The sequence below is a fragment of the Ralstonia chuxiongensis genome (assembly GCF_024158925.1).
GTDB lineage: Bacteria > Pseudomonadota > Gammaproteobacteria > Burkholderiales > Burkholderiaceae > Ralstonia > Ralstonia chuxiongensis.
Genome location: NZ_JAMYWC010000005.1, coordinates 287273 through 340190, shown reverse-complemented (window position 1 = coordinate 340190; position 52918 = coordinate 287273). Strand labels below are relative to the sequence as shown.

Below are 52918 nucleotides of genomic sequence, written 5' to 3'. Positions count from 1 at the left end.
ACGCCGAGCACACCGTCGCGCACGAGGATTCCCCGTGGGAGCAACTCAAGCACACTGAGCTGGATGACCACATCTACGTGCTGACGCCGCAGGCGCGCGTGATCGCGTTGCCGCAAGGCGCGACACCGGTCGACTTTGCCTACTACCTGCACAGTGATCTCGGCCACCGCTGCCGCGGCGCACGCGTCGATGGCACGATGGTGCCGCTGAATACGCCGCTCAAGAACGGCCAGACCGTCGAGATCGTCACCGTCAAGCAGGGCGGGCCGTCGCGCGATTGGCTGAATACCGAGTTGCACTATCTCGTCAGTCCGCGTGCCCGGACGAAAGTGCGCGCGTGGTTCAACGCGATGGAGTTGGAAGAGACGCTTGCGCAGGGCCGGGCGCTCATCGACAAGACGCTGCAGCGCGAGGGCAAGACCGCCGTCAACTTGGAGGAGCTGGCCGCCAAGCTCGGCTACAAGACGCCGGACGATCTCTATGCCGTGGTCGCCAAGGACGAGTTGAGCCTGCGTCGCATCGAGGCAGTTTTGCGCTCTGATGGGGCACCGCCGCCCGCGCCCGTCGACGACGAAGCGGCCATTACCAAGAAGAGCCGCGCCACCAGCGTGGCTCGTGGCGCCAAGAGCGGCGTATTGGTGGTGGGCGTCGACTCACTCCTTACGCAGATGTCGCGCTGCTGCAAGCCGGCGCCGCCCGATCCTATCGTCGGCTTCGTCACGCGTGGCCGCGGTGTCTCGATCCACCGTCAGAGTTGCGCGACGTTTCAGCAACTGGCTGCCCGCGCACCGGGTCGTGTGATCCAGACGGAATGGGGCCAACGCAGCGATTCGGTCTATCCGATCGACATCCAGGTCGAGGCTCTTGACCGGCAGGGCTTGTTGCGCGACATCTCGGAAATTCTTTCGCGCGAGAAGATCAACGTGACCGGTGTGCGCACGCTGTCGAGCAAGGGCGTCGCAAAAATGCAGTTCACCGCGGAGGTGTCAGAGGCGACACAGCTGCAGCGCGCGCTGACTTTGATCGAAGAAGTGCAGGGGGTGTTGACAGCCCGAAGGAAGTGACGGTATAGTTTCGTTCTTCGGCAGGCTCGTAGCTCAGCTGGTTAGAGCACCACCTTGACATGGTGGGGGTCGTTGGTTCGAGTCCAATCGAGCCTACCAACGCATTTAGCAGGACGCGTCGGGTAGGGTGTCCAAGCCGTCATCCTCGCAATTCCCGGGCTTGTCCCGTACAACTGAACACAAGGCGAAATATGATTCAGGCACCGCGAACTACAACCGCTTCGGAGCGACAGTAGTCAAGGTGCGTTTTTCGCCCTTTGCGGTCTGCCCAAGCGGTGGATGGCGCAAATGAAAACGCGGCCTTGGCCGCGTTTTTTTTCGTCCGCAGTTTCGCGTCACGCGTGGCGATCAAGCTGAAAGCGCTTCGAAGCATTCGATTCGACAACTTGCTGCGCTGACTTGGCGTGGCGCACGACAGAATAACGACCGCTGCGCATCTCTGAAATGCGCGACGGTGACTCCACAGGAGCAAGCATGATCGCAATCACGTTGCCGGATGGTTCCCGGCGTGAGTTTCCCGGCCCCGTGACCGTGGCTGAAGTGGCGCAAAGCATCGGTGCAGGCCTCGCCAAGGCCGCGCTGGCTGGCCGCGTGGATGGTCAGATGGTCGACACGAGCTACACGATCGACCGTGATGCCAAGCTCGCCATCATCACCGACAAAGACGCCGACGGCGTCGACGTGATCCGTCACTCCACGGCACACTTGCTGGCTTACGCAGTCAAGGAGCTGTATCCGGACGCGCAGGTCACCATCGGTCCGGTCATCGAGAACGGCTTCTACTACGACTTCTCCTACAAGCGCCCCTTCACGCCTGAAGACCTCGTCGCCATCGAAAAGAAGATGACGGAACTCGCCAAGAAGGACGAGAAGGTCACGCGTGAAGTGCTGAACCGCGACGAAGCCGTCAAGCTGTTCCAAGGCATGGGCGAAAAGTACAAGGCCGAGATCATCGCCTCCATTCCGGAGGATCAGGAAATCGGCCTGTATCGCGAAGGCAATTTCGTTGACCTCTGCCGCGGCCCGCACGTGCCGTCCACCGGCAAGCTCAAGGTCTTCAAGCTGATGAAGGTGGCTGGCGCCTACTGGCGCGGCGACCACAACAACGAGATGCTCCAGCGCATCTATGGCACGGCCTGGGCCAAGAAGGAAGACCAGGAAGCCTACCTGCGCATGCTGGAAGAAGCTGAAAAGCGCGACCACCGCAAGCTCGGCCGTGAGCTGGACCTCTTCCATATCGATGAATACTCGCCTGGCACGGTGTTCTGGCATCCGAAGGGCTGGACGCTCTGGCAGGAGATCGAGCAGTACATGCGCCGCGTGTACCGCGAGAACGGCTACCAGGAAGTAAAGGGGCCGCAGATTCTCGACAAGACGCTGTGGGAGAAGACCGGTCACTGGGACAAGTACCGCGAGAACATGTTCATCACGGAATCGGAGAAGCGCGAATACGCGCTCAAGCCGATGAACTGCCCGGGCCACATCCTCATCTACAAGCAGGGTATCAAGAGCTACCGCGACCTCCCGCTTCGCTTCGGTGAGTTCGGTGCCTGCCACCGCAATGAGCCTTCGGGCGGCTTGCACGGCATCATGCGCGTGCGCGGCTTCACGCAGGACGATGGTCATATCTTCTGTACGGAAGACATGATCCAGGCCGAGGTGACGGCGTTCACGACGCTGCTGCAAAAGGTCTACAAGGACTTCGGCTTTACCGAGATTCTGTACAAGCTATCGACGCGACCGGACAAGCGCATCGGTACGGAAGAAAGCTGGGACCGTGCTGAAGCGGCGTTGGCCGAAGGCTTGCGTGCGTCGGGTTGCGAATTCGAGTACCTGCCGGGCGAGGGCGCGTTCTACGGCCCGAAAATCGAATATGTGCTCAAAGATGCACTTGGTCGCCAATGGCAATGCGGCACGATACAGGTCGACCCCAATCTGCCGGAGCGCCTCGACGCCGAGTTTGTTGGCGAGGATGGTGCGCGCCATCGCCCCGTCATGCTGCACCGGGCCATTGTCGGCAGCCTGGAGCGCTTTATCGGTATCTTGATCGAGCAATACGCCGGAGCGCTGCCGGCGTGGCTTTCGCCAGTGCAGGTTGCGGTGCTCAGCATCACCGATTCGCACGCTGAATACGCCCGATCCGTTGTGCAATCCCTGCAAAAACAAGGATTTAGGGCGATCGTTGATTTGCGGAATGAGAAGATTGGGTATAAAATCCGCGAGCATTCCGTGCAGAAGGTCCCATACCAGGTTGTGGTTGGCGACAAAGAACGGGATGAAAATCAGGTGGCCGTGCGTGCCCGTGGCAACGTCGATCTAGGCTCTATGCCGCTGTCGGCGTTCGTTGAGCGACTGCAGAACGATCTCGCCAACAAGTCATGAGCTGGGCACGGCCTGTTTTTTTGATTCTTCGAGGACATCAACATCGCTACTGAGAAATCTCACCGCATCAACCGCGAGATCAGCGCACCGGAAGTCCGGCTGACCGGGGTTGAGGGGGAAGCGCTCGGCATCGTCAAGCTGTTCGACGCACTGCGTCTGGCAGAAGAGAAAGACGTCGACCTGGTCGAGATCGCGCCGACTGCGCAGCCGCCCGTCTGCCGCCTGATGGACTATGGCAAGTTCAAGTATCAGGAACAGAAGAAGGCCCACGACGCCAAGTTGAAGCAGAAGGTCATCCAGGTGAAGGAAGTCAAGTTCCGCCCTGGCACCGACGACAACGACTATGGCGTCAAGCTGCGCAACGCGACGCGCTTCCTGGAGGATGGTGACAGGGTAAAGGTTACCTTGCGCTTCCGCGGCCGCGAAATGGCTCACCAGGAAATCGGCATGCGCGTGCTGGAGCGTATCAAGACTGACCTGGAGGAATTTGGCCAGGTTGAGCAGATGCCGAAGATGGAGGGGCGCCAGGCAGTGATGATGTTGGCACCCAAGAAGAAAAAGTAATGCAGTGGCGGCCGGACGTTTCCGGCTGCGCTGAGCAGGTTCCAGACGGAAACGTCGGAAAACGCGGCAGGTGTCAAAGCCTGCGGCGATACAACAAGTGAGCCCGGGTCTTGCAAGTGTCGGCGCCAGCCGTCCACCTGGCTTCATGTCAAAAGCGGAGTTGTTCCATGCCGAAGATGAAGACGAAGAAAAGCGCGTCGAAGCGCTTTACTGCCCGTCCTGGTGGCACGATCAAACGTGGCCAAGCCTTCAAGCGTCACATCCTGACCAAGAAGACCACCAAGAACAAGCGTCACCTGCGCGGTACCGAGGGCGTCCATGAGACGAACCTGAAGTCCGTTCGCGCAATGATGCCGTACGCCTAACCCTAACTAACTACGAAAGGAGCATTTCATGCCTCGAGTAAAACGTGGGGTCACAGCGCGGGCCCGTCATAAGAAGGTTATCAGCGCAGCCAAGGGTTACCGCGGCCGCCGCAATAACGTCTATCGCATCGCCAAGCAGGCGGTCATGCGTGCTGGCCAGTACGCCTACCGTGATCGTCGCAACAAGAAGCGCGTGTTCCGCGCTCTCTGGATTGCACGTATCAACGCTGGCGCACGCGAGCATGGTCTGACCTACAGCAAGTTCATGAACGGCCTGAAGAAGGCGTCCATCGAGCTGGACCGCAAGGTGCTGTCGGATATGGCCATTCACGATAAGGTGGCTTTTGCCGCCATCGTGAACCAGGTGAAAGCCAACGTCGCCTGAATTGGATTGGCCGGGCGGGCTGCTGGAATAGCCCAGTAACTTTGCCGGCTGATCACCCTGACGGGGCTCTCACCGAGCCCCGTTTTTTATTCCGCGCATTTCGCGGACCCGAATCACCCGAATTTTTTCGCTCGCCTTCCCATGTCACTGGATCTGGATCAAGTCGTCCTCGATGCCCAAAACGCGTTTGCCTCCGTGGAGGACAACGCCTCGCTGGAAAACGAGAAGGCACGCTTTCTCGGTAAGTCCGGCGTGCTGACCGACTTGCTCAAAGGCTTGGGCAAGCTCGATCCGGAGACACGCAAGTCCGAAGGCGCGCGCATCAACCAGGCCAAGAGCCGCGTTGAAGAGGCGCTGACCGCCCGCCGCCAGGCGCTGGCCGATGCGCTGATGAACGCCCGTCTGGCCGCCGAGGCGATCGACGTAACGCTGCCCGGCCGCGACGTGGCCGAGGGCAGCCTGCACCCGGTGATGAACACCTGGGAGCGCGTCGCCAAGATCTTCGGTTCGATCGGTTTTGACGTGGCCGACGGCCCCGAAATCGAATCCGACTGGATGAACTTCACGGCGCTGAACAACCCGGACAACCATCCGGCGCGTTCGATGCAGGACACGTTCTACATCGATGGTCGCGACAGCGAAGACAAGCTTCTGCTGCTGCGCACGCATACGAGCCCGATGCAGGTGCGCTACGCGCGCATGCATGTCGAGAAATACAAACATCTCGATCGCATTCCGCCCATCAAGGTCATCGCCCCGGGCCGCACTTACCGCGTGGATAGCGACGCCACGCACTCCCCGATGTTCCATCAGGTCGAAGGCCTCTGGATTGCTGACAACATCAGCTTTGCCGACCTGAAGGGCGTCTATACCGACTTCCTGCGCAACTTCTTTGAGCGGGACGACATCCAGGTGCGTTTCCGCCCGTCGTATTTCCCGTTCACCGAGCCGTCGGCCGAAATCGACATGGCGTTCGGCAACGGCAAATGGCTGGAGATTTCCGGTTCCGGCCAGGTGCACCCGACCGTGGTGCGCAATATGGGCCTGGACCCTGAGCGCTACATTGGCTTTGCGTTCGGCTCCGGCCTGGAGCGCCTGACGATGCTGCGCTATGGCATCAACGATCTGCGCCTGTTCTTCGAGGGCGATGTGCGTTTCCTGCGCCAGTTCGCGTAAGCGCTGAGCGCTCGCACTGGTACTTCATCGCCCCGTTAATCGAATTTTCTTTCCTGTCGCGCCATGCAATTTCCGGAATCCTGGCTTCGCAGTTTCGTCAATCCGTCGATCACCACGGATGAACTCTCCCACCGTCTGACGATGGCTGGCCTCGAAGTGGAAGAGGTCAACCCCGTTGCGCCGCCGTTCTCGCAGATCGTTGTCGGCCATGTGGTCGAGGTGAGCAAGCACCCGGACGCCGATCGCCTCAACGTGTGCAAGGTCGATGCGGGCACGGGCGAGCTGCTGCAGATCGTCTGCGGCGCGCCGAACGTATCGGCGGGCATCAAGGTGCCGTGCGCGATGGTCGGCGCCGAGCTGCCACCTGGCGAAGATGGCAAGCCGTTCAAGATCAAGATCGGCAAGCTGCGTGGCGTGGAGAGCTACGGCATGCTGTGTTCGGCGCGCGAGCTGAAACTGTCGGAAGACCACGGCGGCCTGCTGATCCTGCCGGACGACACGCCGGTGGGCGAAGACATCCGCAAGGTGCTCGATCTGGACGACCAGATCTTCATCATCAAACTTACGCCCAACAAGGCGGATTGCCTGTCGATCCACGGCGTGGCACGTGAAGTGTCCGCGCTGACGGGCGCGCCGATCACGATGCCGTCGATGGCCCCCGTGGCGGTGACGCTGGCTGACAAGCTGCCCGTCAAGGTTGAGGCGCCGGACCTGTGTGGTCGTTTTTCGGGCCGCATCATCCGCGGTGTGAACGCGCACGCGAAGACGCCGGCCTGGATGGTCTCGCGCATCGAGCGTGCGGGCATGCGCAGCGTGTCGGCGCTGGTCGATATTTCGAACTACGTGATGCTGGAGCTGGGTCGTCCGTCGCACGTGTTTGATCTGGACAAAATCCATGGCGGGCTGACGGTGCGCTGGGGCAAGGCCGGCGAAGCGCTGAAGCTGCTCAATGGCGACACCATCACCGTCGACGAAAAGGTCGGCGTGATCTCGGACGAGCAGGCCATCGAAAGCCTCGCCGGCATCATGGGCGGCGACAAGACGGCTGTCACGCTCGATACGAAGAACATCTACGTCGAGGCCGCATTCTGGTGGCCGGTTGCCATTCAGGGCCGCGCGCGACGTTACAACTTCTCGACCGATGCAGGTCATCGCTTCGAGCGCGGCGTTGATTACGCGACTACTGTTGAACACATCGAACGCATCAGTGCCCTGATCCTCGAAATCTGCGGTGGGCAGGCTGGCCCGATCGACGATCAGATCGTCAATCTGCCTAAGCGCGAGCCGGTGCGCATGCGTGTCGCACGTGCTGCACGTGTTCTCGGTATTCCGCTGTCGCACGACGTTGTGGCGGATGTGTTCAAGCGCCTCGGCCTCACGTTCAGCGTGGACGGCGATGTGTTTGTCGTCGAACCGCCGTCGTATCGCTTCGACCTCGAAATCGAGGAAGACCTGATCGAAGAAGTCGCCCGCATCTACGGTTTCGAGCAGATTCCTGCCAAGCCGCCAGTGGCCGAGAGCGCGATGCGCCCGACCGACGAGGCGCGCCGCACGATGCACGACGTGCGTCATGCCGTGGCCGCGCGCGATTACCACGAGGTCGTCAACTTCGCCTTTGTCGAAAGCGAGTGGGAAGCCGACTTTGCCGGCAACACCAATCCGATTCCGCTGCTGAATCCAATTGCCAGCCAGTACTCGGTGATGCGCAGCACGCTTATCGGCGGCTTGCTCGACAAGGTGCGCTACAACGTGAACCGCAAGGCTTCGCGCGTGCGCATGTTCGAGGTGGGGCGCGTGTTCCACCGCGATGCGAGTGTCGCCGACGGTGGTCTGTCGATCGCAGGCTACGCACAACCGATGATGGCGGGCGGCATTGCGTATGGTCCGTCCAAGGAAGAGCAGTGGGGCGTGCAGACACGTCCGGTTGATTTCTTCGATGTGAAGGGTGATGTCGAGTCGCTGCTGTGGCCGTTGCAGGCGCGTTTCGAGCGCGCTGAGCATCCCGCGCTGCATCCGGGGCGCTCCGTGCGCGTGGTGCTGAATGGCCGTGCCGTCGGCTGGATCGGTGAACTGCATCCGCGTTGGCTGCAGAAGTACGATCTGGCGACAGCGCCGGTGGTGTGGGAGGTAGAGCTTGACGCCATCACCGCGGTCGGCCTGCCGAAGTATCGTGAAGTGCCGCGTGTGCCGGCCGTGACGCGCGATATCGCGCTGGTCGTGCGCCAGGATGTGGCGGTGCAGGATCTGGTCGACACATTCGAGAAAGCGGCTGTCGGTACCCCGTGGCAACGTTATCTGCAGGGCGTTGTGCTGTTCGATGAGTTCCGTCCGAAGGCCGCTACGGCTGCCATTGGGGCGCAGGAGAAAAGCCTTGCCTTCAGAATTACGTTGCAAGATACTGACAGCACCCTTCAGGACGACATTGTCGAGGCCGCCACACAGCAATTGATTCGAGCGGCCGGCGATGCATTCGGCGCGCGCCTGCGCGCCTGACGTGTCAGACGTCCGCACTGCGCTAGAGACCGCTCGAACGAACCTCCGCATTCGGATCGAATACGCTAAGCGAATCCTATGAACGATCAACACGCGCCAGCGTTGGCGGCATCCTTGGGCGACTCGCTCGGTTCTTCTTCGGCAGCATTGGCCGACGCACGTGATGCGCGCGGTCAGGATGTGCCGACGCTTACCAAAGCCGAGCTTGCCGAGATGCTGTTCGAGCAGGTCGGCTTGAACAAGCGTGAGTCGAAGGACATGGTCGAGGCGTTTTTCGACGTGATTCGCGAGGCGCTCGAACAGGGCGACAGTGTCAAGCTGTCCGGCTTCGGTAACTTCCAGTTGCGCGACAAGCCGCAGCGTCCGGGCCGAAATCCAAAGACGGGGGAGATCATCCCCATCACCGCACGTCGCGTCGTCACGTTCCATGCCAGTCAGAAGCTCAAGGCGCTCGTTGAAGAGCGCGTCGAGCCGCTGCCGGTCGATGTCGCGTAATTCTGCTGCGTGATCTCGTTCAGCCGTCTGTTCAATCCGTTTCTTTCGCCAGCCCTGTAGTTCAGCCCTGTATGGCCGCCGATAAACACACGGAGCGGGTCAACCTGCCGCCGATTCCTGCCAAACGCTACTTCACCATTGGGGAAGTGAGCGACCTGTGCGCCGTCAAGCCGCACGTGCTGCGCTATTGGGAGCAGGAGTTCACGCAGCTCAAGCCCGTCAAGCGACGCGGCAATCGGCGTTACTACCAGCATCATGAAGTGCTGCTGATCCGGCGTATTCGCGAGCTGCTGTACGAGCAGGGCTTCACGATCAATGGCGCGCGGAACCGGCTGGATGAGTTGCGGCATGGTGTGGCCGCCGCATCGCCGGTCGAGGCCGATGAGCAGGAAATGGAAGTCGCGGCGCCGATCTCCGCCGCGGCGTGTGGTTCGGTTGATGTTCAGAGCTTGCGGCGTGAGCTGTCGGCCGTGTTGGAAGTTCTGCGTACCGATAAGCCATAAGCCAATATTGCAGGCAAGAAGGGCGCAGATAGAAACGAGAAAGCCCGCGTAACGTGATCCGTTACGCGGGCTTTTTTTTGGTCGGGTCGAGAGGATTTGAACCTTCGACCACCTGCACTCCATGCAGATACGTAATGAGTCACAAATCCGCGCCAGCCAACGGTTTCCGCGACGGGTGTCCTGATCCGCCTCGATGACCGCGACGGCAAGATCGCCTTCCCGCCCAAGGGCGCCACGCTGCGCATCTCCTTCGACTGGGTGGGCAAGGGCCTATCAACGCGCGGTACGTATGCCGTTGAAGAGATCGAACTGAGCGGCCCGCCCGTCACCATCGTGATACGCGGCAAATCCGCAGAGGGCAAACCGCTCGCCCCGATCGTGCTGCGGCCGGAAGACTTGATGCGCTACCGCCTGACGTTCCCCGACCGCAGCAGCGTCGGCGGTGTCAGAACCCGCGCGCACGATGCCAAGACCGGCCGCAAGATCGATCTGTACATCCCGAACCCGGATGCGCCCGACGGCGGGCCCGCGCAGGCCACACATACCGATCGACACATGCACGCCAGCCTGTCAGCGGCCCGCGCTGCAGCCAAGGCCAAGCTGCAAGACATGAACCGCAGCACCGCCGAAGGCGAGCTCGAACTCATGGGCCGGGCCGATATCAGCGCCGAGAAGGCCCTGCGCCTGCAATGCTTCAAAGCCCAGGCCGATGGCGACTACCTGGCCGAGACGGTCACGCACATCTACGCCAACAAAAGCTGGCTGGTGAACGTCAGCCTCAACGGCGGCAACAGCGGCAAGGCCAAGGCGGGGCAGGGCAAGCCGAAGAAGGCGGCTAAGGTCACCAACCTGGTCATTCCCGCGCCGCCCAAGTAACAAGACACACGCGCTCGCAACTGCGGGCGCATCCCAAACAGCCCGCCATCCGGCGGGCTTTTTCTTTTCCAAGCCATGAACAAACACACCTTCAGTAAGGCTGCGTCCTTGCCGCCCGCGCTCGCCAATCGCTGGTGGCCGCACATCGAGGCCACGTGCAAGCGCTTCGGCATCTCCACGCCAGCACAGCAGGCAGCCCAACGCTGGACAGGAGGCCGCAAGGAATGACGATCAGCCAAAACGACGTGCTTACCGCCATCGACATCGTGGCGCTCGTGGCCATCTGCGGGGGCGCGGCTTGGTCTGCCCTCACGCAGGCCATTCCGCATGGGCTGCGCGGCGCGCTGCTGCTGTGCGCGGTCGCCCTGTGCGCGCTGGGCAGTGCATCCACCGCGCTTGGCGCCAATCACGACATCGCCACCGTCCAACTGCATTGCGCGCTGGCGGTGGCGGGCCTGTGGGTCACCCACATCATCCGACAAGGCAAAGCCAATGAACTTCGCAATCGTCCGGCTCCTTGCAGTGGCAGCGGTGGCTGCAGCAGCCGCGTGGGGCTGGCAAGCCAACCGGTACGAGACGACCATCGAGCAGATGCAACGCGACCACGCCCGCGAGCGCCAGGTCGCCGTCGATACCGTCGTGACCGCGCTGCAGGCTGCAATCGCCCGGCACCGGCAGCTTACCGACCAGCTCGACGCGCTCGACCGTACCCATTTCTCGGAGATGCAACATGCCACCGCTGAGAACACGCGCCTGCAGCGCGCTCTCGCTGCTGGTGATGTACGGATGTCAGTGCGCGCCCGTTGCCGGCCCGACGCCCGTGCCGGCGCAGGTGAAGATCAGCCCGGCGCCGGCCTGGGCGATGGAGCCGCCGGCCGATGTGAGCTATCTGGAGAGGATGCAGCGGATCTTGTCGATCTCTTCGCCGGGGCTGAGCGGGATGCTGAGAAATTGAGGTATTTTCAGGCGCGCGAGCGTGCGCTTGAGGGTGCTGGTGTTTGTGTCGAGCCCTGACGGGCGTCAGAAAATCGGTTGGGCGCGAACGTCCGCTGTCGGCCTAGGCTGTGTGAAAACACTAGTGCTTCGCCTAGACTGAAGCAACTTGTCAGCACGGGGCGGCCCATGAAGCGATTCATCGAAGGCGAAGATTGACAGCAAGTTACGCTGCTAATCCACACTCCAACAGTTGCCTCATTAAACAGTAATCACCGACTACCGACATGATCTCTTTTCGCGCTCGCCGCCATCAGGTCACCTTCTTGTCCCACGCCGTGGGCGCAGTCCTGATCGCAGCCCTGGCTTCCTGCGGCGGCAATGCGGATGTTCCTGCCGGACCCAACGTGGCCAATACGTACACCATTGGCGGCGCGGTCAGCGGCTTGGCCGGTACCGGGCTGGTGTTGCAGGATAACGGTGGCAACGATCTGACGATTGCGGCCAATGGCGGTTTCAGCTTCACCACTCCGCTCGCCAATGGCGCGAGCTACTCTGTGACGGTCAAGACCCCGCCCGGCGCTCCGGCCCAGACCTGTACCGTCAACAATGGCAACGGCACTGTTGCTGGTGCCAATGTGAACAACGTTGCCGTGGCCTGCACGACCAATACCTATACCGTCAGCGGCGCGGTCAGCGGCTTGGCCGGTACCGGGCTGGTGTTGCAGGATAACGGTGGCAACGACCTGCCGATTGCGGGCAACGGCAGTTTCACGTTCACCACGCCGTTGGCCAGCGGCGCGAGCTACTCCGTGACGGTCAAGACCCCGCCCGGCGCTCCGGCCCAGACCTGTACCGTCAACAATGGCAACGGCACTGTTGCCGGTGCCAATGTGAACAACGTTGCCGTGGTCTGCGCGACCAATACCTATACCGTCAGCGGCGCGGTTAGCGGCCTGGCCGGTTCTGGGCTGGTGTTGCAGGATAACGGTGGTAACGATCTGGCGATTGCGGCCAACGGCAGTTTCACGTTCACCACGTCGTTGGCCAGCGGCGCGTCCTACGCCGTCACGATCAAGACTCAGCCGTACCAGCCGCTGCAGACCTGTACGGTGACGGGCAACAGCGGCACGGCGATGGCCAATGTGACCAGCGTGGCCGTCACTTGTGGGGCGCCGGTGCCGCGTTTCGCCTATGTGGCGAATAACGGTAGCGTGTCTAATAGTGTCTCGGCCTACGCTGTCAACGCCACCACCGGCGCGCTGACGGCCATCGGCTCAGCCCCCACGGATATCGCCCCCGCCTCGGTCACGGTCGACCCGACCGGCAAGTTCGCCTATGTGGCAAATACCGGTAGCAACACCGTCTCGTCCTACGCCATCGACGCCACCACCGGCGCGTTGGCAGCCATTGGTTCGGTCGGCACGGGTAGCGCCCCCAACTCGGTCACGGTCGACCCGAGCGGCAAGTTCGCCTATGTGGTAAATGCCGGTAACTACAATGTCTCGGCCTACGCCATCGACGCCACGACCGGCGCGCTGACGGCCATTGGTTCGGTCGGCACGGGGGCCAACCCTCACTCGGTCACGGTCGACCCGAGCGGCAAGTTCGCCTATGTGGCAAATGAGGCTGACAACACTGTCTCGGCCTACGCCATCGACGCCACCACCGGCGCGCTGACGGCCATTGTTTCGGTCGGTACGGGTGCCAACCCCTACTCGGTCACGATCGACCCGAGCGGCAAGTTTGCCTATGTAGCAAATGAGGCTAACAACACTGTCTCAGCCTACGTTATCGACTCCACCACCGGGGCGCTGACGGCCATCGGCTCAGTCCCCACGGGCACCGCCCCCGCCTCGGTTACGGTCGACCCGAGCGGCAAGTTCGCGTATGTGGCGAATTACAATAGCAACTCTGTCTCGGCCTACGCCATCGACGGCACCACCGGCGCGCTGACGGCCATCGGTTCGGTCGGCACGGGAATCCTTCCCTACTCAGTCACGGTCGATCCGAGCGGCAAGTTCGTCTATGTGGCCAATACCGGTAGCAACACTGTCTCGGCCTACGCTATCAACGCCACCACCGGCGCGCTGACGGGCGTTGGGGCGGTCGTCACGGGGAGCATTCCTTACTCGATCGTCGTCACGAGATAATGGCAGGCATTTCAGCCGAGAGTGAGGCACCGCAGCTGCGCAACCTGACGATCGAGCGGCCCAGTCGCGGCTGGGCGGCCGATATCCACGGGCGGCTCAATGGACCCAATGTACGTTGACTACGTGTTGGTGCGCGCGTTTGTCTACGACGGTGCGGGCCATTGCGCAATTGAGTTCTAGGCGGAATCGCGGGGGCGATGCCGTTACTTCTTCGTCCGTCCAGTTTGCGGTTCCCACGGAGGTCGCGTCACTGAATGAGATGGGCAGAAGGATCATGGCTTGGTCGCTTCCACCAACCGAACCCTTTGCCTTCGAGGGGGGGGGCAGTGAATCGACGGTCGCCTGCACCGACGCCAACCCGGCCAGCGATGCGAGCCCATCCACACTTGCAACATCCCCGCCTCAATCAAATCCGAAATCTGCACCGACGCCCGCGCAAAGTCAGTCAGCGCGCGGGCGCGCTTGTGCCGACAGCTGCCGGCGGAGATGACGACGGGCTCTTTGGCGTCGTCGTGCTGCAGGACGATGAGCATGCCGGCGTAACCGGCATGAAGAACCGCCTGTCGATCTCCGCCTAGGAGCTCACTGGCCTCAACTTACTTGCGCAGAGCGGATCGATCAGCCAGCCCGTCCAGCGAGAATAAAAACGATTTCCATTCGTGGTAATCGCACGTTCTGCGGTTATCGCCAGCATTCGCCAGCTACAGCGATATGCTGTGCAGACCTTGACCTGTCTTCCATCCCCTATGGTATCGAAGCACGAACTGAAGCGTTATCGCGCAAACCTGGCCGATGAACTGCATGGCGCGGCGGTGTACGAGACGCTCGCGCGTGTGGAATCGAACCCCGAAAGGAAGAAGATATTCGGTCGTTTGGCCGCCTCGGAGCGCGAGCATGCGAAAGTATGGTCTGACAAACTTCAGGCAAATCATCAGCGGTTCAGTACCCGGCCCGGCGTGAAAACGCTGCTGATGCAAGGACTCGTTCATCTATTTGGTCCGCGATTCGTCCTTCCCTCACTTGCAGCCGCGGAGTTTGCCGACAGAAACAAATATGCTCGCAATCCGGAAACAGCCAGAATGTCCGAGGACGAGCGCCATCACGCAAGCGTGGTGCAACAGCTGGCAAACGACGGCAGGCCCGAAGCAACGAAAGGTGCGGAGATCGCCATCGCTGAGTCATGGCACCGGGGCGTATCGTCGGGCAATGATTTGCGCGCCGCGATCCTTGGCGCCAACGATGGCCTCGTGTCCAATTTCTGCCTCATCATGGGCGTTGCCGGCGCCGGAGCGCAAAACAAGGCCATCCTGTTGACTGCGCTAGCGGGGATCGTCGCCGGGGCCTGTTCGATGGCGCTCGGCGAGTGGCTGTCGGTAACCAACGCCCGAGAACTTGCGACCATACAGATCGCCAAGGAGGCTGACGAGCTCGAACACACTCCCGAGGCCGAAGAGCATGAACTTCGTCTGATCTATCGCGCGAAGGGTCTGAACCATGAAGAGGCAGGGCGTGTCGCTGCGCAGATCATGAAGGATAAAGGCAAGGCACTCGATACCTTGACGCGCGAAGAACTCGGCCTTGATCCGGCGGAACTGGGCGGCAATCCATGGTCCGCCGCGGCGGTGTCCTTCTGCCTCTTTTCGATGGGGGCAATATTCCCTGCGATGCCATTTTTGTGGTCGTCGGGCAGGGTGGCAGTTCTTCAGTGCGTTGCCTTCAGCATTCTCGCCCTTGCAGCCATAGGGTTGTTCACCTCCCTGTTTAACGGCAGAAGCGCCGCGTTTTCTGCTGTTCGACAGGTTGTCATCGGGCTTGTCGCTGCGGCATTCACATTCGGCATCGGGCACCTCTTGGGTGTATCGGTGTCTTGAGGACGGATGCTGTTTCCCCGGCCTGCACACCGCCGGGAAGAGCGGAGTAAAGGTCTTCTAGAGACAGCTGGGGCGACCCTGGCGATGTAACTCCGTATCGCACTGGCAGGAATGAGTGGCGGTCAGCCGGCCGCCCGTCCTACCCATGCGCCATAAGCTCCACGGCCGCGCGGGCCAGAAGCCCGCTGCGTGTTTCACGCCGTTTCTCGGCAAACCGATCCAGCTTTCTGAGCACGAAGCGGGGGAGTGACACGTTGATGCGCTCCGGGGTGCGGTCAGGCTCCTCGTCGTCGATTTCAACGATCGCCCAGATGGCACCGGCGTACTCATCTTGCTTGGTCAGGTCTTCAATTGTCGAGCAGATTAACGCAGCGCGTACGGCAGGAAGTACAGCCCGACGATTCCTGCAGTGGCGATAGAAAAGACCAAGCCCCACTTCGTCAATGACCAACGTTTCCAAGCGATGGCATTGAGCACAGTAAAGAGCATCGCCGGTCCAACGATGTAGAAGATCAGCGAAGGAAGAACCCACCATGGAACCGGACACTTGTCGATTTCGTAGGATTCGCTAGACGCCTTGTTCGACAATGACCAGCCTATACGGCTGATAACGTAGAGGCAGGTCCAAGCCAGCAGCGCACCATAGAGCAAGCCTGTCAAGCCAATGGCTGCACGCTTCATCTAACTTCCCGGAAGAGGATGGTCTTTGAGTTGCGCAAATCGGAGTAGCGATGCTGCGCCAGTGAACCGTTCAGTGGCCAACGGGCACGTGAAACCCGTGCTCATTCTGCGGGCTAGGGCACGGCATTTGGTAACTGCCCCCGACGGCTTCAACTTCCACGATGCCTGTCCAAGGGAGCGGTCTGGCGACGTGCTTGTCAGATTCAGCGTAGAGGATGTGTGAGGGAACCCCGAATGCCTTCAGCTCGCTCACGACCTCGTCTGCCCGCTTCTTGGCGAGCGCTGCACGGGCAGGGGCGTCCGCCGCTTCCGTCGCATCGACATGAGACGACACGCCTACGCCTTCCAGCGGACACCACTTCTCTTTGATCATCTCAAGCAGGCGAACAAGCTTGACCCGTTCGGCCGTCGTCAATTGAGCAGAGCCTGGTGCGAAAGATAGGTCGACCCCGTTGGTGAGCTTTTCGAAGGCGAGCGAGCCTGCGGGCACGCTCAATGCCGCAATGAGGATCAGGAATGTGACGGGTGTTCTCATAGTATTGGCCGCCACGACGGGCCGTATAGCCTGCACGCTAGGTCCTTGAACCGTCTAACTTCAGTCGGTGCGCAAGTGTTCAAGAACGAATGCAACCCGCCGTTCCACCGTTACTTTGGGAAGCACGCGTGTTCTGTAGCCCTCCTTTACATAGGGCAGCACGGTCGGCTCGAACGAGCGTGCGGCGCGCTCAAACGGCGCGCGCCGCCATTGATCGCAAACGTAAATCTCGGGCCAAGGCTCTGCCACGAACACGGTAGCTGCATAGCGCCGCGCTTTCGATTCCTCAATGAACTCGGGGTTGATGTCGAGGTTGAGTAGTTCCATGTGACCGAAGCATTCGGGAATGCCACGATCAAAAAACACAGGTTGAGGGAGGGATTTTGCCGCCTCGTACGCCTTGATGTTTCGCGCTACAACCGCGTTCATGAATGCCTGCAGGTTGGTGCCAGGAAGCAGCGTTCCCCCACATTTTTCCTGTTCGTGAACGATTGAAAGCGCGGCCTCGGGCATGACTGAAAAGCCTCGTTCGCTGAGCGCGTTCAAAAGAGTCGACTTACCGGCGCCTGAAGCACCGGTAATGACATAGAACTTTTCGCAACCCATCAACGGATCATCCTTTGGTCTTTTGCTGTGGTTGCGCGTACGAGGCAACCTCGTGAGAGTAAGCCAATTCCGGACGGGTATCGAGGATGGCGATGCGCTCCAAGGTGTCGAAGGGGGGAGTCAAGACGCGTTGCGGTGCGTGTAATAGGGCCGCAGCTTGTCCTCAAGAATCGCGTCTACCGCATCGAGGCTGCGAGCTTCGGGATTCAGCCACGCATCAATGTTCTCCGGCTTGATCGGAATCGGGCAGCGGTCGTGCCCGGCCTCGGCAATCTCAGGCGGCGGATCGTCGGTGATGATGGCGAACGACAGCAGATCCTTCTCGCCCGGCTTGGTCGCGCGCCAGTGTGACCACACGCAGGCGACGAGCAGGGTCTGTGGCGGGTCGGGTCGGAATTCGAGCACGACGTTTTTGCCGTCTGGCCCGGTTACGTTCTCATAGAAGGCGTCGACCAGGACAAGACCGTGCGTGTGGCCGTATTGGCCTTTCCAGAAGCCGCGTAGGTTGTCGCGGCGGGCGTTGTAGGTGCCGGGATACTGCTCGTCGTAGAAGGCCGGTTTGCCGGCGGGGCGGCACTGATGTGCGTACCCGTGCCACTCGTACGAGCGCGAGGTGAGCGTGGAATAGGGAGTCTGCGGCACGGGGCGTCGGATCAGCGCACTCGAATATTGGACACTGTCAAATATTCGGCCCCAACCGCGCTGCGCGGAGAAATAGAAAAGCCAGTGTAACCGCTTGATTACACTGGCTTTTGTTTGGTCGGGGCGAGAGGATTTGAACCTCCGACCACCTGCACCCCATGCAGGTACGCTACCAGGCTGCGCTACGCCCCGAAGCCTGAAAGTATAACAGAGGCGTAGCACCGATGACTAGTAGTTCGCTCGCAGTTCGATCAAGCCACGTGTGGCCATGTTGCGCCGGGCGGCGGCAAAGAAAATCCTTGCGCTAGAGTGCGCTCTAGCATCTGTAATCAGAGCGTTCACACTAGGAGACTTCCATGAACGCGCTCGAGAACAAGCAGATCTTGCAGGCCGCTTTTGCCGAACTGGCTGTGAGCAACGCCAAGCCATTCGTTGATCTCATGGCGGATGATTTCTGCTGGGTTTGCACTGGTACGACGCAGTGGTCTCGTCGCTATGCAGGCAAGCAGACGGTGCTGGGCGAACTGTTCGCTCCGCTGCGTGCGAAGCTCGGCCGCATCACGACCGTTGCCAACCGCTTTACTGCCGATGGCGATACCGTGGTCGTAGAAGCGCAAGGCCGTAACACGACGCGCGATGGCGTTGCCTATAACAATCAGTACTGCTTCGTCATCCACATGCAGGAGGGCAAGATGCGCGAACTGATCGAGTACTTCGACACCGATCTCGTCAACCGGGTGCTTGGCGATCCGGCGGCTGTCTCCACTGAGTCCCATGGCTGAGCGCGATCCGGCTCGCTTGCTGATCGGTGCCTTGGCTGAACGCACGGGCCGCAGCATTCATACGATTCGCTGGTACGAGGCCCAGGGGCTGATTCCCGGCGTTGCGCGCGATGCGACGGGCCGACGTGTTTATACCGAGCAGCACGTCAACTGGCTTGAGTTGATGGAGCGCCTGCGCAATACGGGAATGTCGGTCGCACAGATGCGCGAATACACAGCGCTAGTGTGTGAGGGCCGCAGCACCTTGAAGGCTCGACATGCGTTGCTGATTGCACATCGCGCGCAGGTGACGCAGATGATCGCCGAGTGGACGCGCTCGCTCGCGCTGATCGACGGCAAGATCGATTTTTACGGCGAATGGGTGGCCACAGGAACGCGCCCGGTACGCGAGCCCAACCGGTCGCAAAGCACCGCGAAAACGAGCACTCGCCGCAAGCCCGAGCGCTAGCGATGGCCGCGACGTTGGCGGATGATCAACCCGGCGCGCGCCGATACCGCGCCGGCGTCATCCCCAGTTGCTGCTTGAACGCCTTGCCGAACGCCGCCTCGGATTGATAGCCGACACGCGCGCCGATTTCTCCTGCACTGAGCCGCGTATGGACCAACGCGTCGCATGCCAGCGTCATGCGCACGCGCGTGAGAAAGTCCCACACCGTCATGTCGGCGCGCGCCTTGAAGTGTCGCGCGTAGGTGGCGCGTGACATCGCCGCCAGATCTGCGAGGGTGTCGATGGTCCACGCACGCTCTGGCGCGCTGAGCATGGCTTGTACGGACGGGCCGAGGCGCGCGTCTGACAGCAACGTCAGCGTGCCGGGGCTCGCGTTTTCCTGCTGTCCGTACACGCGCAGTGCCATTGTCAGCAATGCTTGGCTCAACGAGGTAACGATCGCCAGCGCGCCGGGCGCGCGGGTTTCGGCTTCGTCGCGCATCAGCCCAATGAGTGCTTGCAGTGCCGGATACGACGCGCTATCGCTCAATGACACGTGCAGCGGATCGGGCAGCGTACGCACCAGCAGCGTGGTCGAGCCGTGCTCGTGAACGAAGCGGCCGCAAAGCAGATCGACGTCGGCGGCCCCCCGGCCGGTTCGGCGCAGCGGCAGCATGCCGTCATGCGAGTTGCGGGGTTTCCGGGTGGGTGCGTCGGCAGCGCTGAGGTCGTGAATGGTGTGTGCCTCGCCACGCGGGAACAGGATGAAATCGCCTTCGCGCAGCGTGAGCGTGCGGCCGCCAGTGTCGACTAGGCAACTGCCCGACAGCGCCAGATGGAACAGCACTTGGCCATTCGGCTCCGGATCGTGTGGGATCGAGAACGGCCCTTGGAACAGGCACCGCAAATCGAGGCTGGCCTGCGGCCGGGTGAGTTGAATGAATTGGCTGAGCGCATCCATTGAGACGATTTCGATAGAAATTGCGTTTATCAAGTATTCAACGGATCGCGCGTCAAGTCAATACTCTTCCCAACGGCGCGGCATCGGGCCAGCGCCACACCGCAGGAGCACATCATGCTGAACTGGGTCGAGTATCGGAAGGAATTGCTGGGTCGCATTGGCGAGATCGGTCAGATCACGCCGGATACGGTCAAGGGCTACAAGACGCTGTCGGCTGCGACAACGGGCAGCCTGGACGCGAAGACGCGCGAACTGATCGCGCTGGCCGTGGCAGTGACCGCGCGTTGCGATGGCTGTATCACCGTGCACACTGCCGAGGCGCTCAAGCATGGCGCAACGCATGAGGAGATTGCCGACGCGCTGAGCGTGGCGATTTCGCTCAATGCCGGGGCCGCGTTGGTGTACTCGGCGCGCGTGATGGACGCGGTTCAGGCCTACGAGAAGCTCTGACCGCGTTAGTTAGCGAGCGATCCGCAGGCGGCAGGTTGCCTGTCGGGTCCCGCCGGAGGAGAGCAGGTGCAGGCCTTCGCCGTGGTGGATCGCATTCGGCAGGCCCATCCATGGTTCGACGCAGTAAAAGTCCGACGTGGCGTTTTCTGTCCAGGTGGTGATGGCGTGCCAGGGCACCGGCGCGCCGTCCACCTCGAAACGAATACGCCGCCCGAGCGGCGCTTCTGCATGCGGCGGAATGACCAGCGTGGCCGGCCCGGCGTCATCGAGTAGGTGATAGCGGTCTTGCAGAGCCGGGTCGTTGAGCTGGTAGGTCCTGCGCCCCGGCTCGGGTCTGGCGAGACTGCCATCGGGCAGTTGGCGCGATAGCCGCGCCGGCGGCATCGACAGCTCGGTTGCGCCACGCAGTGCATGCGGTAGCGCCAAGTAGAAATGATGGCCCGCATAGAAGGGCATCGGCGCATGTGCGTCGCCTTCGTCCGGATGCTTCACGGAGAAGGTCGCCTCCAACCCGTCGTCAATCAGCCGGTACGTCACGCGAAATTCGAAGGCGAACGGATAGCCTTGGCGCGTTTGAGGGCTGTCGCGCAGCAGCATGACGATGTGCGCGTCGCTTGCGTCTTCCACCTCGAACGGCAGGTCGCGAGCAAAGCCGTGTTGCGGTAGCGCGTGAAGTTGTCCGCGCGCGTCGCGCCAGCGACCGACTTCGCCATCGACAAAATGCCGGCCGATGAAGGGAAACAGCAGCGGATTGCCGCCGCGCACTTTGGCCGGATTGGACCAATCGGCCGGTTCGGGCCAGAAGAGGATGTCTTCGCCGCGATGGCGCCAGCGCACCAACCGGCCGCCGGCTTCCGGCGCGAGCAGCAGCATGGAGCCATCGGCGCGCGTGTCGCCGATGCGGATGAGCGTGCGATCCTGAAAGCGGGCGGTGGGCAGGTCGTGCATGGGTTGGGCGGAGTGACTTGTTGGCATGCGAATCGCGTACTAGATTGTCAATGCGTTTTGCCCGGAGGGAAACCATGTCCGTCAATTGCGTGCTGCCCGCACATACCGTTCCCCCACCCGACGAGCCTTCGCCGCCGGGAATTCCCCCCGATCTGCCATCGCCCGATGAACCCCCGCCGCCGGTCGAACCACCGGAGCTGTCGCGGAAGTAATCTGCTGTTACCAATCGTCACAGCTTTGCGTGAAGCGGTTCGTAAGATAGCGCCAGTCCTCGCGCGACTGCGCGTTTCTACAACGACAATACGAGCCCAATCATGTCGATTCTTCCGCGTCTGACCCTGTGCGCAGTGCTGGCGGCCTCCATGGCCGGTTGTGTCGTGGCGCCCCCGCAGCCAACGCGCACGGTGGTGGTGCGTGAGCCGGTTCCCGTTGCGGCGCCCGTGGACCCGCGCGCACGCTTTGACCAAATCCAGGGCCGCCTCGCGGAAGAATTCCACCGTATCGACGTTCGCCAATCGCAGGGCTACATCGATCCGTACCGCGCTGACGGCCTGCGCGACCGCCTGCGCCGCATCCGCCAGGAAGCCAACGACATGGCCAGCCAGCATCGCGGTGGCTTGTCTGGCGATGAGCAGCACGCGCTGAACGACGAACTCGGCGCCGTGGCGCACGATATCGGCCGCTAAGCCGTCTTCTTCCCGTCCCTCATTCGCCGATGTTGCGCTGCAATATCGGCGAAATGCATTGTTGCGCGGCGTTGCATGCGCAGCCGGCGGAAGCTGATACGCTTGCGTTCCTCCTGAACGAGCAAGCCCGACACCGACGCGGCTTCCTGCGGCCGGTTCTGGCCTTGTGCCGTGCGAAAGATCATCCACTGCGACTGCGATTGTTTTTACGCTGCCATCGAAATGCGCGACGATCCGCGCCTGGTTGGCAAGCCGCTGGCCGTGGGTGGGCGGCCGGAGCGGCGCGGCGTGGTCGCAACCTGCAATTACGAGGCGCGCAAGTTCGGCATCCATTCGGCGATGCCCATGGCGCAGGCCGTCAAGCGCTGTCCGGACTTGCTGATCGTGCCGCCGTCCATGGAAAAGTACCGCCAGGTCGCGCGCCAGATCTTTGCCATCTATCACAGCTACACGCCCTTGGTGGAGCCGCTCTCGCTGGACGAGGCTTACCTGGACGTGACCGAGAGTCCGATGCTTGCGGGCAGTGGCACGCGCATCGCTGAAGACATCCGCCGCCGCGTGCGCGAAGAAGTCGGCATTACCGTGTCGGCCGGCGTGGCGCCCAACAAGTTCATCGCCAAGATCGCCAGTGACTGGAACAAGCCCGACGGCTTGTTCGTCGTGCGGCCGGAGCAGATTGACGCGTTTGTGGCGGAGCTGCCCGTCGATCGCCTGTTCGGCGTGGGCAAGGTGACCGCTGCCAAGCTGCGCCGCCTGGGTGCAGAAACCTGCGGTGATTTACGCGGCTGGGGCACCGACCGCTTGCAGCAGCATTTCGGCGTGTTCGGTTTTCGGCTTCACGACCTTTGCCGCGGCATTGATCATCGGCAGGTGCAACCCTCGCAGATCCGCAAGTCGGTCAGTGTGGAAGAGACCTACGCCACCGATCTGCGCACGCTCGATGACTGCCAGCGCGAGTTGCTCATCCTCGTCGAGCAGCTTGCCGCCCGCGTCGAGCGTGCCCGCGCAGGCAACATGATCCACAAAACCTACGTCAAGCTGCGTTTTGCCGATTTTCGTGGCACGACGGTCGAGTGCATCTCGCCGCAGGTGTCCTTGCCGGTGTTCTCCAAGCTGCTGGCGCAGGGGTTTGAACGCCGCGGCATTCCCGTGCGACTGCTCGGCGTGGGCGTGCGGCTATATGAGTCGGATGCGCATGCGCGCCAGCAACCGCTGTTTGCCGAAGACCTGGCCGGCACCGACTGAGATTGAACCGGCCGAGCCGGCAATCGGATACGAATTGTCCTATTTTCCTGTCTGCATGACGGCGATAGAAGGGCGGAATGTCGCCAGCGAGTAGAATGCCCGCTTTTTTGCATAATCCGCCGCCGCGCACCACACGTGCGCGACAGTGCATGCCGTCACATTCGGCAGCACGCAGACAGGAGACGCAGTCAATGAGTTTGTTTCGTACCAAAAACGTGGATCACATGATCCGCACGGGTCACAGCAATACCGGCCTGAAGAAAGTCCTCGGGCCCTTGGACCTGACGTTCCTGGGCGTCGGCGCCATCATCGGTACCGGCATCTTCGTTTTGACCGGCACCGGCGCGCTGACAGCTGGGCCGGCGCTAACGTTGTCCTTCGTATTCGCCGCGCTCGCCTGCGGGTTTGCCGCGCTGTGCTACGCCGAATTCGCCTCGACCATCCCCGTGTCGGGCTCCATCTATACGTATGCCTACGCCACGATGGGCGAGCTGGTCGCCTGGATCATCGGCTGGGATCTGATGCTCGAATATGGCTTGGCCACATCTGCTGTTTCGGTGGGTTGGTCCGGCTATTTCCAATCACTGCTGTCTGGCTTCGGTCTCCATCTCCCTGTGGCGCTCACCGCTGCGCCGGGTGCAATTCCGGGCGTGCAGACGCTGTTCAACCTGCCGGCGCTGGTGATCATGCTGCTCATCACGACGCTGCTGTCGTTCGGCATTCGCGAATCGGCGCGCGCCAACAACATCATGGTCGCGATCAAGGTGACGGTGGTGCTGCTGTTCATCGTCGTGGGCGTGCGCCATGTGCAGCCCGCCAACTGGCAGCCGTTTATGCCGTTCGGCATGGAAGGCGTGTTCGGCGCGGCGGCCATCGTGTTCTTCGCCTTTATCGGTTTCGATGCGGTGACGTCCGCGGCCGAAGAGGTGCGCAATCCCAAGCGCGACTTGCCGATCGGCATCATCGGTTCGCTGGCGGTCTGCACGATTCTCTATGTGCTGGTGGCCGCCATCATGACGGGCATCGTGCCGTTCGCGAAGTTTGCGGGCGTGGATCACCCCGTGTCGCTAGCGTTGCAGATGGCTGGTGAAAGCTGGGTGGCGGGCTTTGTCGATCTGGGTGCCATCATCGGCATGACGACCGTGATTCTGGTGATGGCGTACGGCCAGACCCGCATCATCTTCGCCATGTCGCGCGATGGGCTGCTGCCCAAGCGCTTGTCGCACATTCATCCGCGTTATGCGACGCCGTTCCTGAACACCTGGGTGGTCGGCATCGTTTTCGCGGTGATTGCTGCGTTCGTCCCGCTGAATGTGCTGGCGGAGCTGATCAACATCGGTACGCTGGCGGCATTCTCGCTGATTGCCGTTGCCGTGCTGGTGCTGCGCCGTACGCGACCGGACCTGCATCGCGGCTTCCGTTGCCCTGGCGTGCCGGTGGTGCCGCTGCTGGCCATCGGCATGTGCCTGTTCCTGATGAGCCATCTGCAGGCCGTGACCTGGATCGCCTTTGTGGTGTGGGTCGCGATCGGTTTGCTGGTGTACTTCGGATATGCACGTCGTCGTTCGCTGCTGCACACGTCGGAACATGGCGCTGCGCCAGTTTCCGAAACGGTCCACTGATCAAGAACGCGCGTCCATTCCCTGACGACATGGCTGCCACGCGGCCAAACACTGCCGTTCAGGTCGCCGGCTGGGTGTTTTTTCCCCAGTCGGTGCGCAACTATTACAACGCCGATGTATTGCGTTCAACCGCCGCTCTTTTTGGGCGATGGTTCCAGCGCATCCGGCGTTGACATCAACGTGTCGCAAACCATGTGGTTGCATGAGCAGGCACCGTTTGGCTGCACGTCCGGCACGCGCCTTGCATGTGGCTTTCGCTTTGCTCAAACGAGCAAGTGCGCGACCCTGACAAAAAAGCATAGCTCCGACGATGGGCGCGCGAAGCCTGATGCCGCCTAGGATGGAGGCCTCAAGCCACCCTTCAATGGCTGCGATGCTGCATATGACGCTCGCACGTGCATCGCAAGCTGTGGTTAAAATGATCTGTGCAGCCAGACCAATGTCTGACGAAACCTTGCCGGCCCCCCCGCAAAGTTTCCACGCAACAGCGTGTGCGTTGTTGTCCATTGCAATCGGAGGGCTTTGACGATGGAAATCAAGTTCGAAAAGAAAGAGGCGTACGACATCAACAACGAAGGCCTGCTGTTCGACGCACTGGTCGACGGTGAAAAGGTGACTTGCGTGGCAACGCGCGAGGCGCTTTGGGAAGGGCTGGAAGGTGATCAGGTGTTGTCGCTTCAGGCAGCCTTCGAGGCTGGCCAAGAGCGGATCCAGGATGCCGCCCGCGTGCTTATTGCAGACTGCGTGCAGCGATCTCATGGATTAGATGACTTGCCGCAACCGATCGTGGTCAAGCGCGCGCATATTGCGGTGATCTGAGTCTGATCGATTGCCTGCGTAGACATCGGCGTGCCCGATGCTCTGCATGGCGGACACATCGTCCGCCGCCTGAAAAGCCGGTCCGCGTGGCCGGCTTTTTCATTGCGCCGCAGTTTCCCGACTTGACATGGCTGCAATCCGATCAGATGATTAACATGTTAATTATATGGGGAGGCAGGAGACGCCATGCTGCGAGGCAGACTCGTATCGCCGGAAGGTCAAGTCGTGGAGAAGGTGTTCGCATCCGCCGCAGAGCCCGGGGGTTCCTTGCGTTGGCTGCCGCCGGTCGAAGGTACCGTCGTTGGCGCGTTGCTGAACTACCGAAGCGAACTGGATGCGCTTGGCGATGTGCTATCTGCGCCGCCTTACCAAGCGCCTCCTAAGGCGCCCATCCTGTATCTCAAGCCGGCAAACACGCGCGTTGGCCATGGCCGCGATGTGGTGCTGCCGGCAGACGTCGATGGCGTTTGGGCCGGTGCCTGCCTCGGCGTGGTGATCAGTCGCACTGCCACGCGAGTGCGCGCGCTGCACGCCGCGGATTTCATCGCCGGCTACACGATCGTCAACGACCTGACCGTGCCGCATGCGAGCTACTACCGCCCAGCGATCCGTCACAAGTGTCGCGATGGCTTTTGTCCGATGGGACCATGGACAGTGGACCGCGATGATGTGCCTGACGCTGATGCACTTGATATCACCGTGCGCATCAACGGTGAGATCAAACAGCGTGCAAACACCTCGACGCTGGTGCGGCCTGTCGCACAACTGCTCGCCGACGTGACGGCATTCATGACGCTGGAAGAAGGCGATGTGCTGCTCGTTGGCATGCCGGAGAATCCGCCGCTGGCGCGGGCCGGTGATCGCATCGATATCGACATCGCCCACGTGGGCACACTGACGACGACGTTGATCCGCCAATCGGACGTTTCGCGATGAAACACGCGCGTATTGCCTATGACGGCGCGATCCATCACGCCACGGCCATGCCCGGCGACGACACCCGCCTGAGACTGGCTGACGGCCGCGTCTTGCACGAAGCCGAGGTCGTCTGGTTACCGCCGGTCGAGCCGCGCACGGTCTTCGCGCTGGGCCTGAACTACGCCGACCATGCCAAGGAATTGGCCTTCAAAGCGCCCGAGGAGCCGCTCGCGTTCCTGAAAGGGCCGAATACGCTGATTGGCCATCGCGCCCACACCGTGCGCCCGGTTGGCGTTGCGTTCATGCACTACGAATGCGAACTGGTCGTGGTCATCGGCAAGACCGCGCGCGATGTGCCGCGCGAGCACGCTTATGACTATGTGGCTGGATATACGGTGGCCAACGATTACGCCATCCGCGACTACCTCGAGAACTACTACCGGCCGAATCTGCGCGTGAAAAGCCGCGACACCTGTACGCCCATCGGGCCGTGGCTGGTTGACCGAGATGACGTGCCCGACCCGATGAACCTCGCGTTGCGCACCACCGTCAACGGCCGAGTCACGCAAGAGGGCAATACGCGCGACATGATCTTCGACGTTCCGGCGCTGATAGCGTGGTTCTCCAGCTTCATGACGCTCAGCCCCGGCGACATGATCCTGACAGGCACGCCCGAGGGCTTGGCCGACACGCAACCCGGCGACGAGGTCATTACCGAAATTGAAGGCATCGGCAGGCTGGTGAGCACCATCGTTGCCGAAGAACCGAACAAGGAGCCCGCATGAGCGCCGTCAACATGGACCCTGTCAAGCATTGGATCGATGGCCGGCAGGTCGACAGCGTCGAGCGTTTCATCACGACCAACCCGGCGACGGGCGAGGCCATCGTTGAGGTGGCGTCGGGCGGTGAAGCCGAGATCAACGCGGCGGTAGCGGCAGCCAAGGCAGCATTCCCGGCCTGGGCCAACACGCCAGCCAAGCAGCGCGCCAAGCTGATGCGCCGTTTGGGCGAGCTGATCGAGCAGAATGTGCCGCACCTGGCCGCGCTGGAAACGATGGACACCGGCCTGCCGATCGCGCAGACGAGCAAGCAGCTCATTCCGCGTGCTTCCGAGAACTTCCATTTCTTCGCCGAGGTGTGCACGCAGGTCAACGGCCGCACGTATCCCGTCGATGATCAGATGCTGAATTACACGCTGTATCAGCCGGTGGGCGTGTGCGCGTTGATCTCACCGTGGAACGTGCCGTTCATGACGGCCACCTGGAAGGTTGCGCCGTGCTTGGCGCTGGGCAATACGGCCGTGCTGAAGATGTCGGAACTGTCGCCGCTGACAGCGGATCAACTCGGCCGTCTGGCGCTGGAAGCCGGCATTCCGCCGGGCGTGCTGAACGTGGTGCAAGGCTATGGCGCCACGGCCGGCGATGCGCTGGTGCGCCATCCGGATGTGCGGGTGGTGTCGTTCACCGGCGGCACGACCACCGGCAAGCGGATCATGGAACGTGCCGGCCTGAAGAAATTCTCGATGGAGCTGGGCGGCAAATCGCCCGTGCTCGTCTTCGATGATGCGGACCTGGATCGCGCGCTGGATGCATCGCTGTTCACCATCTTCTCGATCAACGGCGAGCGCTGCACGGCGGGTTCGCGCATCTTCGTGCAAGAGAGCGTCTACGACGATTTCGTACGCAAATTTGCCGAGCGTGCCAAACGGCTTGTGGTGGGCGATCCGGCGGACGAGAAGACCAATGTCGGCTCGATGATCACGCGCGCTCATTGGGAGAAGGTCACGGGCTACATCCGCTTGGGCGAACAGGAAGGCGCGAAGATTCTGGCCGGCGGTGCGGAGAAGCCCGCGGGCCTGCCCGACCACCTCAAGAACGGCAACTTCGTCGCGCCCACGGTGCTGGCCAACGTCGACAACCGCATGCGAGTTGCGCAGGAAGAAATCTTTGGCCCTGTGGCCTGCCTGATCCCATTCAAGGATGAAGCTGATGGCCTGAAACTCGCCAATGACGTGGAATATGGCCTGGCTTCGTATATCTGGACCCAGGATGTGGGCAAGGTGCACCGTGTGGCGCGCGGTATCGAGGCCGGCATGGTATTCGTCAATAGCCAGAATGTGCGCGACTTGCGCCAGCCGTTTGGGGGTGTGAAAGCATCCGGCACCGGGCGCGAGGGCGGCGAGTACAGTCTGGAAGTGTTTGCCGAGATCAAGAACGTCTGTATCTCGATGGGTAGCCACCACATTCCGCGCTGGGGCGTTTGACGCACCGCCGGAGACACCACAACAAAGGCGGAAGGAGACACCATGGGCAAGCTGGCCTTGGCCGCGAAAATCACCCACGTGCCGTCGATGTACCTGTCGGAGCTCCCGGGCAAGCATCATGGCTGCCGCGAGGCGGCCATTGAGGGGCACCGCATCATCGGGCAGCGCTGCCGTGACCTGGGGGTGGACACCATCGTCGTGTCCGACGTGCACTGGCTGGTCAACGCCGGCTACCACGTCAATTGCAATGCGCGCTTCGACGGCGTCTACACGAGCAACGAGTTGCCGCATTTCATCAAGGACATGCGGTATGCGTATCCGGGCAACCCGGCGCTTGGCCGATTGATTGCGGAGACGGCAACGGCGCGCGGTGTGTTCACGCGTGCGCACGAAATCGACAGTCTCGAGCTTGAGTACGGCACGCTGGTGCCGATGCGGTACATGAACAGCGACCAGCACTTCAAGGTCGTGTCGATCGCGGGCTGGTGCGCCTGGCACAAACTGGATGAAAGCCGCCGCTTCGGGGCCGCGCTTCTCGAAGCCATCGAGGCTAGCGACAGCACCGTCGCATTTCTCGCCAGCGGATCGCTCTCGCACCGCTTCAACGACAACGGCAGCCCTGAAGAATCCATCCACCAGATCAGCCGCGAATTCTTCAAGCAGGTCGATCTGCGCGTGGTCGAGCTATGGAAGCAGGGCGATTGGAAGACCTTCTGCGCGATGCTGCCCGAATACGCATCGCTGTGCGAGGGCGAGGGCGGCATGCACGACACGGCCATGCTGCTCGGCCTTTTAGGCTGGGATGCCTATGACAAGGGCGTCGAGGTCGTCACCGAGTATTTCCCCAGTTCTGGCACGGGGCAGATCAACGCGATCTTCCCGCTGCCCGCGCGCGGTCAAACTGGAGTATGAGGAGGTCGCCATGCCGCATGTGATCGTCGAATACACCGACAACCTGGGCGACGACGCCCGCATCCCGGAATTGCTGCAGACGGTAAACGAGACGCTGATTGCGCAGAACGGCGTATTTCCCACTGGCGGTATTCGCTCGCGCGCCATCAAGCTGACCGACTACCGCGTGGCGGACGGCAAGGAGGACGATGCTTTCGTCCACGTCACGCTCAAGATTGCAGCGGGCCGCACGCCCGCCGTCAAGAAGGCCGCGTGCGATGCGCTGTTCGAGGCCATGAAGGCACATTTTGCGCAAGCCTTTGCGCGCCGCTATCTAGCGCTGTCGATGGAATTGACCGAATTCGACGAGGGCGGCAGCTATAAGCACAACAACATTCACGCGCGTTTTCGCAAGGCTTGACCCATGCTCGACACCACGACCATCCAGACGATCGCGCGCCGCTTGCACCAAGCCGAGATCGACCGTAAGCAGATTCGCCAGGTTTCGCTTGAGTACCCCGACATCACCATCGATGACGCCTACGCCATCCAGCGCGAATGGGTCGCGATGAAGCAGGCAGAGGGGCGGCGGCTGAAGGGCCACAAGATCGGATTGACGTCACGCGCGATGCAGCAGTCTTCACAGATCGACGAGCCGGACTATGGCGCGCTGCTCGACGACATGTTCTTCGCCGAGGGAGGCGAGATCCCCACCAGCCGCTTTATCGTGCCGCGTGTGGAAGTGGAGCTCGCCTTCGTGCTCGGCAAGCGGCTGGAGGGGCCTGAGGTGACGCTGTTCGATGTGTACGACGCGGTGGACCACGTAATACCGGCGCTGGAGATCATCGACGCGCGCTCGCAAACGATCGATCCAGACAGCGGGCGCCCGCGCAAAGTGTTCGACACGATTGCCGACAACGCGGCCAATGCCGGCGTTGTGATGGGCGGTCGGCCCATCCGCATGCGCGATGTGGACCTACGCTGGGTCAGTGCCATCTTTTCACGCAACGCCGTCATCGAAGAGACGGGCGTGGCAGCCGGCGTGCTGAACCACCCGGCCAACGGTGTCGTCTGGCTGGCCAACAAGCTAGCGCCGCACGGCGTCGCACTGGAGCCAGGGCAGGTCATCCTGGGCGGCTCGTTCACGCGGCCGGTGCCCGCGCGGCCCGGTGATACATTCCATTGCGACTACGGTCCGCTTGGCAGCATTGCCTGCCATTTTGTCTGACCGTCTAACCGTCTAACCGTCTAACGCTCAAAGGATGTCCTCGCGATGCAGCTCCCGGTGAACAACTTCAAGCGTGCGCTGGCCGAGCGCCGGCCGCAGATCGGCCTGTGGCTCGCAATGACGCATCCGTACCCAGCGGAGATCGTCGCTGGTGCCGGTTTTGACTGGCTGCTGATCGACAACGAGCATGCACCGAATCAACTGCAATCGACACTTGCGCAATTGCAGGCGGTTGCGCCGTATGCGTCGCATCCCATCGTGCGGCCTGCCTGGAACGATCCGGTCGAGATCAAGCGCCTGCTGGATATTGGCGCGCAGACCCTGCTCGTGCCAATGGTTCAGAACGCCGACGAGGCGCGTGCCGCCGTTGAAGCGATGCGCTATCCCCCGAACGGCATTCGCGGCGTTGGCAGCGCGCTGGCCCGCGCATCGCGCTGGAACCGCGTAGACGATTACCTCCACCAGGCCGATGCGCAGATGTGCACGCTGATTCAGGTCGAAACCGCAGAGAGCCTGGAGCATCTCGATGCGATCCTTGCCGTGCAAGGCGTCGACGGCGTCTTCATTGGCCCTGGCGATCTCGCGGCATCCATGGGGCACCTCGGCGCGCCGGCGCACCCGGAAGTCCGCAAGGTGATCGACGGCGCGATCCAGCGCATCGTTGCGTCCGGAAAGGCGGCGGGCATTCTGTCGGCGGATCAGGCGCAGGCGAAGCACTACCTGTCGCTCGGTGCGACCTTCGTTGCGGTGGGGACGGATGTCACGCTGCTGGCGCGCAGCGCCGAACGGCTGGCGCAGGCATTCAAGGGGGAGGACGCTGCCAAGCCGCAGGCAGCCGGCAGCGTGTACTGACGGGCGTTACTCGTCGCCTGTGAAACGCCCAATCGGCGTGTGTGTTTCCATGACGTGGATCGACTCGTCGATTGTGGTGTAGAGCGCGTCGAGGCGTGCGCGGCCCAACTGCGCTTCGATGCGTGCGTATTCCGCATCCACTTGCGGCTCCACGTCGGCCAGGAACTGGCGGCTCTTGGGGGTGAGCGAAATCACCTGCCGGCGCTGGTCCACCGACGACTTTGTCCGCACGATCATCTCGGACTGCTCCATCGCGGCCAGCATGCGCGTCAGGCTCGGGCTCAGGATCAGGCACGCATCGGCGAGCTGGTTGGGCTCCATGTCGCCGTTATCGTTGAGCGTACGCAGCACGCGCCATTGCTGCTCGGTAATGCCGTGCTCGCGCAGGATCGGCCGAAAGCGCGCCATGAATGTCTCACGGGCGCGCAGCAGGAGATGCGGGAGATTGCGGTGCTTGAAGGCAGAGGCCATGCGGGGCGCTCCTTATGCGCGACGCAAGGCGGCGACCACGGGCGTGTGGTCTGATGGCTGGTCCCACGTGCGCGGCACGCGGTCGATATGGCACGACTCGCACAGCTTGGCGAGTTCAGGCGACAGCATGATGTGGTCGATCCGCAGGCCGGCATTGCGCTTGAAACCAAACATGCGGTAATCCCACCACGAAAACAGCTTGTCTTCCTGCTCGAACATGCGGAAGGCATCGACCAGCCCGGCGCCTTGCATCGCACGAAACGCCGCGCGTTCTTCCGGCGACACGAGGTTCTGGCCTTCCCACTTCTTTGGGTCGTGCACATCGCGGTCTTCGGGGGCGATGTTGAAGTCGCCCAGCAGCATCAATCGCGGGTTTGCCGCCATCTCGCTCGTCAGCCATGCCTGCAGTGCTTCCAGCCAGCGCAGCTTGTAGACGAATTTGTCAGAATCGAGCGCCTGCCCGTTCGGAATGTACGCAGAAATCACGCGAACCGGGCCACCGTCCACCTCGTACGTGGCGGCCACGATGCGCTGTTGCTCGTCGGCAAAACCAGGGATGTTCTTCACCACATCGCGGCCTTCAGGCACCGACGCCTTGCGCGCGAGGATGGCGACACCGTTGTATGTCTTCTGACCCGTGAACAACGACGCATAGCCGGCGGCGTCCAACTCGGCCAGCGGATAGCGATCATCGGGCAGCTTGAGTTCCTGCAGGCAGAGCAGGTCGATGGGCGTGGTGTCGGCTTCGCGCTCAGCCAGCCACTGCAGCACGTGCGGTAGGCGGACCTTCAAAGAGTTGACGTTCCAGGTAGCGACTCGCATCGATTCAGGATCTTCTTTTAACTTCAATGGCTTAGGGTGGGTGCTAGGCGGAAATTCCGCTCTAGCTACCCATCTGGCTACCCATTTTGCGGGCACTGGGAGAGTGGCATCCGTGTTGCACGAATGCCACTATGGTATCAGCGGGCGACCCGCGCCCGGTCGATCATTGCCCTAACACTATCAGCCGTAATGCCGCTCGAGCGGGAGCCAATTTTTACGAGCTCCAGCACACCTGAATTGGCAAGGCGGTAGATGGTGGAGCGAGACACGCCCAACTTTGCCTGCGCCACGTTGATGCGGTAGATGAGGGCACCGGTGTCTGGCGTGGCATTTTCGATAATTTTCATACTGGGCTCCAATTGATATTTGCCGCTGTGTCGGCTTGTGAACTTCTGTTGTGATGCGCTTTGCTAGCTGGGTGCCTTCGTACCATCGGCGGATGGACATGCATCCCAGCCCAAACATCGAACGACTCGCCAATCGATGGTCTGATAGAGCCAAGGCGTGGCTTCTGGTCGTGATCGGCCTCGGCATCTACAGCACGTTTGCCGAGCCCTGGGAGGAGACGTGGGCCCGGTGGCTCACAACGCCCCCCGCTTCGGCCGAACAGCGCCGTTGATCTTCTGTATACCCATCCGACGTCCACCACGGCGCGCGGCCTCAATGACTTCCTGACACGAGCGGTGCGTCTTGACTGCGCCATCGAGATCTCGCGCGCAGGGGATGCTGATGCTCTCCCATACGACGACGCCTTTGACGCGCAGGCTGTAGCTGCAATGCAGCGAGCCGGGCAGGGGGCGGCGTTGCACTTCGTGCTTGCCGATGCGGATGGTGGCGGGGGTACGGTTCACTATGCGTTGCATGGTTGGTCTCCGTTGCGGCTGGTCAGTCGTCGAAGTCGCCTGCAGCCAGTTTCTTGAGGTCGACCCACACGCGGCGGGTCGTGCGAATGCGCGGATGGGTGCGGGCGTGCGCGGATGCCTCGATGGCGGTGCGGACGGGGCCGGCGGCTAGGGCCTGCGCGTCGGTGCAGATGAGGCGCAGCTTGTTGCGCTCGGCGAGCACGGCCGCGTCTGCGATAGGGCGCGGAGGCATGTCAGCCCCCGAGCACCATTGCGGCTTCGGGCGCGATGGCGCCGGCGAGGCCGAACGCGAAGAGCACTACGGCGAGGCCGAAGGCGGGGTGGTGGCTGAAGTAGCCGGATGCGAGGCGGTGGAGGGCGGAACGGCGCATCGTGTCCTCCTCATGCCTGGCGCTGGGTGATGCGCGTGGGCTCTGTCTCGGACGTTTCGTCGAGATGGAGGGCGTATGCGTGGAGGGCTAGGACTAAGCCTAGGGCGCCAATGTAGGCCAGGACTACTACAGTCCGTGCGACAGGTTTCACCTCGTTCTCCAGAGTGTTGATGATCGAACGATAGTAAAAACTATCTGTTATAACAATAGTAAATATGTCAACAAGTGTGGTGTTTCACTCCTCAGAAATCTCATCGGAACAGGCGTGGGTATTGCGCGCCGGCGCTCCGCGGCGTTGGTGACTCAGCGCAATATCGGGAGATAGGAAAATTTTTGTCGCGAACAACCGTGAAGAAAAAAGCGGTTCGCCGGTGGGCCACTAACCGGCAACGCTTACTGGCCGTTCACTAACCGGCGGGGGTGGGCCTCCATGTGGGCCCACAGCACCTCCTCCCCTGCTAGAGGGGCGCTTGCAATAAGGCGGGGCGGGTGTGAGCATACGTCACATCACATCTGAGAAATCTTGATCGAACCCGAGGTGTGCAACTGGAAGTTAGTTGCACTACAATGCAATCCCGCATCATGTCAAAGTACGAGAAGCGACTAGAACGTCTCACAAAGAAGCCGCCTGCCACGGATTTGCGATGGGAGGAGTTCGTTGCTGCTCTGGAAAGTCTCGGTTTCGTCCTTCACGAAAAAGGCGGAGGCTCCTCGCATAAGTACTTTGTATGGAGTGACGGTGAAGTTGAACGTCGGATTGATACTTCGCGGCCTCATCCCAGTGGGATCATGAAGGTTTATCAGGTGCGAGAAGTGGTAGCAAAGTTAGAAGACTGGGGATTGATATGAACAACATGCTCGAATACCGCAACTACTATGGGTCCGTCGCCTATAGCAGTGAGGACCGGTGCCTGATGGGTAAGCTCGAGTTCATCGACGACCTCATCCTTTTCGACGGCACAACGGTTGAAGAAATAGAGTTGGCGTTCCACGATGCCGTGGATTCATATCTTGAATTCTGCGCTGAACGCGGAAAAGAACCATCCGCTACGTTCAAAGGTACGTTCAACGTTCGTGTCGGCTCCGAGCTTCATAGAAAAGCAGCTGTGGCTGCACGAAAGAACGGTCAGACCTTGAATGATTTCGTAAAGTGCGCCATAGAGCATATGCTTTATGAGGATCCGCGGGCTCATGAAAAGCCGGTGCACCACTACCATTTGGTTACGCGCCAGACTTTCCGGGAAGAGACTCAGGTGGAATTTTTTGATCCCTCACACTTCCCGTCGGACTACGATCAAGCACGGACCGAATATGTCAACTGAGACGCTGTCGCGCGAAGATTGCGCACCGGTTCTGTTCAAACTGCGCTTTACCTCTTTGTCTGCCCGGCGGTTTTCTGTACCAGAAGACGCCCAGAAGCCCGGTAATGGAAGGATTAAGGCGACCTCTGACTTCACCTTGGAGCATTTAGCAGACGGCGTGCTCGACGTGAATGCAACTTTTGAGGCTAAAGGGACGCGAGACGATATTGTGGAGTTTGAAGTCTCTGCTGCGGTGACCGCATCCTTCAAGGTACCGGAGGCAATGAGCCACGACGACTGTGAAGGGGATGAAGCCGTTCGTTATGTGATCGCTCAACTCGGTCCAGTTATTGTCGTGAAGCTGCGCAGCCTTATGACCGACATGGGAATTAACGGCACGGCGTTGAGCTTTCCCGACCCGACTAAAAGACTTGTACGGGGCGTTGTTTCCAGCGGCTCTTCCGAGTAGCGTTGTTTTCGGCAATCTATGCCAACGTTTGGTTGCAGACTCATTTCACCATAGGTAAAGCTCTGCTAGCGGTACGCCATCGGCAGCATCGCCCACGAGTGCACCAACCATTCCCTCGGGGAGTCCTGTACCGCCGACTTCGACGGCGAAGCAGAAGTGAGCGGCTGTTCAGTTTAAGACGGCGGGTTCTACGTGCCGACAGACTCAATACGATCTTCCCCCACGAACGGTGTGAACGCTTGCTCTGCGGCGGTCAGTAGCCGATCTCCCTCGAGGATCATTTCCTCCGTAAAAGCTGCCGAGTTTGCGGCGAAGTAGGCGTCTTCCTGGCCGACCGGCGGCATCCACGCAGACACTTGCGCGCGAGCTGTCCGGAAGAGCTGAATCGCGTTCAGTGTTTCGAGTTTGGCTTGGGGCGTCGCTCGTCCAGGCTGCCTGACAAGTTCCCAAAGACAGTTCGCTACCGTTTCGATGTGCAGCTGTGTGATGCTTAATAGGATGGCCGTGGTTTCCGGCGACGCGCGCAACTGCTTGCTGAATGCGAGACGTAGCATTTGCTCGCAGCGGTGATAGCGCGAAGTGGCATCGTTCCATTTTTCCTGCAAAGTGGCTGGCATAGCTGGGTCTAAGGCTTCTTGTTGGTGTTTCGTTGAATGCTGAGCACTATTGCAAGCATGGCCGGACTGTGGCTCGGCACCTTGCTCTCTTGCTCGCAGCTTGATCGCAAGACGCAGATGCATGGCAGCGTCGGCAGCGTCGGTCAGCTTGTGCCTGTAGAAGCCCCCGACGACGAAGGCTGGCTTGTGCGTTGGCGACTTCGGTTTCAGGATGAGCGCAACGCCGTCGTATGCGTCGCTTCGGACGTGGTCGAGCAGCAGTGAAACTGCGCGATCGAGGTCGCGCCGATACGCCACAGCGAGACGTGCGTCCGGTGTTTTGCTCTGGCTCGATGGAGTTTGACCAGGCGGTGTGCGCGTGCCTGGCTGAGGAAACTGAATGAGGATGCCCATTGTTGATTCGACTGACGGCCCGCGCGGGCAGTCATGTTGTTGGTGGGCGGCCAACAATAGAATGAGAATTCTCCTATTCGCATCCGTCTCAACAGGAAACAAAAAATCCCGCCGAAGCGGGATTCTTCAACTGGCGCGCTTGCGCTGCGCCTTCGCCTTGGGAAGCGGGGGGTAGCCGTAGTCGGATGGCTCGGCAACCTCTGCCGGTGCTTCCTCGAAGCGTCGTGACTTGGTCCCTGCGGGGTCCAACGCAACTACATCCGTGTCAACGAGCAGACTCGCCGCTTCAGTCAGCAATTTCACTGCGCGGGCCTCGCGGGCGCGACTCGCTGCCAACTGTTGCCGCAGTTCTGCAATGACTCGGTCACGCTCCGCGAGCTGCGTGTCAGGGTCGGCCTCGCCGGCGTCGAACGTGCCGGCCGGTAGCCCGATGAGCTTCTCCATCTTCTCCACTGCTCGATCGCCGAACGGTGCGGCGCCATTGAGCAGTTGCGAAACATAGGTCGGGTTGACGCCTTCGTGCAATCGAGCGAAGGCAGCGGGACCGCCCGCGTCATTCACCATTTGGCGAAGCTTCTCAACTCTTCGCGCGCGCAAATCCATGGAGGTGTCCCTTTCCTAGCGATTGCAAAATTATGTGATTCTATTGTTTGGTGCGATAGAAAAAGCTATCGTCATGGCCATGACACTAACCGAGTATGTCCGTGCTCGACGTGGCCGTCTGACGGCACTCGCGCGCGCCATCGACATGTCGCCGATCTACTTGTCGCAAGTCGTGAACAAGGGTCTGCGGATCAACCCAGCGCGATGCGTCGCAATTGAAGTCGCGACGCAGGGCGCGGTCCGACGTCCGGATCTCCGGCCCGACGACTGGCATTTGATCTGGCCCGAGCTTATCTCCGCCCGCGCGTCATCCACACGGCTACACCAACGGCCAATGCGGCCCAAGCCTCGAATGATACCGGCTGCGGCATCTGCGGCCCGTCTTCGACGCACTCGTCGCAGGGGCTGCTTCCGCTCGCTGGATCGCGCCTTTCCAACGATGAGGCGAGTGTACGCGCCCGCCAGAACCGCCGGTAGTGCGATGCGCTCGGCGGCCCTATGACCCCACTTTAGGAGACACCTCTTGAGCCACCACTATTCCGAAATCAATCAACACGACGCGCTCTATTGGGTAGCGCGCGGTTATCCGGGCGGCGTTGAAGGATTGGCCGCGCGGATGGACAAATCCGCCGCGGTGCTGCGCAACAAGCTGCTGCCGCATGTGCAGACGAACTATGTGTCGTTTGAAGAGGTGTCGGTGATTGTCGAGCACGCGGAAGGCGCTGGTGTGCCGAACGCGAAGCTGCCGATTCAGGCGCTGTGCTGGCGGCACGGGATGGTGGCGATTCCGCTGCCCGAGGTGGCCCGCGAGGATCTGCCGAATACGGATCTGTATGAGGCGCTTTGCAATGTGCTGGCCGAGGTAGGGGATGTGAGCCGCGCGATGTCTGCTGCGCTGGCGGACAACCATCTCTCTGAAGGTGAGATGCGGAAGCTGGAGCGGGAGTTTGAAGAGGCGACGGCTTCTGTGATGGTGCTGCGTGAGCTGCTGCGTGTGCGTGCGCAGCGTGATGCTGAGCGGTTGCAGCGGCTGCGTACCAAGGCGTGACGCGTCTGTCGGTTGTTTGTTGTGCATGAGTCAGCCGATGCCGGTGCGTTGGCTGTTTTTTGAGCGCGTGAGCGCATAGGAGATGTGATGCAAGGCTGTAAAGAAAATTGCGGTGGGCAAGCGAAGTTGTCGCGTGAGCATGCTGGGAAAATCGCTGATGTTCTGTGCGCCCAAGTCAAGGAATACAACGACTTCAATCTCACGATGCCCGCGCGCCTGACTGAGACCCGTGAGGCTCTGACGCGCGAGCTAAGGCTACTGGCCGAGGTTACGCGGTCGTTTTGACGAGGTACGCGGCGTAGGTCTCGATGAAGTGCTCGCAGAACAGCGCTGCGGCTGCGCCAGTCACACCCGCAACGGGCTGTGGAGTTTGAAGTAGGTATGGCTGATGTTCGATCAGCTTCAAGAGCAATTGACCTGCAGTGTGGCGTGCTTCTTTGAGTTCCATGTTTTCTCGTAGAAAGGGTTGAGGTGATTCTCATCGGGTTCGGAAGCCCGACGAAGCAGTGTTGCCGCCAGCAACCGGGGCGGCAACCTGTTGCGCCACGTTGTATCGATTTTTGACAGGGCTAGATCGCGCATGACACAAACGCAGAGCAACACGCCACGCTTTTCACACGGCATGACGTGCTGCAAGGCGGAACGTGTTGCTGTGGGCTTGTCGTGTGACCGGCCGGACCAGATGTGTTGTGCGTGGCATCGCATTGCGGGGGCGTTCAAGCCTCGCGGGTTGCCGGTGCTGTCGAAGTTTGCGGAGCATCTGTTGGATGCTTGCGCGTGGCCGCTGGCTGATGTGTTTTGGCCGTTCAATGCGGCTGGTGAGTCTTCTGCGCTGGCGTTGGCCTGCGCGTCGCGTTTTCGCGCGATTTCAACTGAGGCGGAGCGCCTCGCTTTTCGATCCACCGTTGTTGCGTCGACGTCGCCGGAGTTTGTGGCGGTGTTTGATGTGCTGTGTAAGGCCGCACCGCTGCGGCTGTAAGGGCGATTCCATGGACATTCCTATCGAGGCCGTTGGCGCTGTTTGGGCCAAGGGCAGGGCGGCTGCATTGTCGGGCCGTCCGTTGGATGAGGCGAACGAATATCCGGCTGGCAGCGCGCATCACGCGACGTGGCTGGCGGGGTATATGGGCTTGGCGCGCACGCATGGAGGCGAGGGTGTCGGCGTATCGCATCAATGATCTTGAGTTGAGCGCGCTGGCCGGGGCGGGTGCGGAAATCGCGCATCTGTATCTGGTGGCGCTGCGCCCGCGTATGGACTTCAGGACGGGCGTGGTGGGGCGCGTGGTGCGGATCTCGTATCAGGCGCTGCGTGAGTGGACGGAGCGCACTGCGCGACGCGGCGTGCGCTACCTGGCGCATGACAAGTCGAAGCTGCAGCGGATGTTGGCGCAGTTGGAGAAGCTGGGGCTGTTGCGCCGGCTCGGCGGCCAGTACGAGCTTGTTTTTGCGTGCCCGTTGGCGGATACGGATTCGTGCGTCCAAAAGAAAGCCGGTCGAGGTTCGATACACCCGCAGGATGGCTATGAGTTCAATGCTGACGCGGGTTTTAAGGATGTGCCGGAGTCTGTGGATAACGCGAAAGCCGCCACACATCCGTATTCCGGTAACACCTATAAAACCAACCCCCCTAACCCCCCACGCCGGGGGCGTGAGAAGAAGGAGATTGAGTCCCCCACGCCTGCGGCGCGGGAGGATCGAAACGGCCCCCAACACCGTCGCCCGCGGCGGCACCGGCTCTCAGAGGAACGTGGTCAGAACACGAGTGTGGTTGGGGATGGGCTTGCAGAGAGTGAGGATGGGCAGGGCGTGGCGTGGCAAGCAGACCTTGCCTGGCCGGTTGACCTGAGAGGGCCTGAGCGGGCGCGTGTTGCACGCATTGTGGCTCGGGCACCTGCGGACATGAGGCAGGTGGTGATCGACGAATGGCGGGGGCGTATGGCGGCGGGTGGTGTGGATGACCCGTTTGCGATGTTGGCGTACCACGCGAAGCGGGCGAGCGATCCGGATTGGGTGCCGTCGTATGCGGTTGCGGTGCGGGAGTCGCGCGAGCGAGCGAGGGCGCTGCGGAGCCAGCAGGATGAGGCGTTGGCGCGATTGCAGGCGCAGGCGGAGCAGGCGGTGGCTGGGCTGCCGTGGCATGCGGGCCGGTTGCGGCACGCGGCAGGCGTTGCGCGAGGTGCGGCATGACGGCTGAGGACGCGTTCGACGCGGCGCGGCTGGCGGCGTGTGGCAAGGGTGAGTGGCCGTCGCGGGCGGTGTTCTGGTCGGCGGTGCGGTTTGGGATGACGGCCGTTGAGGCGGCGCGCTGGGCTGATGCTGATGAGCGATGGTCGTCGCTGTGGCGGGTGGCGGTGGCTGAGCATCTGCCGCCGATTCCGGAGGCGCCGTTGGTGGGGGCGCCGGCGTCTGTGGTGCAGGCCAAGACGCACCTTGCGCGTATGCATGAAATCGTCGGATCGAGGAGGCAGGATGTATTGCGCTAAGCCGCGTGAGGTGACGAGGCAATCTGCGTTGGTGACGAGCGAGGATCAGGCGCTCGATGATCTGCTGCTGGAGTGGTTCCGCTGGGAGGCGCAGTACTCGGGCGAGAAGTGGTATTCGAACCGGGATGCGACGTGCGGTGGGTCTGCGAGCTCGCGGCAGTGGATGTCGACGGATGACATTCACGAGGCGAGCGTGGATGCGTGGCAGATGCAGCAGGTGGCGGCGGCGATGGAGGCGATATCGGGCGACCATGCGCTGGCGATTCGGGTGGAGTGCAGGAACAGGCTGGGGCCGGGCGTGTGGCGGAACCCGCGTGCGGGGTTGCGGCAGCCGTTGGCGTACGCGGCGGCGAAGGTGGCGATTAGGCCTTGGATTGTTAAATTCGGTGTCGAGTATTGATGGGGGCTGGGGCGTCGCTTACAGTTCGGTTCGTGGGGCGACGCACGCCTGTACGAAATGGAAAAGCCCGAGTGGAAATGCTCGGGCTTTTTTCATTCTGTGAGTATCTAGCTTACGTACCGTGCTTCTTCTGTACATCCTTGCGAGCGGCTTTGGCATCGATTTGACGGCATTGCAGGATAAGGTCGTTCATGGGGCAGCCAACCGGGCGTTCATCGATGCTGTAGACGTCTCGTTCGAAGAAAGGAAGTGCTCCCGTTGGTGTCCCCATCACTCGGTTGAGTTCTAGCGAAAGCAAGATCACTGCTTGGACCGCAGGAGCCGCCGCACTAATGATCTGCGACATTTGCTCGTTGCCCTCATCGATCACGGCTTGAAGCTGCTTCTCATCGGAAGGGTCTGTAAATCCCGGAAGCGACTTAGGGTGGACAAGCTTGTTTCGGGCCGGCACCAGAGACCGCAATCCATTGATTGCGGGGCCGTCCGGGTCCAGCGATTTGCCACAAATGAGCCTCGGCACCACTAACCATTTGCCGATGACATCGAGTCTGTCCAGGACTTTGGTCGCGTACTTATCGCCAAGTTGGATTGCTGCGAGGTCGTAGATTCCGGCTTCGCATGCCATCGCCGAAAAAACCGTTGCCTTGATTGCAGCAGCGATAACTCGTTTCTCTTGGCGATGGTGATCCGCAGGGTCTTCGTCGAAGCCAGGGACTGGGATCGGGTTCTGTTCTTCATTCTTGAGATCAAGGAAGGCAGCTTCGGCAATTTGGAAGTAGAGCCGCGCCAGATTATTGACGCGCGACCATGTCGTTTCGACTTTGAATTCGACCGTGTGGGTCACGTTCCATTTCCATCGCGCGATGTCGTCGTTGAGGTCGTCCATGGAAGTCCTTCTTGTTGATCGCAACATTCTGCCACCCCGCCGTTCCCGGGGTCCGGGACTAAACGCCCGGGGGCCCCTGGGCTCAAGGGGTACTGCGGGGGCGGGCACCCGCGATTCTTCGTTAGCGGCCAGTTTTCCAGCTTAGTGAAATTCACCTCCGACGAGGTGAAATGGTGAAATCATGAGTGAAACCATCCTTCTGACGCGCTCTGCGTTCGCGGCGCGCCAGAACTGGTCGCCCAGCTACGTCACCAAGCTCGGCAAAGAAGGGAAGCTGGTCACCACGCCCGACGGCAAGCTGGTCGACGTCGATGCCACGCTCGCGAAGATCAAGCGCGGCGCCGACCCCGCAAAAGAAGCCGTCCGCGCCCGCCACGAGGCCACGCGCATCGACCGCGACGTCTACAGCCCAAGAGACACAACGCCCGATGCCGACCCATCGCTAGGCCACGACTTCCAAGCTGCCCGCGCCGAACGCGAGTACTACCAGGCACAGCTAGCCCGCACCGAATACCAATGGGTCTCCGGCCTGCTGGTCAGCCGCATTGCCGTAGAAGACGCCGCCGAAAAGATGGGCGCCAACCTGCGCGATCGCGTCATGGGCCTGCCGCGCCAGATCGCGCCCGAGCTTGCCTCGATGACTGACCCATGGGCCGTCGAGCGCCATCTCGAAACCGCACTGCGCAAAGTGCTCGACGACATGATCGACCACGGCGCCGCAGTGCTTTCCGAATCCATCAACGATCCCGACCGCGGCAAGTTGGCCGACCTGTCACGCGCGGGGAAAGAGAGGTACGGCTCCATAGAGCCCATCGACACATCGTGAGCCATCCCGACGGAGCCGCACTGTTCGCCCGCGCCTTCCTGGCCGGCCTCAAGCCCGACCCCGAGTTGTGGGTAGACCAGTGGTCCGAAGAATTCATGGTGATCCCCGACGAGTCGGGCGCTGCCGAAACCGGGCCATACCGCTCCGCGCGCACGCCATACGCCGTCGAGCCCATGCAGTGCCTGTCGCCCGCGCACCCGTGTTTGCGCGTGGTGGCGATGGTCGCGTCGCAGTTGTTCAAGACGCAAATCGCGTTGAACTGGATCTCCGCGACCATCCACCGCGCGCCGGCAAACTTCCTCGCGCTGCAACCGACGCTCACCCTCACACGCCGCTTCTCCGCCCGCGTGGCCAGGACGCTCGAAGCCGTTCCGGTCTTGCGCGAGCGCGTCGCATACTCCCGCTCGCGCGACGCCGCCAACACCGCCGAGCGCAAAGACTTCCGCAAAGGCACGCTGTTCATCAACACCGCCGGCTCTGCCGCCAACCTTGCAGAAGTCTCCGCGCGCTACGTGTACGGCGACGAAATCGACCGCTGGGTGCGCGACCTCAACAACGAAGGCGACCCCATCGGTATCGCCGAGAAGCGCGCCAGCACCTTCGGCCGCAACGCCAAGTTCTACTACTCGAGTTCGCCCACCATCGACGGTGCCTCGCGCATTGCCGAGCTCTACGCCCAGAGCGACCAGCGCCACTACTACGTGTCCTGCCCGCACTGCGGCCACGAGCACATTCTTGAATTCGAGCAGCTGCGCGCAAGCGACGATCTGAGCGACGTCTACTGCGAGTGCCCCGCGTGCTTCTACAAAATCCGCGAGCACGAGAAGCCCGCGCTCTTCAAAACCGGCCGCTGGATCGCACACGGGCAGGGCGACGGCGAAACAGTCGGCTTTCACCTGTCGACGATGTACGCGCCACTGGGCTGGGTGTCTTGGCGAGCGCTCTGCAAAGAGCACCGCGAAGCCAAGCTGGCGATGGAAAAGGGCGATCCGGGCCTGATGCAGGTGTTCTACAACACGCGCCTCGCGCGGCTGTGGGACAACGCCCAGCAGCGCACCAACGCCGATGAACTGCGCGAGCGCGCCGAGGACTACCGCCTGCGCACCGTGCCACCTGGTGCATTGCTGCTCACGGCAGCCGTCGACACACAGGACGACCGCCTCGAACTGCTCATCATGGGCTGGGGCGAGGGCATGGAGCGCTGGACGATCGACCATCAAATCTTCATGGGCGACCCGGCCGACCCGGCGCTGTGGGCCACGCTGGACGAAGCCCTGCAGGCAACGTTCCTGCACGCATCCGGCAAGGAAATGAACATCCGCGCCGTGGCTATCGACTCAGGCGGCAGCCACACGCAGGACGTCTATCACTTCACGCGCCTGCGGCAATGGCGGCATGTGCTGGCCGTCAAGGGCGCCAGCAAGCCGAACAAGCCGGTGATTGCGCAGCGGCCCTCGCGCGTTGACGTGACGTGGCAAGGCACCACCGAAGTCGATGGCGCCGAGCTCTGGATCGTCGGCACCGACACGGCCAAGGACTGGATCTACAACCGCTTCAAGCTCACCAGCGGCCCGGGCGCGTTGCACTTCTCGAATGACCTGCCGCTGGAGTTCTACAAGCAGCTCACGGCAGAGAAACAGATCGTGCGCTACGTGAAAGGCTTCCCGCGCACCGAGTGGGTCAAGGCACGCGGCGACCGTAACGAGATCCTCGACCTGAACGTCTACAACCTCGCGGCCGCGCATTACCTGGGCCTGCACAAGTATCAGGAACCCGACTGGCGCCGGCTGCGCCTGCATTTCGATCAGGGCAGCCTCTTCGCTGCCGCGCCTGTGAGCGACGGCGCACCACAAGAGCTGGCCGCGCCGATGGCCGTCGATGCATCACCGCGCCCGGCGCACACACGCCGCCGCGTGGCCGCGTCGCGCTACCTCAAACGACGATAGAGAACCGCATGGCTTACACAAAGCAAGATCTCCAGCGCATCGAGCGTGCACTGGTGAAGGGCGAGCTCGAGGTTCAGTTTCAGGACCGGCGCGCCCGATACCGCTCGGTGGACGAGATGCTGCGCATCCGCAGTGAAATCGTTCGCAATCTGGAAGGCGCCGCGCCAGCATCGCGCGTGATCCGGCTGCGCTCGGCAGGCAAGGGGGCAACATGACCCGATTCCCTGCGCTGGGCCAGCTTGGTTTCGTCTTGCCGGCGGAGCGGGCGGTTCGGGCGCAGGCATACGAGGCCGGCGGCACCACTGGCAGCCGGGGCCGCGCGTGGCGCACCTCGGGCGCGGGGCCAAACGCCTCTATCACGCAGAACCTCGGCACCATCCGCACGCGGGCACGCAGTGCCGTCCGCAATGACCCATGGGCCAAGAAGGCGATTGCCGGTCTGGTGACCAACGCCATCGGTACCGGCATCGTGCCGCACCCTTACCATCCCGACCTAGCCGTACGCAACGCGCTCAAAGAGCTGTGGAGCGACTGGGTGCTCGAAGCCGATGCCGATGGTCTGCTCGACTTCTACGGCTTGCAGACGCTGGCCGCCCGCGCCTTGTTCACCGATGGGGAGGTTCTGAACCGCGTCCGCCCCCGCCGCCCCGAACGTGGCCTCAGCGTGCCGCTGCAGGTGCAGCTTTTCGAAGCCGACCACCTGCCGGCCAACCTGAATCAAATGCTGCCCAACGGCAGCGAGATCGTCTCCGGCGTCGAGTTCGACCGCGATGGCGACCGCGTTGCATACCACCTGCACCGCCGGCACCCCGGCGAGGCAGGGCGCGCGGCCACGCAGGCAGGAACGGTGCGTGTGTCCGCCGCCGAGATCCAGCACGTATTCGAGCCGGTGCGGCCGGGTGCCGTGCGGGGTTGCTCGGCGCTGGCAACGGTGCTCTTGCGCTTGCACACGCTCGACAGCTTCGACGACGCGGTGCTCGTGCGGCAGGAGGTAGCCAACCTGTTCGCAGGCTTTATCACCCGGCCAGCACCCACCAGCGTGAAGCTGGATATGGTGACGGGCCAGCCAGCCCAGTTCGATGGCGACGGCACAGTGCTCACATCGATGGAGCCCGGCTCCCTGCAGGAACTGCTCCCCGGCGAGGAAGTGCAGTTTGCCGAACCACCCGGCGCCGGCACCGACTACGGCCCCTTCATGCGGCAGCAGCTCATGGCAGCAGCTGCATCCGTGGGCCTGCCGTACGAAGTGCTCACCGGCGACCTGCGCGACGTCAGCGACCGCGCGCTGCGCGTGATCCTTGGCGAGTTCCGGCGCCAGCTCGAACAACTGCAGTGGAACGTCTTCATCCACCAGTACTGCCGCCCCGTGTGGGCCGCCTGGACAGACGCCGTAGCGCTGTCCGGCGTGCTGCCCATGCCCGACTACTACCGGAACCGGCGCCTCTATCAGCGCGTGCGCTGGGTGCCGCAGGGCTGGCCGTACATCAACCCGGTGCAAGACGTACAGGCCCAGCGCATCGCCATCCGCGCGGGGCTGGCAAGTCGCTCGGCCACGATCCTCGCCCAGGGCGAAGACCCGGAAACCACCGATGCCGAAAACGCAGCCGACAACGAACGCGCCGACAGGCTCGGCCTCGTTTTCGACTCGGACGCGCGCAGGCGCGACAGCGCCGGCAACGTGACCGACAACCAGGAACACACCAACGATGAAAGCTAAACAGAGGAAGTGGTACGACCTCAAGGCCGCGCGCAACGCCGCCGGCAAGACGGTCGCAGAACTGCGCATCTATGACGACATCGGCTTTTGGGGCACCACCGCCAAAGCGTTCGTCAACGAGCTCGACGCCGTAGCCAAGGACGCAGATGAAGTCCTCGTGGCCGTCAACTCCGGCGGCGGCGATGTGTTCGACGGCTTTGCCATCTACAACGCACTGCGCCGTTACAGCGGCAAGGTCACTGCGCGTGTGGATGGCATTGCCGCCTCGGCCGCGTCACTCGTCGCCATGGCGGGCGACACCATCGTCATGCCCGAAAACGCCATGATGATGATCCACAACGCCTGGACCATCGCCGCCGGCGACGCCGCGGCATTGCGCAAGACCGCCGAGCTGCTCGACAAGACTCGCGACGGCATCGTCGCCGCTTACCGAAACAAATGCGGTCTGGCCGACGACGAGATCGTCGCCATGATGGACGCAGAGACGTGGATGACTGCCAGCGAGGCCAAGGAACGCGGCTTCGCCGATCAGATCGAGGCGCCCGTCAAGCTGCAGGCGTCTGTGCGCACCGGAGAACTCCTCGCCCGGTTTGAGCACACGCCCGAGGCGTTGCTCAAAGCGCTCGAAGCGCCGCCGGCGGAGCCGCCGAAAGCCGCTGTACCGGCAGCACCAGCGGCGCCCGCAATACCAGCAGCCCCAGCGGCAGCACCGGTCGCCACCACGCCACCGCCAGATCCCGGCGCGCTCGCGCAACACGCCTTTGCCGCGTGCCGCGCCGCCGGCCTCCCGCAACTGGCTGAGGCTGTCGTGTCGTCCAGCGCGCTCGCCAGCAACGAAGCCATCGATGCCGTAGTCGCACGCGCCAAAGACATCGCCGGCCTGTGTACGGCGGCACACCTGCCTGAACTGACCGCGCAATTCGTTGCGGACGGGCTCAACGCCGAACAGGTGCGCGCCCGGCTGTACGACCGCGTCATGGCGGCCAGCACGACCGGGCTGTCGAACCGTCAGCCGCACGCAAGCCAAGAACCCAACGAGCGCAAGACCGGCCCGCACGGCCCGAGCATCTACAGCGCCCGCCGCAAGAAAACGTCTTCGGCGCTCGCCTGAAGCAACCCATTGGAGTCACCCAAATGCAGATCCAGACACAAGGCGTGCAAACCGCCGAATTCCTGCTGACTGAAGCGCCGGGCAGCCTCTCGCGCGAGCAGATCGCTGTGGCGGCGGGCGATGCGCTTCCGGCTGGCCAACTGCTCGAGCAGGACGCCGACGGCACCGGCTACGTCCCGTACGGCACTGCGGAAGACGGCAAAGCCGCCGCCATCCTGTACGCACCGCTGCGCGCTTCGGAAACCGTCCGCCGTGCCACCGGCATCGTGCGCCTCGCAGAGGTCGCCGAAGCCCGCTTGACCGGCCTGGACGCCAAAGCCCGCACCGACCTGCTCGCGGCCTTCATCGCCGTTCGCTAAGCACCCACACGAAATCAGGAGAACCCCATGGCTGATATGGCCCTGTTCAACGACGACGCCTTTTCCATGACGGCGCTCACTGCCAGCATCAACGAGCTGGAAACAACGCCCTCGCGGCTGGCCGCCCTCGGCCTGTTCGAAGAGGAGGGCATGACCGTCACCACCGCGCAGATCGAGCGCGACGGTGAACAACTGCAGCTGGTCGCCTCGGCCGAGCGTGGCTCGCCCGGGCAGGTTGTGGTCGGCAGCAAGCGTCAGGTGATTCCGTTCAACGCCGTGCACCTGCCGGAAATCGCAACCATCAAGGCCGATGAAGTGCAGAACTTGCGCGCCTTCGGCGAAGAGAGCGAGCTCGAAGCCCTGCAGACGGTGGTGAGCAAGCGCCTGCAGAAAATGCGCCGCCAGCTCGACGCCACGCACGAGTTCCACCGTATCGGCGCCATCAAGGGGCAGATCCTCGACGCGGACGGCCAGTCCGTCCTGGTCGACCTGTTCGAGCGCTTCGGGCTGAAGCAACAGCACATCCCAATCCTCATCGGCGACGTGCGTTCCTCCACGCTGGAACTGCTCGACATGGTGGAGGATTCGCTCGGCGCCACGCCGCACACCGGCGTGCGTGCCCTGTGCGGGCGCAACTTCTGGCGGCAGTTGATGACGTCCAAGGACATCCGCGAGACCTACCTCAACACCCAGATGGCCGCCTCGCTGCGTGGCGACCCGCGTGACACCTTCGACTTCGGCGGCGTCACGTGGGAACGCTATCGCGGGCGCGTTGGTAACGTGGGCTACATCGGCGACGACGAAGCCTACGCCGTGCCGGAAGGCGTGCCGGAGCTGTTCATCACCCGTTTCGCCCCGGCCGACTACATGGAAGCGGTCAACACCAACGGCCTGCCGTATTACGCCAAGCAGGAAGCCGGCAAGTTCGGCAAAGCCGTCGAGCTGGAAGCGCAATCCAACCCGCTGCACCTGTGTACCCGCCCGCGCGCCGTGATCAAGCTGGCGGCCACAACGGGCAAGGCAGGCTGACATGACGTTTCGGGAGCACGTGGCGGATCTCGACACGGCAGTTTTCGAGGCGCTCTCTGACGAGGTGCAAATCGACGGCAAGCCCGACCCGGTGATGGGCATGTTCTATTCGCCGTGGCTGGACGTCGAAACCGTGCGCGGGCAGCGCACGGGCCTGCGCGAGCCGTTCGTGATCCTGCGCGATGCCGACGCCGCCGGCGTTCGGCAGCGCACGCGTGTGCAAGCGCTGGGCGACGTGTTCAGCGTCATCGAGCTACAGCCGGACGGCTCCGGCATGACCAAGCTCGTACTGAGGCCAGAGCCATGTCCGTCACGTTAAAGGCCGAGCTCGACATTGCCGCAGCGCTCGCACCGCTCAACCGCCTGGGTAAGGACGCCATGCGCAACGCCTGGCGCCGCGCGCTGAAGAAGAGCGCCAACTGGGTGAATGGCCAGACGGCAAAGCACGTCTCGGCCGAGATGCACATTGCGCAAAAGCTGATACGGCAGCGCCTCTATTTCTTCTTGCACAGCGCAGACAAAGGCAAGGTGTGGCTTGGCCTCAACGCCATCGAGGCGCACCGGCTCGGCAATCCGCGCCAAACGCGGCGCGGCGTGTCTGTCGGCCGGCACCGATTCGACAAGGCGTGGATCTACCGAAGCAAACGCGGCGGCAAGAACGACGGCAAGGTGTACCGCCGCGTGGGCAAAGCGCGGATGCCGATCGAGGGCGTCAAACTCGATTGGGCGGACAAGGGCGAAGCCGCTTTCCGCAAAGCCGCTGCCGAGATCGAAGCGCGCCTCATGGTGTTACTGGAGCAGGAAGTGAAATACGAGATCCTCAAGGCAACCGGCCATGCTCGCTGATCTGCAGCAACTGTTCGACGCCGTTGAATCGCACCTGAAAGCGCAGTTCCCCGACGTCGCGTTGATCGGCTGGGCACCTGAAATCGAAGAGAGCATGCCGCTACCGGCGATCCTGCTGTACGTCGGCGCGCTGCGCCCCGGTACCCACCCCGGCACCGGCCAGCCGCCCGTTGTCATGGTGGTAGAGGCGCGCGTTGTCGGAGATCCGACCGAGCCAAACGCAGAAGCCGCCATGTGGCAGCTCGCTGCGCGGCTCATCAAGGTATTGCACGATCAAACCTGGGGCTTGCCCGTCACCATGGCCGAGCTGGAGGCCGACGGCTTCCACCCAGACGGCATGCGGCCCGATCTCGACGCCTACAGCGTCATCGCCGCTGAATGGCGACACGAGTTCGACCTCGGCCCGCCCGAATGGGCGTTTGAAGACACCAGCGGCACGACCGTCGATTTCGACATCCAGCCGCGACACAGCGAGGCAGACCATGGGCTACGAAGCGGGTGAAGCAGACCGGCGCCTTGCCTGCATCGTGCAGGCCGGCGTCATTGCCCAGGTGGACCATGCTGCCGCACGTTGCACCGTCACCGTTGGGGACTGGACATCTGACTGGCTGCCGTGGTGGACGCGTGCAGCGGGGCGCGTGCGCGAATGGCGCCCGCCGTCACCGGGGGAGCAGGCGCTGCTCATCTCGCCATCGGGTTGCCTTGAAGCTGGCTTTGTCCTGGCCGGCTTCTACACAGACCAGCACGGCGGCGCCAACGGCGATGCCGATGCGCAGACCGCCACCGACTACCCCGACGGCGCCCGCGAGCATTACGACCATGCAGCGCACGAATACCGGCTTGCCGTACCGGAAGGCGGGCAGATCGTCCTGCAGGTCGGCGATACATCGCTCACGCTGCGCGCCGACGGTGCCGTCCTGAAAGCGCCCCAACTGCGTGCCGACGTACCGGCATCCACCTTCACAGGTAATGCACTCGTGGAAAAGGCTCTTGCATTCATGGGCGGCCTGTCAGGGCAGGGCGCCGCCGGTGGCACCGCCGTCGCCATTCAAGGCGGCATCAAGGCCACAGATGATGTGGTTGCGGGCGATGTGTCCCTGCGCGGTCACTCGCACATGGAGCAGGGCGACGGCGCGCCGGTGGGCGAACCCTTCTAGCTGCAGCACATATCAATCGCAAGGCGGCCACGTGCCGCCTTTTTTCATTGGAGGCACCGTGGCCGTCGTCGGCATGAACAGACGCACGGGAGCGCTGCTCTCGGGCATGGACCACCTCCTGCAAAGCCTGACCGACATTCTCAGCACACGACGCGGCACACGGCGCGAACGCCCCGAATACGGCAGCGATCTACCCGACAAGGTAGACCTGCCCATCACGCGCGGCTGGGTGGCCGCCGCGCAGGCAGAAGCGGCGCGCGCCATCACCCGGTGGGAGCCGCGCCTGCGCCTCTCGCGCGTGCGGGTGGAAGGCATTGAAGACGGCAGAGTGGTCTGGCGTGTCGTCGGTATCTACAACGAGCGGGCCGTCGATCTCAAGGTGATGTCATGAGCGTAATCGACCTGTCCGCGCTGCCGCCGCCCGATGTTGTCGAGCCGCTCGACTTCGAGGGGTGCTACCAGCGGCTGCTCGCAACCTTCAGGGGCCTGTGCCCCGAATGGTCGGCCACCATGGAGTCTGACCCCGTGGTCAAGCTGATCGAGCTGCTCGCGTACGTCGACGTGCAGCAACGCGCGCATGTCAACGATTCCGCACGTTCGACCATGCTGGGTTTTGCCGTCGGCGCGGATCTGGAACACCTCGCCGCCGGCTTGGACACAGAGCGGCTCATTGCCGTGCCGGGCGACCCGGAAGCGTTTCCACCGGTCGCCCCAGTCATGGAATCGGAAGGCAGCTTGCGCACGCGTGCGCAGGGTGCTTTCGAGCGGTTGTCAGTCGCTGGCCCGCGCGCCGCGTATGAGCTGCATGCACGCGCCGCAGACGGTCGCGTGGCCGACGCAAGGGCCATCTCGCCGGCGGCGGCGGAAGTCATCGTGTCGGTGCTCAGCAACGAAGGCGATGGCACTGCGTCTGACGAGCTCGTGGAGCGCGTGCGCCTGGCACTCAGCGATGAAGACGTCCGCCCGCTGGCTGACCGGCTGACCGTGCGAGCGGCGCGCATCATCCCGTACCGGCTGCGCGTCGTGCTGTACCACTACCCCGGCCCGGAAGCGGAGCCCATGGTTGCCGCTGCGTGGGAGCGGCTCACCGCCTACGCGCAGGAGCAACGCCGCATCGGCCGAGATGTACGCCGCTCCGCCATCTTTGCCGCGGCACACGTGGCGGGCGTACAGCGCGTGGAAGTTCCCGAGCCCGCCGAAGACATCATCGTCGACCTGACAGAGGCGTCTTACTGCGCGGGCATCGACGTTGTTGTCGGGGGCGCAGATGAGTGACAAAACGCTGCTGCCCGCAAATGCAACGCCGCTGGAACGGGCTCTGGCGCAAACCATCCTGACGCTGCTCGACACGCCCGTCCCGCTGAATCAGTTGTGGGATGCGGAT

Annotated in this window: 69 protein-coding genes and 2 tRNA genes (2 of these 71 cut by a window edge); 53 read left to right on the top strand and 18 right to left on the bottom strand. The window is 62.3% G+C overall.

Annotation, left to right across the window (positions count from 1 at the left end):
- From NKG59_RS18765 to NKG59_RS18695, 15 genes are all read left to right on the top strand, one after another.
- Positions 1-1064, top strand: partial view of a RelA/SpoT family protein gene (locus NKG59_RS18765; RefSeq protein WP_253539888.1) — the 3' portion only. 1162 nt of this gene lie to the left of the window's left edge; 1064 of the gene's 2226 nt are visible here — the last part of the coding sequence; its start codon lies off the left edge, out of view; the stop codon is at positions 1062-1064.
- Between the two features lie 22 nt (positions 1065-1086).
- Positions 1087-1163, top strand: a tRNA-Val gene (locus tag NKG59_RS18760).
- Positions 1164-1538: 375 nt separating this feature from the next.
- Complete coding sequence (gene thrS / locus NKG59_RS18755; protein WP_253539886.1) at positions 1539-3446, top strand: threonine--tRNA ligase; 1908 nt, start codon at positions 1539-1541, stop codon at positions 3444-3446.
- Positions 3447-3488: 42 nt separating this feature from the next.
- On the top strand, positions 3489-4010 hold the full coding sequence (gene infC / locus NKG59_RS18750; protein ID WP_394372680.1) for a translation initiation factor IF-3: 522 nt from the start codon (positions 3489-3491) through the stop codon (positions 4008-4010).
- 167 nt (positions 4011-4177) lie between these two features.
- Complete coding sequence (gene rpmI, locus NKG59_RS18745) at positions 4178-4375, top strand: 50S ribosomal protein L35 (protein WP_004636003.1); 198 nt, start codon at positions 4178-4180, stop codon at positions 4373-4375.
- A 28-nt stretch (positions 4376-4403) separates the two neighbouring features.
- The gene (rplT, locus tag NKG59_RS18740; RefSeq protein WP_012762124.1) at positions 4404-4760 is read left to right on the top strand and encodes a 50S ribosomal protein L20; all 357 of its coding nucleotides are present in this window, start codon (positions 4404-4406) and stop codon (positions 4758-4760) included.
- 147 nt (positions 4761-4907) lie between these two features.
- On the top strand, positions 4908-5936 hold the full coding sequence (pheS, locus tag NKG59_RS18735) for a phenylalanine--tRNA ligase subunit alpha (protein WP_253540128.1): 1029 nt from the start codon (positions 4908-4910) through the stop codon (positions 5934-5936).
- Positions 5937-5999: 63 nt separating this feature from the next.
- Positions 6000-8429, top strand: a complete 2430-nt coding sequence (pheT, locus tag NKG59_RS18730; RefSeq protein WP_253539884.1) for a phenylalanine--tRNA ligase subunit beta — start codon at positions 6000-6002, stop codon at positions 8427-8429.
- A 78-nt stretch (positions 8430-8507) separates the two neighbouring features.
- Positions 8508-8924, top strand: a complete 417-nt coding sequence (locus tag NKG59_RS18725) for an integration host factor subunit alpha (protein WP_092969979.1) — start codon at positions 8508-8510, stop codon at positions 8922-8924.
- Positions 8925-8995: 71 nt separating this feature from the next.
- Positions 8996-9427, top strand: coding sequence for a MerR family transcriptional regulator (locus tag NKG59_RS18720; RefSeq protein WP_253539882.1), 432 nt, complete (start codon positions 8996-8998; stop codon positions 9425-9427).
- 258 nt (positions 9428-9685) lie between these two features.
- Positions 9686-10303, top strand: coding sequence for a hypothetical protein (locus NKG59_RS18715; protein ID WP_253539880.1), 618 nt, complete (start codon positions 9686-9688; stop codon positions 10301-10303).
- 75 nt (positions 10304-10378) lie between these two features.
- Positions 10379-10531, top strand: a complete 153-nt coding sequence (locus NKG59_RS18710) for a hypothetical protein (protein ID WP_253539878.1) — start codon at positions 10379-10381, stop codon at positions 10529-10531.
- Between the two features lie 264 nt (positions 10532-10795).
- Positions 10796-11317 (top strand): lysis system i-spanin subunit Rz, encoded by a 522-nt coding sequence (locus tag NKG59_RS18705; protein WP_253539876.1) that lies wholly within the window; start codon positions 10796-10798, stop codon positions 11315-11317.
- Positions 11318-11523: 206 nt separating this feature from the next.
- Positions 11524-13389: a beta-propeller fold lactonase family protein gene (locus NKG59_RS18700; protein WP_253539874.1), complete on the top strand. Its 1866-nt coding sequence runs from the start codon at positions 11524-11526 to the stop codon at positions 13387-13389.
- A gap of 746 nt (positions 13390-14135) precedes the next feature.
- On the top strand, positions 14136-15260 hold the full coding sequence (locus NKG59_RS18695) for a VIT1/CCC1 transporter family protein (RefSeq protein WP_253539872.1): 1125 nt from the start codon (positions 14136-14138) through the stop codon (positions 15258-15260).
- Positions 15261-15399: 139 nt separating this feature from the next.
- On the opposite strand, the gene NKG59_RS18690 is transcribed toward NKG59_RS18695, so the two are convergent.
- The 6 genes from NKG59_RS18690 to NKG59_RS18665 form a co-directional block, all read right to left on the bottom strand.
- Complete coding sequence (locus tag NKG59_RS18690; protein ID WP_253540125.1) at positions 15400-15696, bottom strand: type II toxin-antitoxin system HicB family antitoxin; 297 nt, start codon at positions 15694-15696, stop codon at positions 15400-15402.
- Complete coding sequence (locus NKG59_RS18685) at positions 15624-15941, bottom strand: hypothetical protein (protein ID WP_253540145.1); 318 nt, start codon at positions 15939-15941, stop codon at positions 15624-15626. The genes NKG59_RS18690 and NKG59_RS18685 overlap by 73 nt, the downstream gene beginning before the upstream one ends.
- A gap of 70 nt (positions 15942-16011) precedes the next feature.
- Positions 16012-16476: an OmpA family protein gene (locus NKG59_RS18680; RefSeq protein WP_253539870.1), complete on the bottom strand. Its 465-nt coding sequence runs from the start codon at positions 16474-16476 to the stop codon at positions 16012-16014.
- A gap of 60 nt (positions 16477-16536) precedes the next feature.
- On the bottom strand, positions 16537-17082 hold the full coding sequence (locus NKG59_RS18675; protein WP_253539868.1) for an AAA family ATPase: 546 nt from the start codon (positions 17080-17082) through the stop codon (positions 16537-16539).
- Between the two features lie 120 nt (positions 17083-17202).
- Positions 17203-17724 carry an SOS response-associated peptidase family protein gene (locus NKG59_RS18670; protein ID WP_253539866.1) on the bottom strand — a complete coding sequence of 174 codons (522 nt, stop codon included), beginning with the start codon at positions 17722-17724 and terminating at the stop codon, positions 17203-17205.
- 115 nt (positions 17725-17839) lie between these two features.
- A tRNA-Pro gene (locus tag NKG59_RS18665) sits at positions 17840-17916 on the bottom strand.
- Positions 17917-18080: 164 nt separating this feature from the next.
- On the opposite strand from NKG59_RS18665, the gene NKG59_RS18660 reads away from it, so the two are divergent.
- Positions 18081-18506 (top strand): nuclear transport factor 2 family protein, encoded by a 426-nt coding sequence (locus tag NKG59_RS18660; protein WP_253539864.1) that lies wholly within the window; start codon positions 18081-18083, stop codon positions 18504-18506.
- Positions 18499-18954 (top strand): MerR family transcriptional regulator, encoded by a 456-nt coding sequence (locus NKG59_RS18655; protein ID WP_253539862.1) that lies wholly within the window; start codon positions 18499-18501, stop codon positions 18952-18954. The genes NKG59_RS18660 and NKG59_RS18655 overlap by 8 nt, the downstream gene beginning before the upstream one ends.
- A gap of 25 nt (positions 18955-18979) precedes the next feature.
- Here NKG59_RS18655 and NKG59_RS18650 read toward each other — a convergent pair whose 3' ends face one another.
- Positions 18980-19894 (bottom strand): cupin domain-containing protein, encoded by a 915-nt coding sequence (locus NKG59_RS18650; RefSeq protein WP_253539860.1) that lies wholly within the window; start codon positions 19892-19894, stop codon positions 18980-18982.
- 114 nt (positions 19895-20008) lie between these two features.
- Here NKG59_RS18650 and NKG59_RS18645 point away from each other — a divergent pair, with 114 nt between their 5' ends.
- Complete coding sequence (locus tag NKG59_RS18645) at positions 20009-20344, top strand: carboxymuconolactone decarboxylase family protein (RefSeq protein ID WP_253539858.1); 336 nt, start codon at positions 20009-20011, stop codon at positions 20342-20344.
- 9 nt (positions 20345-20353) lie between these two features.
- On the opposite strand, the gene NKG59_RS18640 is transcribed toward NKG59_RS18645, so the two are convergent.
- Positions 20354-21292 carry an aldose epimerase family protein gene (locus NKG59_RS18640; protein ID WP_253540120.1) on the bottom strand — a complete coding sequence of 313 codons (939 nt, stop codon included), beginning with the start codon at positions 21290-21292 and terminating at the stop codon, positions 20354-20356.
- A 314-nt stretch (positions 21293-21606) separates the two neighbouring features.
- On the opposite strand from NKG59_RS18640, the gene NKG59_RS18635 reads away from it, so the two are divergent.
- From NKG59_RS18635 to hpaI, 11 genes are all read left to right on the top strand, one after another.
- Positions 21607-21978 (top strand): hypothetical protein, encoded by a 372-nt coding sequence (locus NKG59_RS18635; RefSeq protein WP_253539856.1) that lies wholly within the window; start codon positions 21607-21609, stop codon positions 21976-21978.
- Positions 21979-22149: 171 nt separating this feature from the next.
- Positions 22150-23223 carry a DNA polymerase IV gene (gene dinB / locus NKG59_RS18630; protein WP_315862602.1) on the top strand — a complete coding sequence of 358 codons (1074 nt, stop codon included), beginning with the start codon at positions 22150-22152 and terminating at the stop codon, positions 23221-23223.
- A 191-nt stretch (positions 23224-23414) separates the two neighbouring features.
- Positions 23415-24845, top strand: a complete 1431-nt coding sequence (locus tag NKG59_RS18625; protein WP_301288189.1) for a branched-chain amino acid transporter BcaP — start codon at positions 23415-23417, stop codon at positions 24843-24845.
- Positions 24846-25373: 528 nt separating this feature from the next.
- Positions 25374-25664, top strand: a complete 291-nt coding sequence (locus NKG59_RS18620) for a DUF1488 family protein (protein WP_024975517.1) — start codon at positions 25374-25376, stop codon at positions 25662-25664.
- Positions 25665-25850: 186 nt separating this feature from the next.
- Positions 25851-26600, top strand: coding sequence for a fumarylacetoacetate hydrolase family protein (locus NKG59_RS18615; protein ID WP_253539854.1), 750 nt, complete (start codon positions 25851-25853; stop codon positions 26598-26600).
- On the top strand, positions 26597-27367 hold the full coding sequence (locus tag NKG59_RS18610; protein WP_253539850.1) for a fumarylacetoacetate hydrolase family protein: 771 nt from the start codon (positions 26597-26599) through the stop codon (positions 27365-27367). The genes NKG59_RS18615 and NKG59_RS18610 overlap by 4 nt, the downstream gene beginning before the upstream one ends.
- The gene (hpaE, locus tag NKG59_RS18605) at positions 27364-28845 is read left to right on the top strand and encodes a 5-carboxymethyl-2-hydroxymuconate semialdehyde dehydrogenase (protein ID WP_253539840.1); all 1482 of its coding nucleotides are present in this window, start codon (positions 27364-27366) and stop codon (positions 28843-28845) included. Before NKG59_RS18610 ends, hpaE begins: the two co-directional genes overlap by 4 nt.
- A gap of 42 nt (positions 28846-28887) precedes the next feature.
- Positions 28888-29757: a 3,4-dihydroxyphenylacetate 2,3-dioxygenase gene (gene hpaD, locus NKG59_RS18600; RefSeq protein ID WP_253539838.1), complete on the top strand. Its 870-nt coding sequence runs from the start codon at positions 28888-28890 to the stop codon at positions 29755-29757.
- Positions 29758-29767: 10 nt separating this feature from the next.
- A complete protein-coding gene (locus tag NKG59_RS18595; RefSeq protein ID WP_253539837.1) occupies positions 29768-30157 on the top strand; it encodes a 5-carboxymethyl-2-hydroxymuconate Delta-isomerase in 390 nt (129 codons plus the stop codon).
- A 3-nt stretch (positions 30158-30160) separates the two neighbouring features.
- Positions 30161-30964, top strand: a complete 804-nt coding sequence (gene hpaH, locus NKG59_RS18590) for a 2-oxo-hept-4-ene-1,7-dioate hydratase (RefSeq protein ID WP_253539836.1) — start codon at positions 30161-30163, stop codon at positions 30962-30964.
- A 45-nt stretch (positions 30965-31009) separates the two neighbouring features.
- Positions 31010-31816: a 4-hydroxy-2-oxoheptanedioate aldolase gene (gene hpaI, locus NKG59_RS18585; protein ID WP_253539835.1), complete on the top strand. Its 807-nt coding sequence runs from the start codon at positions 31010-31012 to the stop codon at positions 31814-31816.
- 6 nt (positions 31817-31822) lie between these two features.
- On the opposite strand, the gene hpaR is transcribed toward hpaI, so the two are convergent.
- The 6 genes from hpaR to NKG59_RS18555 all read right to left on the bottom strand — a co-directional run bounded on the left by hpaR (position 31823) and on the right by NKG59_RS18555 (position 34343).
- Positions 31823-32287, bottom strand: a complete 465-nt coding sequence (gene hpaR / locus NKG59_RS18580; RefSeq protein ID WP_045203164.1) for a homoprotocatechuate degradation operon regulator HpaR — start codon at positions 32285-32287, stop codon at positions 31823-31825.
- A 12-nt stretch (positions 32288-32299) separates the two neighbouring features.
- Positions 32300-33109: an exodeoxyribonuclease III gene (xth, locus tag NKG59_RS18575; protein WP_253539834.1), complete on the bottom strand. Its 810-nt coding sequence runs from the start codon at positions 33107-33109 to the stop codon at positions 32300-32302.
- 137 nt (positions 33110-33246) lie between these two features.
- Positions 33247-33456: a helix-turn-helix transcriptional regulator gene (locus NKG59_RS18570; protein ID WP_045203162.1), complete on the bottom strand. Its 210-nt coding sequence runs from the start codon at positions 33454-33456 to the stop codon at positions 33247-33249.
- A 234-nt stretch (positions 33457-33690) separates the two neighbouring features.
- A complete protein-coding gene (locus NKG59_RS18565) occupies positions 33691-33972 on the bottom strand; it encodes a hypothetical protein (RefSeq protein WP_253539833.1) in 282 nt (93 codons plus the stop codon).
- A 22-nt stretch (positions 33973-33994) separates the two neighbouring features.
- A complete protein-coding gene (locus NKG59_RS18560; RefSeq protein WP_045203160.1) occupies positions 33995-34204 on the bottom strand; it encodes a hypothetical protein in 210 nt (69 codons plus the stop codon).
- A gap of 1 nt (position 34205) precedes the next feature.
- Positions 34206-34343, bottom strand: a complete 138-nt coding sequence (locus NKG59_RS18555; protein ID WP_253539832.1) for a hypothetical protein — start codon at positions 34341-34343, stop codon at positions 34206-34208.
- 567 nt (positions 34344-34910) lie between these two features.
- On the opposite strand from NKG59_RS18555, the gene NKG59_RS26535 reads away from it, so the two are divergent.
- Genes NKG59_RS26535 through NKG59_RS18545 form a run of 3 tightly spaced genes read left to right on the top strand, consistent with a single transcriptional unit; the run spans position 34911 to position 36113 of the window.
- Positions 34911-35192, top strand: coding sequence for a type II toxin-antitoxin system HicA family toxin (locus NKG59_RS26535; protein WP_420804036.1), 282 nt, complete (start codon positions 34911-34913; stop codon positions 35190-35192).
- The gene (locus NKG59_RS18550; protein ID WP_253539831.1) at positions 35189-35665 is read left to right on the top strand and encodes a type II toxin-antitoxin system HicB family antitoxin; all 477 of its coding nucleotides are present in this window, start codon (positions 35189-35191) and stop codon (positions 35663-35665) included. The genes NKG59_RS26535 and NKG59_RS18550 overlap by 4 nt, the downstream gene beginning before the upstream one ends.
- Complete coding sequence (locus NKG59_RS18545; RefSeq protein ID WP_253539829.1) at positions 35655-36113, top strand: hypothetical protein; 459 nt, start codon at positions 35655-35657, stop codon at positions 36111-36113. Before NKG59_RS18550 ends, NKG59_RS18545 begins: the two co-directional genes overlap by 11 nt.
- 188 nt (positions 36114-36301) lie before the next feature.
- Here the strand turns inward: NKG59_RS18545 and NKG59_RS18540 are convergent, their stop codons facing one another.
- Positions 36302-37123 carry a hypothetical protein gene (locus tag NKG59_RS18540; protein ID WP_253539827.1) on the bottom strand — a complete coding sequence of 274 codons (822 nt, stop codon included), beginning with the start codon at positions 37121-37123 and terminating at the stop codon, positions 36302-36304.
- Between the two features lie 126 nt (positions 37124-37249).
- Positions 37250-37726, bottom strand: coding sequence for a hypothetical protein (locus NKG59_RS18535; RefSeq protein WP_253539825.1), 477 nt, complete (start codon positions 37724-37726; stop codon positions 37250-37252).
- Between the two features lie 73 nt (positions 37727-37799).
- Between NKG59_RS18535 and NKG59_RS18530 the strand changes: the two genes are divergently transcribed.
- Together NKG59_RS18530 and NKG59_RS18525 are read left to right on the top strand one after the other, a co-directional pair.
- Entirely contained in the window at positions 37800-38228 is a 429-nt protein-coding gene (locus NKG59_RS18530; RefSeq protein ID WP_315862606.1) for a transcriptional regulator, read from the top strand.
- Positions 38229-38249: 21 nt separating this feature from the next.
- The gene (locus NKG59_RS18525; protein ID WP_253539823.1) at positions 38250-38774 is read left to right on the top strand and encodes a phage regulatory CII family protein; all 525 of its coding nucleotides are present in this window, start codon (positions 38250-38252) and stop codon (positions 38772-38774) included.
- Between the two features lie 268 nt (positions 38775-39042).
- On the opposite strand, the gene NKG59_RS18520 is transcribed toward NKG59_RS18525, so the two are convergent.
- A complete protein-coding gene (locus NKG59_RS18520) occupies positions 39043-39222 on the bottom strand; it encodes a hypothetical protein (protein ID WP_253539821.1) in 180 nt (59 codons plus the stop codon).
- A gap of 132 nt (positions 39223-39354) precedes the next feature.
- On the opposite strand from NKG59_RS18520, the gene NKG59_RS18515 reads away from it, so the two are divergent.
- Genes NKG59_RS18515 through NKG59_RS18495 form a run of 5 tightly spaced genes read left to right on the top strand, consistent with a single transcriptional unit; the run spans position 39355 to position 41657 of the window.
- Positions 39355-39753, top strand: a complete 399-nt coding sequence (locus tag NKG59_RS18515) for a hypothetical protein (RefSeq protein WP_253539818.1) — start codon at positions 39355-39357, stop codon at positions 39751-39753.
- Between the two features lie 10 nt (positions 39754-39763).
- The gene (locus tag NKG59_RS18510; RefSeq protein WP_253539816.1) at positions 39764-39952 is read left to right on the top strand and encodes a hypothetical protein; all 189 of its coding nucleotides are present in this window, start codon (positions 39764-39766) and stop codon (positions 39950-39952) included.
- A 7-nt stretch (positions 39953-39959) separates the two neighbouring features.
- Complete coding sequence (locus NKG59_RS18505; protein ID WP_253539814.1) at positions 39960-40961, top strand: hypothetical protein; 1002 nt, start codon at positions 39960-39962, stop codon at positions 40959-40961.
- Positions 40958-41257 (top strand): hypothetical protein, encoded by a 300-nt coding sequence (locus NKG59_RS18500; RefSeq protein ID WP_253539812.1) that lies wholly within the window; start codon positions 40958-40960, stop codon positions 41255-41257. Before NKG59_RS18505 ends, NKG59_RS18500 begins: the two co-directional genes overlap by 4 nt.
- A gap of 10 nt (positions 41258-41267) precedes the next feature.
- Complete coding sequence (locus NKG59_RS18495; protein ID WP_253539811.1) at positions 41268-41657, top strand: hypothetical protein; 390 nt, start codon at positions 41268-41270, stop codon at positions 41655-41657.
- Positions 41658-41769: 112 nt separating this feature from the next.
- Here the strand turns inward: NKG59_RS18495 and NKG59_RS18490 are convergent, their stop codons facing one another.
- Entirely contained in the window at positions 41770-42543 is a 774-nt protein-coding gene (locus NKG59_RS18490) for a hypothetical protein (protein WP_253539809.1), read from the bottom strand.
- 181 nt (positions 42544-42724) lie between these two features.
- Here NKG59_RS18490 and NKG59_RS18485 point away from each other — a divergent pair, with 181 nt between their 5' ends.
- From NKG59_RS18485 to NKG59_RS18420, 14 genes are all read left to right on the top strand, one after another.
- Positions 42725-43369 carry a hypothetical protein gene (locus tag NKG59_RS18485; protein WP_253539807.1) on the top strand — a complete coding sequence of 215 codons (645 nt, stop codon included), beginning with the start codon at positions 42725-42727 and terminating at the stop codon, positions 43367-43369.
- Positions 43366-45315, top strand: coding sequence for a phage terminase large subunit family protein (locus tag NKG59_RS18480; RefSeq protein ID WP_253539805.1), 1950 nt, complete (start codon positions 43366-43368; stop codon positions 45313-45315). Before NKG59_RS18485 ends, NKG59_RS18480 begins: the two co-directional genes overlap by 4 nt.
- A gap of 8 nt (positions 45316-45323) precedes the next feature.
- Positions 45324-45530 (top strand): phage head-tail joining protein, encoded by a 207-nt coding sequence (locus NKG59_RS18475; RefSeq protein ID WP_253539803.1) that lies wholly within the window; start codon positions 45324-45326, stop codon positions 45528-45530.
- Positions 45527-47032 carry a phage portal protein gene (locus tag NKG59_RS18470; RefSeq protein ID WP_253539801.1) on the top strand — a complete coding sequence of 502 codons (1506 nt, stop codon included), beginning with the start codon at positions 45527-45529 and terminating at the stop codon, positions 47030-47032. The genes NKG59_RS18475 and NKG59_RS18470 overlap by 4 nt, the downstream gene beginning before the upstream one ends.
- On the top strand, positions 47022-48143 hold the full coding sequence (locus tag NKG59_RS18465) for a head maturation protease, ClpP-related (RefSeq protein ID WP_253539799.1): 1122 nt from the start codon (positions 47022-47024) through the stop codon (positions 48141-48143). The genes NKG59_RS18470 and NKG59_RS18465 overlap by 11 nt, the downstream gene beginning before the upstream one ends.
- Before the next feature lie 23 nt (positions 48144-48166).
- Positions 48167-48502, top strand: coding sequence for a head decoration protein (locus NKG59_RS18460; protein WP_253539797.1), 336 nt, complete (start codon positions 48167-48169; stop codon positions 48500-48502).
- Positions 48503-48529: 27 nt separating this feature from the next.
- A complete protein-coding gene (locus NKG59_RS18455) occupies positions 48530-49531 on the top strand; it encodes a major capsid protein (RefSeq protein ID WP_253539795.1) in 1002 nt (333 codons plus the stop codon).
- A 1-nt stretch (position 49532) separates the two neighbouring features.
- Positions 49533-49850: a head-tail joining protein gene (locus tag NKG59_RS18450; protein ID WP_253539793.1), complete on the top strand. Its 318-nt coding sequence runs from the start codon at positions 49533-49535 to the stop codon at positions 49848-49850.
- A complete protein-coding gene (locus NKG59_RS18445) occupies positions 49835-50377 on the top strand; it encodes a phage tail protein (protein ID WP_253539791.1) in 543 nt (180 codons plus the stop codon). The genes NKG59_RS18450 and NKG59_RS18445 overlap by 16 nt, the downstream gene beginning before the upstream one ends.
- Positions 50367-50879, top strand: a complete 513-nt coding sequence (locus tag NKG59_RS18440; protein ID WP_253539789.1) for a hypothetical protein — start codon at positions 50367-50369, stop codon at positions 50877-50879. Before NKG59_RS18445 ends, NKG59_RS18440 begins: the two co-directional genes overlap by 11 nt.
- Positions 50860-51534 (top strand): phage baseplate assembly protein V, encoded by a 675-nt coding sequence (locus tag NKG59_RS18435; RefSeq protein WP_253539787.1) that lies wholly within the window; start codon positions 50860-50862, stop codon positions 51532-51534. Before NKG59_RS18440 ends, NKG59_RS18435 begins: the two co-directional genes overlap by 20 nt.
- 73 nt (positions 51535-51607) lie before the next feature.
- Entirely contained in the window at positions 51608-51925 is a 318-nt protein-coding gene (locus tag NKG59_RS18430) for a GPW/gp25 family protein (RefSeq protein ID WP_253539785.1), read from the top strand.
- On the top strand, positions 51922-52809 hold the full coding sequence (locus NKG59_RS18425) for a baseplate assembly protein (RefSeq protein WP_253539783.1): 888 nt from the start codon (positions 51922-51924) through the stop codon (positions 52807-52809). Before NKG59_RS18430 ends, NKG59_RS18425 begins: the two co-directional genes overlap by 4 nt.
- On the top strand, positions 52802-52918 hold the beginning of the coding sequence (locus NKG59_RS18420) for a phage tail protein I (protein ID WP_253539781.1). 504 nt of this gene lie beyond the right edge of the window; only the first 117 of its 621 coding nucleotides appear in the window; it begins with the start codon at positions 52802-52804; the stop codon falls past the right edge of the window. The genes NKG59_RS18425 and NKG59_RS18420 overlap by 8 nt, the downstream gene beginning before the upstream one ends.

Coding starts and splice junctions, on each gene's coding strand:
- NKG59_RS18515 (WP_253539818.1), top strand. CDS start 39,355: ATGACACAAACGCAGAGCAACACGCCACGCTTTTCACACGGCATGACG.
- NKG59_RS18445 (WP_253539791.1), top strand. CDS start 49,835: ATGTCCGTCACGTTAAAGGCCGAGCTCGACATTGCCGCAGCGCTCGCA.
- NKG59_RS18470 (WP_253539801.1), top strand. CDS start 45,527: ATGACCCGATTCCCTGCGCTGGGCCAGCTTGGTTTCGTCTTGCCGGCG.
- hpaI (WP_253539835.1), top strand. CDS start 31,010: ATGCAGCTCCCGGTGAACAACTTCAAGCGTGCGCTGGCCGAGCGCCGG.
- NKG59_RS18535 (WP_253539825.1), bottom strand. CDS start 37,726: ATGGATTTGCGCGCGCGAAGAGTTGAGAAGCTTCGCCAAATGGTGAAT.
- NKG59_RS18540 (WP_253539827.1), bottom strand. CDS start 37,123: ATGGGCATCCTCATTCAGTTTCCTCAGCCAGGCACGCGCACACCGCCT.
- NKG59_RS18620 (WP_024975517.1), top strand. CDS start 25,374: ATGGAAATCAAGTTCGAAAAGAAAGAGGCGTACGACATCAACAACGAA.
- NKG59_RS18450 (WP_253539793.1), top strand. CDS start 49,533: ATGACGTTTCGGGAGCACGTGGCGGATCTCGACACGGCAGTTTTCGAG.
- pheT (WP_253539884.1), top strand. CDS start 6,000: ATGCAATTTCCGGAATCCTGGCTTCGCAGTTTCGTCAATCCGTCGATC.
- NKG59_RS18425 (WP_253539783.1), top strand. CDS start 51,922: ATGAGCGTAATCGACCTGTCCGCGCTGCCGCCGCCCGATGTTGTCGAG.
- NKG59_RS18530 (WP_315862606.1), top strand. CDS start 37,800: ATGGCCATGACACTAACCGAGTATGTCCGTGCTCGACGTGGCCGTCTG.
- NKG59_RS18460 (WP_253539797.1), top strand. CDS start 48,167: ATGCAGATCCAGACACAAGGCGTGCAAACCGCCGAATTCCTGCTGACT.
- NKG59_RS18465 (WP_253539799.1), top strand. CDS start 47,022: ATGAAAGCTAAACAGAGGAAGTGGTACGACCTCAAGGCCGCGCGCAAC.
- NKG59_RS18550 (WP_253539831.1), top strand. CDS start 35,189: ATGAACAACATGCTCGAATACCGCAACTACTATGGGTCCGTCGCCTAT.
- NKG59_RS18520 (WP_253539821.1), bottom strand. CDS start 39,222: ATGGAACTCAAAGAAGCACGCCACACTGCAGGTCAATTGCTCTTGAAG.
- NKG59_RS18625 (WP_301288189.1), top strand. CDS start 23,415: ATGAGTTTGTTTCGTACCAAAAACGTGGATCACATGATCCGCACGGGT.
- NKG59_RS18725 (WP_092969979.1), top strand. CDS start 8,508: ATGAACGATCAACACGCGCCAGCGTTGGCGGCATCCTTGGGCGACTCG.
- NKG59_RS18720 (WP_253539882.1), top strand. CDS start 8,996: ATGGCCGCCGATAAACACACGGAGCGGGTCAACCTGCCGCCGATTCCT.
- hpaD (WP_253539838.1), top strand. CDS start 28,888: ATGGGCAAGCTGGCCTTGGCCGCGAAAATCACCCACGTGCCGTCGATG.
- NKG59_RS18500 (WP_253539812.1), top strand. CDS start 40,958: ATGACGGCTGAGGACGCGTTCGACGCGGCGCGGCTGGCGGCGTGTGGC.
- NKG59_RS18565 (WP_253539833.1), bottom strand. CDS start 33,972: ATGCAACGCATAGTGAACCGTACCCCCGCCACCATCCGCATCGGCAAG.
- NKG59_RS18545 (WP_253539829.1), top strand. CDS start 35,655: ATGTCAACTGAGACGCTGTCGCGCGAAGATTGCGCACCGGTTCTGTTC.
- NKG59_RS18640 (WP_253540120.1), bottom strand. CDS start 21,292: ATGCACGACCTGCCCACCGCCCGCTTTCAGGATCGCACGCTCATCCGC.
- NKG59_RS18455 (WP_253539795.1), top strand. CDS start 48,530: ATGGCTGATATGGCCCTGTTCAACGACGACGCCTTTTCCATGACGGCG.
- NKG59_RS18675 (WP_253539868.1), bottom strand. CDS start 17,082: ATGGGTTGCGAAAAGTTCTATGTCATTACCGGTGCTTCAGGCGCCGGT.
- hpaR (WP_045203164.1), bottom strand. CDS start 32,287: ATGGCCTCTGCCTTCAAGCACCGCAATCTCCCGCATCTCCTGCTGCGC.
- NKG59_RS18635 (WP_253539856.1), top strand. CDS start 21,607: ATGTCGATTCTTCCGCGTCTGACCCTGTGCGCAGTGCTGGCGGCCTCC.
- hpaE (WP_253539840.1), top strand. CDS start 27,364: ATGAGCGCCGTCAACATGGACCCTGTCAAGCATTGGATCGATGGCCGG.
- NKG59_RS18695 (WP_253539872.1), top strand. CDS start 14,136: ATGGTATCGAAGCACGAACTGAAGCGTTATCGCGCAAACCTGGCCGAT.
- NKG59_RS18560 (WP_045203160.1), bottom strand. CDS start 34,204: ATGCCTCCGCGCCCTATCGCAGACGCGGCCGTGCTCGCCGAGCGCAAC.
- NKG59_RS18655 (WP_253539862.1), top strand. CDS start 18,499: ATGGCTGAGCGCGATCCGGCTCGCTTGCTGATCGGTGCCTTGGCTGAA.
- NKG59_RS18435 (WP_253539787.1), top strand. CDS start 50,860: ATGGGCTACGAAGCGGGTGAAGCAGACCGGCGCCTTGCCTGCATCGTG.
- NKG59_RS18490 (WP_253539809.1), bottom strand. CDS start 42,543: ATGGACGACCTCAACGACGACATCGCGCGATGGAAATGGAACGTGACC.
- NKG59_RS18430 (WP_253539785.1), top strand. CDS start 51,608: ATGAACAGACGCACGGGAGCGCTGCTCTCGGGCATGGACCACCTCCTG.
- NKG59_RS18615 (WP_253539854.1), top strand. CDS start 25,851: ATGCTGCGAGGCAGACTCGTATCGCCGGAAGGTCAAGTCGTGGAGAAG.
- NKG59_RS18555 (WP_253539832.1), bottom strand. CDS start 34,343: ATGCGCCGTTCCGCCCTCCACCGCCTCGCATCCGGCTACTTCAGCCAC.
- NKG59_RS18570 (WP_045203162.1), bottom strand. CDS start 33,456: ATGAAAATTATCGAAAATGCCACGCCAGACACCGGTGCCCTCATCTAC.
- rplT (WP_012762124.1), top strand. CDS start 4,404: ATGCCTCGAGTAAAACGTGGGGTCACAGCGCGGGCCCGTCATAAGAAG.
- NKG59_RS18595 (WP_253539837.1), top strand. CDS start 29,768: ATGCCGCATGTGATCGTCGAATACACCGACAACCTGGGCGACGACGCC.
- NKG59_RS18610 (WP_253539850.1), top strand. CDS start 26,597: ATGAAACACGCGCGTATTGCCTATGACGGCGCGATCCATCACGCCACG.
- rpmI (WP_004636003.1), top strand. CDS start 4,178: ATGCCGAAGATGAAGACGAAGAAAAGCGCGTCGAAGCGCTTTACTGCC.
- NKG59_RS18650 (WP_253539860.1), bottom strand. CDS start 19,894: ATGGATGCGCTCAGCCAATTCATTCAACTCACCCGGCCGCAGGCCAGC.
- NKG59_RS18660 (WP_253539864.1), top strand. CDS start 18,081: ATGAACGCGCTCGAGAACAAGCAGATCTTGCAGGCCGCTTTTGCCGAA.
- NKG59_RS18645 (WP_253539858.1), top strand. CDS start 20,009: ATGCTGAACTGGGTCGAGTATCGGAAGGAATTGCTGGGTCGCATTGGC.
- NKG59_RS26535 (WP_420804036.1), top strand. CDS start 34,911: ATGCAATCCCGCATCATGTCAAAGTACGAGAAGCGACTAGAACGTCTC.
- NKG59_RS18685 (WP_253540145.1), bottom strand. CDS start 15,941: ATGAAGCGTGCAGCCATTGGCTTGACAGGCTTGCTCTATGGTGCGCTG.
- NKG59_RS18440 (WP_253539789.1), top strand. CDS start 50,367: ATGCTCGCTGATCTGCAGCAACTGTTCGACGCCGTTGAATCGCACCTG.
- NKG59_RS18485 (WP_253539807.1), top strand. CDS start 42,725: ATGAGTGAAACCATCCTTCTGACGCGCTCTGCGTTCGCGGCGCGCCAG.
- NKG59_RS18680 (WP_253539870.1), bottom strand. CDS start 16,476: ATGAGAACACCCGTCACATTCCTGATCCTCATTGCGGCATTGAGCGTG.
- xth (WP_253539834.1), bottom strand. CDS start 33,109: ATGCGAGTCGCTACCTGGAACGTCAACTCTTTGAAGGTCCGCCTACCG.
- NKG59_RS18710 (WP_253539878.1), top strand. CDS start 10,379: ATGAACAAACACACCTTCAGTAAGGCTGCGTCCTTGCCGCCCGCGCTC.
- hpaH (WP_253539836.1), top strand. CDS start 30,161: ATGCTCGACACCACGACCATCCAGACGATCGCGCGCCGCTTGCACCAA.
- NKG59_RS18705 (WP_253539876.1), top strand. CDS start 10,796: ATGAACTTCGCAATCGTCCGGCTCCTTGCAGTGGCAGCGGTGGCTGCA.
- NKG59_RS18475 (WP_253539803.1), top strand. CDS start 45,324: ATGGCTTACACAAAGCAAGATCTCCAGCGCATCGAGCGTGCACTGGTG.
- NKG59_RS18510 (WP_253539816.1), top strand. CDS start 39,764: ATGGACATTCCTATCGAGGCCGTTGGCGCTGTTTGGGCCAAGGGCAGG.
- thrS (WP_253539886.1), top strand. CDS start 1,539: ATGATCGCAATCACGTTGCCGGATGGTTCCCGGCGTGAGTTTCCCGGC.
- NKG59_RS18700 (WP_253539874.1), top strand. CDS start 11,524: ATGATCTCTTTTCGCGCTCGCCGCCATCAGGTCACCTTCTTGTCCCAC.